A 57,671-nucleotide genomic window follows, 5' to 3' on the forward strand; every position below is an offset into this window, starting at 1 on the left:
GCTGGTCAAACTGCTTAATGAACGGCGCAAAGTACAGCCGGTCAATGCTATTCATGATACGGCAACGGTTTCTGTAATGGCTACTATCGGTCACGGGAATCTGATTGCAGCCCGCGTGGTTATAAATCCATTTGCTGAGGTAGGCCAGCATTGCATACTTCAGTCCGGCGCCGTCATTGAGAGTAAAGCCAAACTAGGCGACTACGTCCAGATCGGGACGGGCACTATAATAAACAGTGGTGTAACGATAGAGGAAGGAGCTTTTATTGGCACAGGAGCCACTGTTGTGGCTGGCGTAACCATAGGTAAAAATGCCCGCGTTGGCGCCGGCTCGGTTGTTGTAGAGGATGTAGTGTCCGGAGCGACCGTATTCGGTAACCCCGCAAAAAAAATGTAAATGCTAAGTCGTAACGGGGCCGCCCGTGCAGTCAGTAGCCGCTAACATGAGTTACTGGCGACTATTGACCGCACGGGCGGCCCCGTTACGACTTAGCATTTACGACTTCTATTCAATATATAGCACCTCATTGGCGAGGAAATCCTGGTACGTGCGCTCGAGGCCATCTTTCAGTTCGGTTGTATGTTTCCACCCCATAGCGTGAAGGCGCGAAACATCCATAAGTTTACGAGGAGTACCATCTGGTTTCTCGGTGTTCCAGCGAAGTTCGCCGGTAAAACCAACCGTTTCCTTAATTAACTCGGCCACTTCACGAATCGTTACGTCCTCACCAGTGCCGATATTGACAAATAGGGCATCGTTATAGTGCTCCATCAGGTAGAAACAAGCATTGGCAAGGTCATCAGCATGAAGAAATTCACGTCGGGGTGAACCTGTGCCCCATACTTCTACCGAAGGCTGATCATTGATTTTGGCTTCGTGGAATTTCCGAATCAGCGCAGGTAGCACGTGTGAACCCTGTAGGTCATAATTATCATTAGGACCGTATAAATTCGTTGGCATGGCTGAAATGAAATTACAGCCGTATTGCGTCCGATAAGCTTCGCAGAGTTTGATACCCGTAATTTTCGCGATAGCATAGGGCTCATTTGTTTCCTCAAGGAAGCCGCTCAATAAATACTCCTCTTTAAGTGGCTGAGGGGCCATTTTGGGGTAAATACATGACGAACCAAGGAACAGTAATTTTTTAACTTCTGTTTGATAAGCACTGTGAATGATATTTGACTCAATCATCAGGTTATCATACAAAAAATCGGCTCGGTAAACATTATTAGCCCAAATACCACCTACTTTGGCCGCAGCCAGGAATACGTACTCAGGCCGTTCCTGCGCAAAAAAATCGACTACAGCAGCTTGATTCCGCAAATCCAGTTCGGAGGATGTACGGGTGATGATATTGGTATAGCCTTCAGTATGAAGTTTACGAACGATAGCCGAACCGACCATACCCCGGTGTCCGGCAACATAAATACGGGAGTGTTTTTCCACAGGAATTGGTTATAAAGAAACCGCCGGACTAGTGGGCGGACGAGTTGATAAAATAATTAGGCTTAATTAAGCGTTGCAAAACTAACAAACTTAAGGCATCAATCGTTTGCCAACGTCATGTTTGCTTCAAAATTGAAACTACTGATTTCGCTACAGTTCCTATTAGTTACGTTTGTGACTACTACGTGGGCACAAGCGCAAATAGAGCCATCTGCCCCGTCTGCATTGACGACGGCATCAAAACCTGTATTGGCTCCGTCGGGAGCACCACCGTCGCCTTTGTCGGCCTTTTCATCGGTCCCCTCCTCACTGACTACGCTTGGTTTGCCCACAATGTCGTCGCTGAAAGAGCAGAAGGACGCCTATGTGGCGGGTATTATGCCTGATCTGGGATTAAAAGTTAAGCAGTTAAAAAAGCTGAAAGCTGATAAGAAAACCAAGCATAAACTGTCTAAGACCGAATATGAAGGTTTATCAATGGTTAAGGCTATCACGAAATTTGGTAGTGGTGACCGGACAATTATAGAAGAGTTTTTTGTACTACGTGACAACGATGCTGCTAAGCCGTTGCCCTATGTTCGGGATGTATTCAAATATTATCAGAAATCCGGACGCGTATCGAGTTCGATTATTAAGGATGAAGGGGGATTACTATTGCATGGCCCTTATCAACGCTATCAGAACGACCTATTGGTAGAAGAAGGTTACTATTATGCCGGTATGAAGGATGGACGCTGGGAGAAGTACGACACGAAATTCATGCTTGTCGATAAAGTCCGATGGCACCGAGGTGTTCCCGCTGACTCCCGGTTAACCTACTTCGATTCAACCCATCGTAAAATAAAAGAGATTATTCCGATCGAGTACGGAAAAGTGAAAGGAACCTATATGGCCTTTCACGAAAACGGCACGCTGGCGGAAGAAGGGAAGTATGATAATGGCGTGAAAGTTGGCCGGTGGACAGAGTTTTACCCTATTAACCCCAATGGCCGCCGGATGCGTCGAAAACTTACACAATACGCCAGTGATCAATGGGACACTGAATTTGAGCCCTATACGATTACTGAATGGGACGAAAAAGGCAAGGTAACCTTCGAGCAAACGAAGAAGAAAGTAATTGAGGACGAAGAAACGGAGAATTAGGAAAAAGCGTCAACAGTTGTAAATCAATAGTCGTCAACTGATATAGGCGACTTGGACCTACTTAAACACACCCTTCGGATCGGGTAGTTTAGCTGATAACTCGTTAAGGTAAGCTAAATCGAGGCCGGAAAGGTCAAGCTTATAGGCCTGATGGAAATAATCCCAGGCTTTTGGATAGTCGGCTTGCAAATAGTAAACTACCGAGAGTTTCTGATAGGCTATTGCGCTGTTTGGACTGAGTGCGATGGACTTCTGCAAATGACCCTCTGCATCGGCCAGAACGTTTATATCTGGCTTTTCCTGGTAATGCTTAATCTCCAGTGTCGCCAGATCGGTCATTAAAGCAATGTTGCTATCTGCCAGCGCCAGCCCTTTTTTTAGCATTCGAATGGCACTGGGCAATTGGTTTTTCTGGTAACACACAACACCCAGTCCCCAATACGAATCGGCGTTTTTGTCGTTAAGTAGCCACGATAAATTGAAGCGGTGAGTTGCCGTATCCAATTGGCCTTTGGTGACATAATCCCAGCCGCGAGCGGCAAAAAACTCACTAGCTTCAGGACGACTGGAAAAATTACGGTCGCAGTCGTTCAAAAAATGAATTTCTTCGCTAATCTGAGCGGCTGTCTTAGGGCGTTCGCCGAAAAGCGGCAACGTATTGATAGACCCTCCTGCCGTATCAGACCCATTGGAAATAGTTGATTCCGCCCGCGGTGTAAGCTCGTCAGTTTTTTGTGCCGTTGTGCTGGAGTGGCCAGCGGTGTCGCCCGAACGTGCCGATGTAATGAACTGTTTAGGCTGAGCTGCCGACAAAAGCGGTAACGCAACTAAAGTCCAGTGGATCAGATTTATTCGAACGTTCATAAAGAGGGGATACAGTACGGGAGTCTGTGTCTCGATAAAACGAAACGCGAATCTAAATTAGTACATAACCTATAAATTACCGCCGTCCTCCGCGTGGTCCAGCCTTTTTTGTTCCCCCTGCTTTACTCGCTGCCGCTACGTTTGCCTTACGGCCTACACCTGCTTTTGGTCGCCCACCTGTCGGTTGTGCCGAAGCTTTCTTCGGACCCGTTAATTTTGATTTGCCTTTCAAACGATCCCTGCCAGCCGGTGGGAGATTTGATGCCTTTTTTTCGTGGAAAGCTCCTCTAAAAGTAGGATCATCCTTTCGGCGTTGCTCGTCAATTTCGCGCAGCATTTCCTGCTGTTCGTCAAAAGGTGTTTCAACGACTTCCACCAAAGGCGGTAAAGGCATCCGGGGAATCGTCATGCGGATAATACGTTCAATCTTCTGCACATGATACTCCTCTGCCATCGTCAGGAACGTAATGGCCTCACCCGTATGGTTCGCCCGGCCCGTCCGCCCGATTCGGTGTACATAATCCTCATAAATCAACGGTAGATCGAAGTTGATAACATGGCTCACCTCGGCCACGTCGATGCCCCGTGCCGCTACGTCTGTCGCCACCAATACCTGGACGTTGCCTTCCTTGAAGGCGTCCATCGCATTCATACGGGTATTCTGGCCTTTGTTGGCGTGAATGACCCGAATCTTCTCGGTTTCAACTACTTTGCGGGCCAGAAACTTATAGATGTTATCCGCAGTGCCCTTCGTTCGGGCAAAAATGATGACTCGTTGAAACGCATCCTTACTGATCAGATAATCCAGCAGGTTAATTTTGGTACGAAAGTTCGGCACTTCGTAAATCACCTGACTAACCATATCCGCCGTTGATGCCTGGGGCGTAACTTCCACTTTAATGGGAGCCTCCAGAAACTCGCCTGACAGGCGTTCAACCCGGCCGCCGAACGTTGCCGAAAACAGCAAATTTTGCCGCTTGGTAGGAATAACCTCCAAAATTGACCGGATTTGAGGCATAAAGCCCATATCCATCATTTTGTCCGCTTCATCCATAACCATCGTACGGATATCTTTCGTCACAATTTCGCCGAGTCGATAAAGATCCATAAACCGACCGGGGGTTGCTACGATAATGTCGACTCCATTTCGCAGTGTTTCAATCTGCGTTTTTGGCCCCAAACCACCATAAAGTGCCAAATGGCGCAGACCCGTGTATTTGCCCAGCTCGCTAACAGCTTCGTTAATCTGCATGGCCAATTCACGCGTTGGCGCCAGAATCAGCGCCCTGGGATTGGTACCCTGAGGATATTTTATTTTCATGAGCAGCGGTAATAGATAAGCCGCTGTTTTGCCCGTGCCCGTTTGAGCAATACCCAGTACATCATGGTTGCCCAAACTCAGCGGAATTGTTTTTTGCTGGATGGGTGTCGGCTCAGTATAGCCAAGGTCGGCCACGGCGTTGAGCAACTGCCGATTTAATTCGAACTGCTCGAAAGAAGTAATTTCCATAAAGTATAGTCAACGGTCGATAGTCAACAGATAGTAGTGTTAGTCTTAGAACAGAGTCTATACTGTCTGCTGACGACTCTTGACTATCGACTTTTAGAACTGTTTCAGTATGCGTTCCACACCGCTAACGTAACCAGAGCCAAACAGATTCACATGAACAAGCAGTGGGTACAGATTATACAAGCCTACACGCTCGTAGAAACCGTCTTCAAGAGGAAACGCTTCATTGTAGGCATCGTAAAAGCGGTCATCAAATCCGCCAAATAATTTAGTGAAAGCAAGTTCGGCTTCGCGAAGACCGTAGTGAACAGCCGGGTCAATCAGGGCGGGTTGTCCATCTTCGTCAACCAATACGTTGCCCGACCACAAATCGCCATGAAGCAGAGCAGGACGTTCGTTCGGAATCAGATCAGGAAGCCGGGCACGGAGTCGTAACAAGGCATCATAAGCCTGCTTGGGTAATAACTCTTTGTATAAAGCTAATCCAGCCTGGGGTAATAATCGATGATCGAAAAAGAAATCAAAGCCATTGGTTGTTAAGGTATTGTCCTGTGGTAACGAGCCAATGTAATTGTCAAAATTCAAGCCAAACTTGGGCTGTGTGTGGGAGTGCAATACGGCCAGCGATTGACCAAGGGTTTCCCAGTAGGTTTCGGTTGGTTTACCAGGATCAATGTAGTCGAGGATCAGATACGCTTTATCCTGATGCTGACCATGACCAATAACCTTGGGAATATGAAGTGCGTCGGTATGTCGGAGTAGGTCAAGGCCACGGGCTTCGGCTTCGAACATAGTCGGCTTTCCCGATACGTTCTGGCTCTGATCCATCTGATTCCACTTGACGAAGAAAACCCCTTCAGACGAAAAGACTTGCGCCGACGTATTGATATCCCCTCCTGACAGAAACTGCATTTCAATTACCTCGACCGTTTGGCCCAGTGCCAGAAACAGGATGCTTTCGAAGAAGGAAAATTGCTCGTCGCCCCAGAAATTCATTCGGTATGAATGTTTATAGTTTTCGGTTTATGGGTAATAAGGTGTAAAGTTGCGCATCGTTGGCGTGATTCACGTACTTTGACCTGTAAATCATATTTCCGTAAGCCGTACATGAACCAGCAAATTCAACATCTGTATACTATCGCCCGAAAGCCCGAACGTCGGATTATTGGTCTCATGTCTGGCACATCGCTCGATGGTCTCGACGTAGCGCTATGCCATATTTCAGGCAGCGGTCCACAAACGCAGGTAGTTATCGAACGCTTCGCGACCGTGCCCTATAAGGAGGATTTAAAGACTGATATACGGACCATATTTGCCAAAGACAAAATCGAATTTGAGCAGCTTTGTTTACTAAATCCCTATATCGGACGGTTGCATGGTCAGATGATTCTCGACTGTTTAAACGAATGGAATATCGAACCTGCTCTAATAGACGTAGTTGCCAGTCATGGCCAAACGGTTTATCACGCTCCTAAAAGTCAGCACCGGCGGGATAAGTTTCCTAATGCTACGTTGCAAATTGGCGATGGTGACCATGTAGCAGCCGTAACGGGCATTATTACGTTTAGTGATTTTCGGCAGAAACACGTAGCACACGGTGGTGAAGGAGCACCACTCGCGGTGTATGGCGATTATTTTATGTTCTCTCAGGCGGGCGAAAATCGTCTGCTGCTCAATATGGGCGGCATTGCAAACTTTACGTACCTACCTGCCGATGAGGATGCCAGCAATGTGTTTACAACTGACACAGGTCCTGGTAATACCCTTTTGGACGCCTATGCCCGGAAGTTTCTGAACAAGGCCTACGACGAAGACGGCAAGCTAGCCGCTCAGGGGCACATTAACGCTGACTTGCTGTTAGCCCTAAAAACGAATCCCTTTTTCGACGCACCCTTTCCAAAAACAACGGGTCCTGAAGTGTTCAATATCAGTTACGTAGAGGCAGCACAAGCTCAAAGTCAGACTATCAACGTAACCCCCGCTGACCTGATGGCTACGCTCGTTCAATTTAGTGCTGATACGATTGCTGACGCCATCAGACGCGTAATACGTCCGGGAGAAAGTTATCGGATCGCCGAACCACGCGTTTACATGAGTGGGGGAGGAGCGCACAATCCTGTACTAACGAGTGCTATCCATCAGCAATTACCGAATTGCACGTTTGGTCACACGGATGATCTGGGCATTAATGGTGATGCAAAAGAAGCAGTACTATTCGCAGTCTTAGCGAATGAAAGTCTGGCTGGGGGCACCACTTCTTTTGGTGATCGGCAGGGCGTTCCGACCGTTTCGATGGGCAAAGTGAGCTTCCCTCGTTAGCTTTTCGGCCGGAAGACCTTCATTAAGGTTTCATTGGTTGTGAGAAACGAACCGCCAATCAGGTCGATGCAATAGGGAATCGCAGGAAACACAACGGATAAGCATTGCCCAATGGCCGTAGGTTTTCCGGGTAGATTTAAGATGAGCGTTTGATTACGGATACCAGCCGTTTGGCGGGATAAAATGGCTGTTGGCACGTAGCGGAGACTTTCCTGGCGCATCAACTCGCCGAAACCGGGTAGCATTTTCTGACAAACGACTTCCGTGGCTTCAGGCGTTACGTCGCGGAGGGCTGGACCGGTGCCACCCGTTGTAACAACTAAACAACAACCTTCGGCGTCGGCCAACTCAATCATTGTCGCTTCAAGCTGATCCTGTTCGTCGGGAATTACCCGATACACGGGTTCCCAGGGAGACGTTAGCCATTCAGTAAGTAAACTGACAACGGCTTTACCCGGAATATCTTCGTAGACACCCGCACTAGCCCGATCCGAAACATTAATAATACCGATTTTAATCATGGGAGGGGAATGAAAAATGAAGCGTGAAAAGTGTAGAATTATTCTGGCTTTGCAGTTCTATTCTACGTTTTTTTACGCTTCATTTTTACTAAGGAAATCAAGGTTTTTTCCGTTTCAGGGCTAAATCATGGGCTGTGTCATAGTACGAACGAAGACTGCTCCAGTCGAATACTTCAGCAATGCTTTCCACGAAATTGCGTTGCTTGATACGATCACGTTGGGCCATTCTGACGAACCGGAACAGAACGTCGGTTAATTGATCGGCGGCCTCGTTGAACGATTGCGTCCGGCGGTTAATCACATAAATGCCCCGGTTCTCGTAGTCACGCATGATTTGCATGATGAAATCGCCAAATCCCGACTGATCGCTGGTTACGGTTGGAATGCCCCGCACAACGCACTCCAGGGGCGTATATCCCCAGGGTTCATAATAGCTCGGGAACACGCCGAGGTGACAACCTCGCACAAACTGGCTGTAATCTAAGCCAAATAAAGGATTGGTCGAGGCAATGAAATCAGGATGATAAACGATCTTGACCCGGTCGTACTCATTATTTACCAGATTGGCTTTCTCAATAAACCGCGTCATATCGTCTTCCTGCACCAGATTGTGGGTGACATAAGGTGGGAGATGCTTGGTTTTCCAGCTTTGCACAGTGCGCCGGAGCCGGAGCCGCCAGTATTCATCCACAAAATTATTCAAATCAGGCAGTGAAGTAGCCTGCGTATTAGATGCGGCTGCGTGAAATAAGCGATCCCCTACCTGTTTTTCGATGCTTTCGCAGGTTTCCTGAATTTCGTCGAGTAAGGCCCGCGAGTGAAGGACATCCGGGTTAATGGATGTATAGGGCTGTTTGGTGACCATGAACATCACAATTGTCATGTCCATATTCGCTTCCCGCATCCGGTAGTTCAGGCGAGCGAGGGCTTCGAGGGTAAGATCATACCCTTTATTTGAAAACTCAAACCGACCCGATGTGAAGAAGTAAAGCGTTTTTTCCAGATCGAAGGAATAGCTCTGAAAAAAGTGCCCCATTACAAATTCATGAATCTTTTGCTTATACTGAACGTGTAGATTCTGAAATTCGTGGACGGCCGCAAATCGCGTAACGTTCAAACCATTCGGTAAGACCAGATCAGGATTTCGGCCTAAAAATACCTCGCATTCACGAGCCGTTACGTCGCTAACCGTTGTGAAGACGTGCGATTGTAGGGCCGCCAGTCGCTCAATGGTCGCCTGCGTTTCAATATTATAGTGTTGCGCTTCACGCTTCCAATCGAAAAAAGGCAATTTACCATAAAATCCTGGTTCATTCTGAGCGAGGTAGCGTCCCAGCATGGTAGCATGGGTTGTAAAAACCGTGGCCACTTTAACATTATCACGACGCAAATCGGGTAGTCCAGTACTGGCCATCCATTCGTGGAAGTGGGCTACAAAATCGACTCGTTTAGCATGGCCGTCGGCTAGGAGTGTTATAAACATACGAACCATCTCACCGAAGGCAATCGTTTGATTGACAAGGTCTTCAACATACAGTGTTGAGAGTTGATGGTTTAGCCAGAGTTGTGTTTTAATGACGTTGAGTTGATCACTGCCGATGCTGGTAATATCGAATAGCACAACGCGGGGGCGACCCGTAACGAGCCAGTAGCCATACTCAACCCGATAGCCTAATTGACGCATCTTACGAACCGTTTGCCCGATTTCGGTTTCATCGGATTCGGTAATTGGTTCGAATTCAGCCGCTGATCGTTGCGGAAAATAAGGACCCAGTGCTACGTAATTATCGTCCCACTTTTCGACCATTGCTGGTACTTTCGACCGGATAACCGTATATATCCCGCCTACTTGATTACACACCTCCCAGGCGATTTCGAGAAGGAGCTTCCGCTTCGATGTTGAAAATACCGATTCCAATGTAGTTGTGGTTTTTTTTGAGTTCTTGTATGCGTAGTGTTTCTAATTATACCGCCTTTGTAGGGCAATTAAACACTATAAACAATAAAAGAAAAACTTGTTTATTTCAAATAAGACTTTGCGTCCGTTACCTGCGTTTTTTTATTTTGTGACAAGGTGTAGCTGAAGCCGGGCTGAATACTAAAGGCACCATGTTCACCCTTTTTGTTTATGGCTACAAAACCAACTTGTATATCCTTGAAGTCCTGCTTTTTAACAATACGCAGGGCTGCTTCCTCACAAGCTTGCTGAGGAGTTCGTCCCTGGCGCATTAGCTCGACCACCAGAAATGAGCCACAGGTACGCATGACCAATTCGCCCAGACCTGTAGCACAAGCCCCACCAATTTCATTGTCGACAAACAAACCCGCACCAATAATCGGCGAATCACCTACCCGGCCACGCATCTTGTAGGCCAGCCCGCTTGTTGTGCAGGCTCCCGAAATATTGCCCACGCTATCAATGGCCAGCATGCCTATGGTATCGTGACGTTCAATATTCACTATGGGCTTATATTGGGCTGTTTTAAGCCATTCGCGCCATTCCTTTTCTGCCTTTTTAGTAAGTAGATTTTCTTTCTTAAACCCCTGAGATAACGCAAAGTTTAGCGCACCTTCGCCACTGAGCATCACATGGGGCGTTTTTTCCATGACGGCCCGTGCCACAGAGATAGGATGCATGATATGTTCCAGAAACGTCACGGAGCCCGCATTTCCTTTGTCATCCATAATACAGGCATCGAGTGTTACGTGTCCATCCCGATCCGGGCGACCACCATAGCCAACGGTCATATCATCAGGATCTGCTTCGGGAATACGAACCCCTGCTTCAACGGCATCTAACGCCCTACCACCGCGTTCCAGCACGACTTGTGCTGCCTCTGTGGCTTTAACCCGATCCCAGGTCGCAATGGCCAAGGGTCTAACTACCAGAGAGCTAGCCTTTGTGTGGCTACCAACTGATTTAAAGGCGCTAAATGATAAGGAAGGTAGTAGCCCTGCCAGTGAGCTAAGGGTTAGAAAACGGCGTCGATTAACCATAGGTAGGTGGGTTGTGGCCCAAAATAAAGGAATAAACAGTTGGCATTTACTACTTTTGGGCGATTTCTTCAAAACCCTATATGCCGGTTCCTGCCAAACATATGCTGCTCATGGATGGTCCTGATGATAGGGCCTGATTTATCTTGCTACGTAGCAGTTGTTCCATTCCATCATGGTTTGAATAGTATCTGTAATGGTGAGTGTGAGTACACCAGTACGATTTCTTATGTGATCGGCAAAGGAGCAGAGAGAAATGACTTACCTAAGCTTTTGGAATTAGTCGTCAGTAACTGCGTGTTTATTTCAGGAAACCGGCTGATCGTGTTGTAGTGGGGGTAGAAATCCGCTAGCTGGATACTAGTTTAAATAACTTAGGCTAGTGGGTTTTCCCCTGCACTACCGAAATAATTGCTCGAATCTTTGCCTCATCAGTCTCAATGTGCTCATATTCGCCGGGTAAACTTGACGCCATGGATACCGACGGTTGACGATATATCATCTGGCTATCTTCTTTTGTACCACCACTCAGATGAAGCGCATCAACGCCCGCGTCAATAAATAAGGGAGCGTTTTGGGCATTTACGCCTGCACCTGCCATAATTTCGATACGTCCGGCTGCGGCTTCTGTCAACTGTTTTAATATAGATATTCCCGCTTCGGCAGTTTGATGCTGGCCGGACGTCAGCATCCTGACAGCTCCTGTACGTATGATTGCTTCCAACGCTTCCAACGGATCACGTGTCATGTCGAAGGCGCGGTGGAACGTAACGGGTAGCGGTCTGGCTACGTCAATAAGATATCGGGTCTGGGCTTCATCGATGGTGCCGTCAGTTTGTAATACGCCCAGCACAATCCCATCGGCGCCCACTGATTTTGCTGTCAAAATATCGGCTTTCATGACAGCTAGTTCGGTTTCGGAATAGATAAAATCCCCCCCACGCGGTCGAATCATAACATAAAACGGAATTGCCAGGTGCTGGCGAGCTAATTGAATCAAACCCGCGCTTGGCGTAGTGCCCCCTTCGGCCAGGCCACCGCACAACTCAATTCGCCCGGCTCCTGCCCGTTGAGCCGTTAGACACGATTCAAGCGAATAGGCACATACTTCAACAATCATGAGCAGATAATAAGGGGGGTGAAAATGGGAAATTAGACGTAGTGCGAAATAAACAGACGCATGGATAAGTTTTGTATCTAAAAATTTATTTAATTGAAACAAACAAACGCCGTTACAGTACGTTAATGGCCTAAATCCCCGGAGAATAAAGGCTGAGAAACATTTTTGCGAAAAATAGCTTGGATATTAACTGTTTTTTTACTTTTGCACCCTCATTGGAAATAGAGTCATTAAAATACGGAACACAACTATGTACTGGACACTCGAACTAGCATCCTATCTGGAAGATGCTCCCTGGCCCGCAACCAAAGACGAACTGATTGACTATTCAATTCGCTCTGGTGCCCCACTTGAAGTTGTAGAGAACCTACAGGAACTCGAAGATGACGGTCAACCTTATGAAAGCATTGAAGAAATCTGGCCGGATTACCCAACCAAAGATGATTTCTTTTTCAACGAAGACGAATATTAAGAACCAGGGAATTCCCCACAAAAAAAGGCGTGATCCAAAACCATCGGATTACGCCTTTTTTGCTTAATACAAGCTTGATTATGTCGTTGCCTTAGACTTGCTTTCAGTCGCTGGGTTCTTCATTGGTTTATCGTATCTCTTAGGCGCGTATAGAAAGCCAAATGCCTGCGCACCTTCTTTAGAATGGACCTTATGGTGGACGTAGTGCGCCCGCATAATACGCTGCATGTACCGGCCAGTCGTGTCAATTTTGACTTTCACACGCCGGTGAACAATAATGTCGTGGAATATAAAGTAGAAGAGGCCGTAGAGCGTTACGCCCGCGCCAATCCAGGTCAGAAAGTCTAATTCAGGATAAGCAACCCCCGTACCAATCAGCCCGATGGCCGTTGCTGCGAACACTACCGCAAATAAATCGTTAAGTTCAAAAAAACCTTTGTGGTGATTATGATGGTCGCGGTGCCAGCTCCACAAAAAACCATGCATGACGTACTTGTGCGTAAACCACGCCACGCCTTCCATAAAGAGGAAAGTCCCTACAACTAAAACAACGTTTACCAGCATTTTTGCGTTTCTAATAGGAGTACAGTAGTAAATAGGCTAGCTAATCTAACCCTATCACCAACTACTCAATACATATCCATTAACGGTTTAGCGAACCGAAAAGTTGAGGTCATTTTACCGACTTTTCACGTTTACGAGAGGAAGCTGACCGAATACTTGCAAGATTGTGGGAAAGCTGTATCTTTATCCCAATTCGGTACTCAACCAGATGACCCCATCGGTTATGGACTATCAAGCACTCAAAAACCTGGTGAAACGGGGAGAGGGTAGCAATTTAGAGTTCAAGCTGAAAACAAATCATCCCGAGAAAATCATTCGGGGCGTGGTTGCCTTCGCTAATACAAACGGCGGCATCATGCTTATCGGCGTCGGCGACGACAAGAAGATTCCGGGATTGAAATACGCCGATGAGGACGAATACCTGCTCGTCCGGGCGATTAATAAATTTTGTTTTCCGCGAATTTCGTACACGATCGATCGTGTGCAACTCTACGACGAGCGCGAAGTGCTTGTTATTCGGGTGCCTCGAAGCCCCACTCGTCCGCACTACATTATTCCCGATCCGGATAATCCCGACGACAAAAAAGCGTACGTACGAGTCGGTGATAAATCGGTGCAGGCCAGCCGTGAAGTTCGGGAGATCCTCAAAGGTGAACAGGCGGATCGCGACATTCGGTTTAACTACGGCGAGAAAGAGCATAAGCTCATGCAGCACCTCGGCGAACACAATAGCATTACGGTCGATCTATTCGCATCCATCGCAGGCGTATCCCGGCGGATTGCCTCCAGAACGCTCGTGCTGCTGGTGCTGGCGAATGTGCTGGAGATTCACCCCAGCGACGTAGTAGACCAATATACACCGCGTGCGGTGCAGTGATTTTTTGAAAAAGTACCGTAAATGTTGGGAAAGTCTTACTTTGGTATGCTTACGAGTAAAGCATACCAAAACAGACGACCATGACCCAGCCCGTACCGACGCATAAACCCTTCGTCCCCGCCACAGAATCGCCCGCTGAGTTTACGCTCAAAGCTATTATTACCGGTGCGGTCTTCGGTGTATTATTTGGGGCGGCAACGGTCTATTTATCCCTCAAGGCCGGGCTGTCGGTATCCGCTTCCATTCCCATCGCGGTCCTGGCCATTTCGCTTGGTCGGCGATTTCTAAACACGACCATTCTCGAAAACAACATTATCCAGACAACTGGCTCGGCGGGGGAGAGCATTGCGTCGGGCGTGGTCTTCACGATGCCGGGTTTTTTATTTCTGACAAATGGTTCTGGCGCTGATTTCTTCAACTACTGGACTATTCTGACGCTGGCAATTCTAGGCGGCCTGATTGGTACGCTGATGATGATTCCACTACGTCGGTCGCTGATTGTGCAGGAACATGGTACGTTGCCGTATCCGGAAGGTACTGCCTGCGCGTCGGTGCTGATTGCGGGCGAAAAAGGTGGTGATTTTGCCAAAACGGCTTATCAGGGTCTGGGTGCGGCTTTGCTGTACGCGGTATTGCAGAAGGTATTACACGTAATTGCTGAAGTGCCGGTTTGGGCGACAAAACAATCGAATCGCTATTTCCCATCGGCACAGGTTGCGGGCGAAATTACTCCGGAGTACCTGGGCGTTGGGTATATCATCGGCTTCCGGATTTCAGCGGTATTGGTCGGTGGCGGGATTCTGGCCTGGTTGGGGCTGATTCCTTTACTGGCATCTGTCGTGCCGGGCGATACCATTGCCTTACAGCTTCAGAAACTTGGTTATCTTGATGATCTACAAAAAGTGGGCGGACCAGGCGGCTGGAACCCCGCTACGCATACGTTTGCTGATACAGCTGCAGCTATCTATCGAGCTTATATCCGGCAAATTGGCGCGGGAGCGGTAACGGCAGGTGGTTTTATGACGCTGATAAAAACCATTCCAACGATAGTTTCATCGTTTAAACAAAGCTTTACCAAATCATCTGTCAGCGCGATGGAAACCGAAGAAGCGTTGAGCGAAAGCAATCGTACACCCCGTACTGAACAGGATCTGAGTGTACGTATCGTTATTATTGGCAGTATTGTCCTAACGGCCCTGATGGTGGTACTTCCGCAAATTCCCGGCGACTCAATTCTAACCAAGTTGCTGATTGCCATACTCGTCATTGTCTTTGGTTTCTTTTTCGTTACCGTCGCCAGTCGTATTGTAGGCCTGATAGGATCGAGTTCGTCGCCGGTGTCGGGCATGACCATTGCTACGATCATGGGAACATCGCTTGTTTTTATTGGCTTCGGCCTGACAGGAAAAGTGTATGAACCAGCGGTTCTGGTAGTGGGCAGCATGATTTGCGTGGCGGCTGCTAATGCGGGCGGTACGTCGCAGGATCTTAAAACGGGTTATCTGGTTGGCGCTACGCCCAAATATCAGCAGATGGCGCTGTTTATTGGTGTTATTGTATCCTCGTTGGTCGTTGGAGCAACCGTGAAAATCCTGGACACACCCACCCCTGATTTACTGGCGCAGGGAATAACCCATGCCATTGGCTCCGATAAATTTCCGGCTCCGCAGGGAACACTCATGGCTACGCTTATTAAAGGTTTATTGTCGTTCAATCTCGATTGGCAATTTGTGTTGGTGGGCGCTTTTATTGCCTTTGTCTTTGAGCTGGTTGGTGTTAGTGCGCTGGCATTTGCCGTAGGACTTTATCTACCTCTTTCCACTACGTTGCCCATTTTCGCGGGCGGCCTTGTCAAGTATATTGTTGACTGGAACGCCAAGCGCAAGGGAACCGTCGAAGAAGATGCGGATTTAGGAAAAGGTAACCTTTTTGCAACGGGGTTGGTAGCGGGTGGTGCGCTAGCGGGCGTCGCCGTGGCCTTGCTTTCCGTAAATGATTCGATTTATAATGGGCTGGCGTCACTGACGCTGGAGCCCGCACTGGCCGGTTCGCTGGGCGAAGGGGGGTATATGCTACTGGGTGCCTTGGCTTTTGCGGGGCTGGCGGGTTTGTTGTGGAGAATAGCGGAGGGAAGACAGAATTCGTAACAGGCTTGCCTACCGCGCTTGCCCTGCTTTCTTCAATAACTCCACAACTTTTTCTACCGGCAGTTGCTCCACGGTGTGGTTCTGATCGCCCATAAGTGTTTGGGCGGCAAAGAGCGAATTGACAATCGCTTCTTCGGTGGCTTCGATGGCGGCCATGAACAGCGGTGATACGTTGTCGTTACGCAATACCTTCATCTCGTCAACCGTATTTTTAGTTGTGTGAGGTATGGTATACGCCGTTGATACCGCAATGACATAATCTCCGCTACCGTTGGACGCGATGCCACCCGTGCGGGCCAGACCCATAAACGCCCGTTTGGCTAAGCGTTTTAAGTTGCGGGCATCCAGCGGAGCATCCGTCAGTACGACCATCATGCAGGAGCCGTCCAGATTTTCTTTGAACTCAAACTTCCCTAAAGCGACCCCAATCGGTACCCCGGCGATTTTTAACTCACCACCAAAGTTCGTTTGCACCAACGCGCCAACCGTGTAGCCACCCAGCGATGCGGGTAATTTCCGGGACGACGTACCAATGCCACCTTTGAAACCAAAGCAAATCGTTCCTGTTCCTGCCCCAACATTTCCTTCCTCGACCGCTCCCGTTTTGGCTTGCCGAATGGCATCCAGTACGTGCTGTCTCGTTATGTGGCGACCGCGGATGTCGTTGAGATAACCATCGTTCGTTTCGCCCACCACCGAATTGACTGAGCGAACATTTTCATTGTCTTTCATGGTCAGGGTGTAGTCGATCAGGGCGTCTGAAGCGGTGGGAACGCTCAACGTATTTGTCAGGATAATGGGGGTTTCGAGCGTGCCGAGTTCTTCCACCTGACTATAGCCCGCCAGTTTGCCAAAGCCATTTCCGATATAAATGGCTGCCGGACTTTTCTGCTGGAACTGGTTTCCATTGTGCGGCAAAATCGCCGTGACACCCGTACGAATGTTCTGGCCTTGTTTCAATGTCACCTGCCCTACCCGAACGCCTGCTACGTCGGTGATGGCATTAAGCGGGCCCGTAGGCAGCACCCCGAACTGAATGCCGTAGTCGCGGGGACGTTTGGGTGTCTGGGCCATCGTGGGCTGGATAAGGAAAAATAAACAGGCGATAAGAAAATGATGGCGGTAAAGAATTGACATACCGTTGGGCGATTAAGGTGGCTAATTTACAGCAGGCCGTATCAATTGTAGAAATAAATACGGCCTGTATGCACATTGTATTGATTGGTAGCCAGACGAAACAACCGATTCTCCTGCTCGTTCTTAACGTATAGGCCCGGTAAACACAATTGTTGGGCCTCAAATTCTGAAATAGATTATGCCCATTTTTTCGGCACAACAAGAATCGCATCGGTTTCGCTCGTTTCCAGGGCTTTGGCTGCTTAGTTTGATGTTATTTTCAATGCAGGTTCAGGCTCAGGACACGCTTGTTCATCTGCATGTAACGTATCCCGTGTCTCGGATGGTCGTTCAGCGGGACAACAATAACCAGGCAATTGTTCAGGTTGCCGGGAGTTATGATCAGCCTATCGACGTAGTTCAGGCACGTGCCGTTCCCCGGGTGGCTGGTCAGGGAACGACAACCGACTGGGCTCCGCTAACCATCAGCAAGGGGCAGTTTTCGGGGACGCTCACCGTAAAAGGCGGCTGGTACCAGCTTGAGGTACGGTCATTAAAAGGTAATCAGCAGATCGGTTCAGATACCCTGGATCGGTTTGGTGTTGGTGAAGTATTCGCGATCGTCGGTCATTCGGATGCGCAGGGATCGGATTGTATTATAAATGGTGTCAATCGGTGTCCAACGCTGGAAGGGGCGACTGATGACCGGGTAACAGTCGTTGGGCTGGATCAATCCAGCCCAGAATTTAAAAAATACCTTGAAACCGCCGATTCCCGTTACTTGCCTGGGTTGGTTTTCAGTCAACTGACAACCTTCGGCGGCATTGCTCCTTTTGCTAAAATAGCCTGGTTCTGGGGTCACATGGGTGACGCACTTGTGCAACGGATCAACGTACCAGTTCTGCTCTACAATGCTGGATTTGGCGGCTCTAATATGGAGCAGACCTATAAGTCAGCGTATGATATTCCCTTTAAACACGACTTTGTGGTCTATAGTCTGCGGATGCCTTACGTCAACATTCGTAACCTGATGAATCTCTACGTACCAGCAACGGGGCTTCGGGCTATCCTGCTCAATCATGGTGCCAATGATCAGGCGAGTGGTACCGACGACATTGTGACGTGGCATTACGGGGTTATCGACAAAGTACGACAGGAATTCAATATGCCTGATTTGGGCTGGATTGTAGCACTGGCGTCATTTTTCAACGCACCGCATGAAAATGTGCGAAAGGCTCAATTTCAGGTTATCAACCGGGCCAATTATCAGACCTATCAGGGTCCGGATCTAGACAACATCAATTCGCGGGAGGATATGCCCGATGGCGGTCATTACTCACCGGCTGGTCAACTAAAGGTTGGCGAAGCCTGGGCCAATGCCATTACGGATACGTATCTGCAAACGATTCAGCCCTATCCGGCGCAAACCCAGCCGTTGAATACGATCACATGCGCGGGGAATCAACAACTCACGTTGACCGCTCCCGCTGGTTACGAGTATGACTGGAGTACGGGTAATAGCGATCGTTCATTGACTGTGGGCGCTGGCGAGTACTCAGCCCGGATACGAGCATCACAGCAGACTGTCTATTTCCCCCCGGCGGTCGTTGTACCAACAAATGCCAATCCGACTGTTTATGCGTGTAAAACAGACAGCACGGGTGTTCGCTAAGTCATCATAGGTAGTAACAGGTCAATTTTATCACATCATTTGTCAGCCACTATTTATAAACTAATTGTATTTTGCGAATCTATAATTAAGTTTATCTAATTATAGGCTCTATAGAAACCAGTTGTTTTAATCACCAGTGGCCAGTCTACCATCTTCCTGGATCAATTCCAACGATCAGCAACTTTGGCGCGGCCTGCGCGAAGGGAATGAACTGGCATTTACGGCTATTTTTGACCGATACCATCGGACACTCTACAATTATGGGAGCAAACTTGCTGCCGATTCGGCACTTATCGAAGATGCTGTTCAGGAGGTATTTATCGATGTCTGGCGCATGCGGGCTTCCTTATCCGAAGACATTCTATCCATAAAATTTTATTTATACCGTTCACTACGTCGCCGGATTCAACGGATTCAGGGAAAATACCAATCCAGCGAAAATATAGACGAGATTGCCGACGAAGAGGCTACGCCGATGTCAATCACCGAAGAAACGGTGCAGATTGAACAGGAGTCCAAAGCGATGCTCACCCGACGTATTCAGGAACTATTAGCCCATTTGCCCAAACGGCAGGCAGAAGCGCTCACGCTTTATTACTACGACGACTTTAGCATTAGCCAAATCGCCCAGATTATGGACGTCAACGAGAAGTCGGTTCGCAATTTCATTCACCGGGCACTCACGTCATTACGTCAAAGCCGCAACTGGCTTATCGGCTCACTACTGATTTCCTGGCTATTGTTGAGCATGTGATATTTTTTAGAAATATTTCTCTCTAAAAAAGAGGTCAACCGATCATTTTCTGCTTCTTTCTTAATGAAGGGGGAATAGTTCTATAACTTCTTGTGTAGATACCCTTTACTCAAGCTATGAAACAAGCCTCCTTTTCACTGGTAGATTTTCTGGAAGACCCGGATTTTGTCGCCTGGGTAAAACATCCGGACGAAAATCAGAACGCCTATTGGCAGCAATTCCTGGTGGCTTATCCGGATAAAAAAGCAGTCGTTGAGACAGCTCGTCATTACGTGCTGGTATTGGTGGAGCAAACGGGCCAAAATCTGCCATCGGCGGCTCAAAGTCAATCGATGCGCGAGACGATTCAGAAACAGGTACGAGAAGAAAAACGTAGCACACCTTTCATTCGGGCGACCAGAACCAGCTGGAACTGGATGCAGATGGCCGCTACGGTTGCACTTGTGCTGGGTTTGGCCGTAACGGCCTATTGGTATAGCCAGAGAAACGCGAATCAATCCGAAAGTTATCAGCAATTTGTGCAGGCTACTCCGAAGGGTAGTTCCCTACACGAAACACGTAACGATACCGACAAGCCAATGACGATCTTGCTGAGCGATGGCAGCTCGGTCGTGCTTCAGGCGGGCAGTCGTCTGAGTTATCCCGATACATTCCAGCGACGTGAGGTATATCTTGTCGGGAAAGCTTTTTTTGAAGTCGTTAAAGATCCGACCCGCCCGTTTTTGGTATACACACGCGGTGTTGCTACTAAAGTGCTGGGAACCAGCTTTATGGTTGATGCGCCAGAATCAGATCAACCCATAAAAGTGGCCGTAAAAACGGGTAAAGTTGCTGTTTATGCCTTGGAAGAGTCGCCGACTGTTCGTGAAAAAGCCATCGATCCCGCGCTGGATGGTATGGTGCTAACGCCCAATCAGAGTGCTGAATACATGGCCGAAAGCCATCGTTTGGTCCGCACGCCCGATACAGTTTCAGCGTTTACGCAACCCGATATACAAGTTGTTGCTAAACAGTCTTTTGACTTTGATGAAACTCCCATATCAGACGTATTTAAAACGCTTGAGCTTGCCTACGGGGTTCACATCAGCTATGATGAGTCATTGCTGGGAGAATGCCCACTATCGGCGTCGCTCGTAGGGCAACCACTCGATGAAAAACTATCGGTGATCTGTAAAGCGCTGGAAGCCCAATACACGGTTCAGGGCAATCAGGTGGTTATTACGGGTGGCCAACGTTGCCAATAATTCGTATAGTATTCCTAAATCCTAACTCTTTTTACACGTACATGAACATCTCTCCCAATTAAAAAAGGTCAGCCATGTTCCCGCATAGCTGACCCCAATAACTCCCCCTTACTTACTGACCTGACAAGCCGAAGTCATTCACTGACAATGAATGGATTAGGGGGGATTTTGTCGAATTTTTCGTTCACCCAACAAATCCGTACAAATGTATGAAAAAACTGCAACTGGCAGATGACCGTCTCCTAGCACTCATGCGTATCACTTTTATCCAATGGTTTCTGGTCTGTGCGTTAGCCGGAATTTCGTGGGCACGTGATGGGAAGGCCCAGCAACTCCTCGATCAGAAGATTACGATTCTGGTTGAGGGGCAGAATGTTAAAAAAGTGCTGCATCAGATTGAAAAACAGGCTGATGTGCGATTTGTATTCAGTTCTCAACTTATTCAATCGGATCGTAAAATATCGGTACGTAGCCAGGCCGAACCGCTTGTTGATCTCTTGAATCGTGTCCTGAAACCGCTTCAGCTAACGTATGAAGTAAGTGGAAATAACATCGTTATCCGCCCCGATCGCCCAGCTAAACCCATTCCGGCCGATATTGACCAAACTGCGATGCCCGCAACAACAGAATCCGTTCTTAGGTCAGTTGCCGGAACCGTAACCGACCCGAAAGGCGAAACGCTGCCGGGCGTTAACGTACTGGTGAAGGGCACACAGCGAGGCACGACAACCGATGCACAGGGGCAGTTTAAAATAGACATGGCCGATACTGAAGCGACCCTGGTTTTCAGCTTTGTCGGTTATCTGAAGCAGGAAGTCCTCGTTGGCAATCAAACGACTCTTGCGGTCGTGTTGGCTACTGATGACAAATCGTTGGCAGAAGTCGTTGTCGTGGGGTATGGAACGCAGAAACGGTCGGATGTTACGTCGGCCATTGCGTCGGTGCCGATGGGCGAAATTCGGGATATGCCCGTTTCGAACGTAGCAAACGCCTTGCAGGGGAAAATTCCGGGGGTTATCATTCAGCAAAGCAGCGGTGCACCGGGTAGTACACCCGCTATTAAAGTCAGGGGATTTGGCTCCATCAGCGCCGGTACGTCGCCATTGATTGTGGTTGATGGGAATATTGTAGGGTCCGGTGTATTTGGTCTGCTGAACAGCATTGATATTGAAAGCATCGACGTATTGAAAGATGCGTCGTCTACCGCAATTTATGGGTCGAAAGGATCGAATGGCGTGTTGCTGGTGACCACTAAACGCGGTAAACCCGGACGTACCAATGTTAATTTCGATGTGTATACGGGTTTTCAGGAAGTCAGCAAGAAAATTGATTTGCTGAATTCACAGCAATACGCGGATTTTGCCAAAGAGGGTTCTAATAATGCGTATCTGGACAACGTACCGGGTGCAAAAATAACCGATCCAAACAACGTTCGACCAGCGAGTTATCTGCGCTACCGGTATCCCCGGGGTGATCTGTTTGAGTGGTTTAACTACGACGACCCCGCTAAAGTAGCGGCCTTGCCGTATACCGACTTTCAGGATCAGATTTTCCGAAAAGCCAAGATGAGCAGCTATCAACTGTCGATTTCTGGCGGTACTGAAAAGGTACGGTACCTGGTGAGTGGGAGTTACCTGAAACAGGATGGAATTATCCTGAAATCATCGCTGGACCGCTATATTTTTCGGGCCAATGTCGAAGTAAACCTGCTACCAAAACTCAAGATTGGCCTGAATCTGAACCCATCATTCAAGACAACCCAGGAAGTAACGGCCGAAAATCAGTGGTTCAATCAGGGCATCATTACGGCCGCTCTGGCCGCTATTCCGATGGCCCCGACCTATGCCGCCGATGGATCGTATTCGTCGCAGCTGGCGCTGGCGGCACCCTACAACCTGCCGGGCGTGACCAATCCGTTGGCAAATATCATGGAGTACAACAGCCCCTACACATCGGCTAATTTGCTGGGAAACATGTATGCTGATTATGGTTTCTTGACCAATTTCAATTACCGGGCATCGGCCAATATCAATTTTGGCGACAACCGGCGTAATACGTATCGTAGCTCCAGAATGCCGTTGAGTAACCTGTTGCCGCCAACTACGGCGATGGGAACGACCTATTCTGATCAGAGTATAAACTTGCTGTTCAACCAGGTACTCAGTTACACCAAGAGCATTAATTCTGTACACAACTTCGAAGCGCTGGTCGGGATGGAAGCGACGTCGACTAAGTTTCAGTCGAGCAGTTCCTCGGCGAGTTCGTACGCTAATGATGTCGTCGAAACGCTGAATGCCAGCGCTTCGGGCTCGACAACAACGGCATGGTCATTCAAAGCGGCCAATGCCTCGGTTTCCTATTTTGCCCGCGCCAACTACAATTACAAGGGCAAGTATTTGGCTAACATTTCGGTTCGTCGGGATGGCTCGTCCATCTTCGGACCGGAGAATCGCTGGGGTACGTTTCCAGCGGGTTCGCTGGGCTGGCGAATTAGTGAAGAGCCGTTTATGAAAAATATACGCGCTATTTCAGAAACTAAACTACGAGCTAGTTACGGCCTTTCAGGGAATAATGCCTTCGCCGATAATTACCCCTACGTAGCGCTGTTACGGCCTGATAATTACAGTTTTAACAATAATCTGGTCAACGGTCTAGCCCCGTCTACGTTAGGAAACGCTAAACTGGGCTGGGAAAAAAACCAGCAATTTGATGCTGGTATCGATGTAGGTCTTTTTAATAACCGCATTTACCTGATCGTCGATTACTATCATCGCATCACGAAAGACCTGTTGTTATCGGTGAATGTGCCGTCGCTCACGGGTTTCACGACGGCCTACAAAAATATCGGTAAGATGGAGAATCAGGGGTGGGAGTTCGCCATCAATACCCGCAATTTCACCAAGGGATTTATCTGGAACACGACGGTCAATTTGTCCTTCAACCGAAACAAGGTGCTGGCGCTTGGCCCCAACGGTGACCCAATCCGAACGGCAAGTGGTAGCATCAGCGACCTGAATATTACGCAGATCGGCTCACCCATTGGCAGTTTTTACGGCTACAAGCAACTCGGAATTTTCCAGAACCAGGCTGATCTGGACGCAAATCCGCATGATGCTACGTCCCGGCCCGGCGATGTGAAATATGCCGATATCGACGGTGATGGCAAAATCACCGCAAATGACCGGACGATTCTAGGCAACAACCAGCCCGATTTTATTTACGGCTTAACGAATTCGTTCAGCTACAAAGGCTTTGATCTGAACATCACGATTCAGGGGACGCAGGGTGGTAAAATCCTCAATCTGGGACGCCGGTATTATGACAATATGGAAGGCAACCAGAACCAAATGACGACGGCCTTGCGTCGCTGGCGTTCGGAAAGCGAGCCGGGCGATGGGATAACACCCCGCGCCAACGAACGTAGCACGGGCAACAACAACGCCATCTCGTCGCGCTGGGTTGAAGATGCCAGCTATTTGCGGATTCAGAACGTCAGCTTAGGCTATCGGCTACCAACCGCCCTGATCAATAAAGCCAAACTTCAGCAGGTACGGATCTATGTGTCGGCACAAAATCTGCACACGTTCACAAAATACCTTAATTACAGTCCCGAAGTAAGCAACTACGAAAGTCCGCTATCGGCCGGAATTGACTACGGGGCGTATCCGTTGGCCCGAACCGTAACCTTTGGCATTAGTGCAGGATTTTAAACTCGTAACGACCTTTCAATCATGAAGTTATATAAAATTCTTACTTTCCTTCTGACTGGTCTGTTCATCAGTTCATGTAGTCAGCAATACCTGGATTTAAATCCCATATCGAACGCTACGACGGACAATTTTTACAAAACGGGCGACGATATTCGAAACGCCGTAAGTGGTAGTTATGCCGCGCTACAAGCCGATGGTATTATTGGGAACAGCTACGTTTTTGGCGAAATAGCGTCAGATAATACGTTGCCCGTTGCGTCTGGCTCTATCACCGATCAGGATGAATTTGATCGCTTTTATATCAAAACCACGAATCCGTACATCAACGGTCGGTGGAATGATTCGTATTCAGCCATTGCTCGATTCAATACGATTCTGGATAAAGTTGGCGGCATCACGATGGACGAAAGCCTCAAGAGCCGCTACGTTGGGGAAGTGAAATTTCTGCGCGGGCTGGTTTATTTCTACCTGGTTCAAACGTTCGGGGATGTGCCGCTGGTCACCAAAGCCATCAACGATCCCGACGAAGGATATGCCTACACACGCAATCCGAAAGCAGAGGTATACGCGCAAATTGAGAAAGATCTTTCAGAAGCCGATGGCGTGTTGCCCACTACGTATACGGGAGCCGATATTGGCCGGGCAACGAAAGGTGCTGCTAAAGCACTGTTAGGCAAAGTGTTGCTTACGGAAAAGAAGTATCCGCAGGCGGTTGCCAAACTTAAGGAGGTCATTGACCTGAACGTTTACACGATTCTGCCCAGCTATGTCGACGTGTTTAGAGTGGCGAATAAAAACCACAAAGAGTCGGTGTTTGATGTGCAGTACAAATCGGGTGGAGCGGGCGAGGGCAACCCCTGGCCTAACCTGTTTGCCCCGCAGAATTCGGGAAACGCGGTCATTAACTTCAGTGGAAACGGCAACAACCAACCCACCGACGATCTGGTGAAATCGTTCGAAGCGGGCGACGTTCGTAAAGATTTATCGCTCGCTACGTCCTATGTCAATGCCAGTGGGCAAACGGTACAGGCCAGCTACGTGAAGAAGTATTTCGACACGCCAGTCGTCAATAACGACAATGGCAACAACATCCCGGTTATTCGGTACGCCGACGTTTTGCTGATGTATGCCGAAAGCTTAAACGAAGTAGGTTATCAGGCAACGGGTCCGGCACTTACGTACCTGAATCAGATTCGGACTCGGGCCGGTTTGAAAGCTAAAACCACGGCCGATATTCCAGATCAGCAATCATTCCGGTTAGCGATGGAACAGGAACGGCGGGTTGAGTTTGCCTTCGAAGGACAACGCTGGTTCGATTTAGTACGTACCGGTCGGGCGATTGCTGTCATGAACAGTAAGAAAGATCAGATTCGCCTGGTCAATCTTCTGACCGACAATAATTTAGTATTTCCCATTCCACAAAGCCAGATTGACATAAATAAAGATAAAATCAAGCAGAATCCGGGGTATTAAATGGACGTAGTAGGCTTTTGTTAGAACTACCCCCAACCCCCTGAAGGGGGCTTCCCTCATACTCGGCTAAAGTCCCCTTCAGGGGGTTGGGGGTAGTTCTAGACTAGTAGTAAGTTTTTTTGCAGACAGGTTCTAATCAAAACACGAATGAACAGACGGGAAGCAGTAACGCGGGTTGCCTGGATGCTGGGCGGAGTTTTTTCAGCCCCAACGCTACAGGCCATGAACAGATGGGAGCAAATCGCTATGTCTGGAACGCCACGCAGTCAGATAGGGGCGTTTTTGAACGAGACGCAGCACGCGATTATGGCCCGAGTTGCCGACTTAATCATACCTCATACCGATACCGTTGGAGCGCTCGATGTCGGCGTGCCCGACTTTATTGAGATCATGCTTCGAGACTGCTACAAAAAGCCCGCGCAGGATTTATTCCTGGCCGGTCTTGGTGATCTTGACCAGAAAGGTTTCCTGACATTGTCGCCTGATCAACAGATTGCTACGTTAACGAAGATTGAGGCCGAAGCGCAGAAAAGTACGAATCCATCGTTCTGGCAATTGATTAAAGAGCAGACGTTGCTGGGCTATTTTACGTCGGAAGGGGGCATTAAAGCATCGTTTGATTATCAGCCCATTCCCGGAAAATTTGAGGCTATCAAGATCAAGCCTGGCCAAAAAGATTTCATGTACGGCAATCAGGCCTAAGCCAGTCATCAACCGTACCAAAAGCCAAGACTATGAATCTGAACATACAAGCAGAAAAAGACCAGACATACGACGCCATTGTCGTTGGATCAGGCATGACCGGTGGCTGGGCCGCGAAGGAACTAGCCGAAAAAGGGTTGAAGGTGCTGGTGCTCGAACGGGGCTACGAACTCAAGCACGTCGAAGATTATAAAACAGCCTTCAAAGATCCCTGGGAGTTCGAACACCGGGGCAAAATCTCCAACGTAGCGGCTGAGGAACATTACGCTACGATGTATTTCTCGGCCAAAGAAGGCTCGCAATACCTGTACACGAACGACAAAGAAAACCCGTACATCCAGAAACGTCCCTTCAACTGGATTCGGGCGTATCATACCGGCGGTAAGTCGCTGTTGTGGGGCAAGCATACGTATCGCTGGAACCAGGAGGATTTTCTGGCGAATGCCAAGCAGGGGCTTGGGGTCGAGTGGCCGATTGGATACAATGAGTTGGTGCCCTGGTATAACTACGTCGAAAAATTCGTCGGTATCAGCGGTCAGGCCGAGGGTTTGGCCGTGCTGCCGGACAGTAACTTTCTGCCGCCAATGGCCATGACCGCTCCCGAAATTCATTTGAAAAAATCGGTGGCGCAAAAACTGAATCGTCCCATCACCATTGGCCGGGTAGCACACCTGACCAAGCCGGGTCCACAACATACGGCGGTGGGTCGGGCAACCTGCCAGTTCCGAAACCGTTGTTCGCGGGGTTGCCCGTTTGGTGCGTATTTCAGTTCACTGGCCGCTACGTTGCCAGCCGCTCGCCAAACCAACCGGGTGACGATGGTACACAATGCCATTGTGAAGGAAATCATCCTGGATGATAAAGCACAGAAAGCCAAAGGCGTACGGGTGATCGATCAGAATACCATGGAAGTGCGGGAATTCTACGCCAAAGTGATCTTCCTCAATGCAGGCACCATTGGCTCTACGTCCATCCTGATGAACTCGAAATCGGCACGTTTCCCAAATGGACTGGGCAACGACAGCGATCAACTAGGGCGCAACCTGATGGATCACCACTTGGCGATTGGGGCAAGGGCCGACATCGAAGGGTTTGAAAACGACTATTTTTTCGGAGCGCGTCCGGGTAGCTTGTACATCCCCCGCTTCCGTAACTGGGGCAACGACAAACGCAGCTACCTCCGGGGATTTGGTTATCAGGGTGGTGCCAGCCGCGCTGATTATTCGCGAGGGGCTACCGAACCGGGTTTCGGCGCTGATTTTAAGAAAAAAATGACGCAGCCGGGACCGTGGAAAATCAATCTCAGCGGTTTTGGTGAAGTCCTGCCGAATCCAAACAACCGCTTCACGCTCAGCGAAGATCAGAAAGATAAGTGGGGCTTGCCGCAGATCGTTTTCGATGCTGACTTTGGTGAAAATGAACTAGCCATGCGAAAAGACATTATGAACGATGGCGCCGAAATGCTGGAAGCCGCCGGTTTCAAGAACGTAGTGGCCTACGATAATCCCGTCGCGCACATGGGTTTGGGCATCCACGAAATGGGCACGGCACGTATGGGAAAAGACCCCAAAACGTCAATTCTGAACAAGTTCAATCAGGTGCATACCTGCAAAAACGTGTTCGTAACGGATGGATCAGCGATGGCTTCGTCCTCGAACGTAAACCCGTCGCTCACGTATATGGCACTAACCGCCCGTGCCGCTAACCACGCTGTCGAGCAATTAAAAGCGCGAAATCTGTGAGTTAGCTGCTGAGTGCAGTAAGAGACTACGCCGAACTGCCGAATTAATTATGAGAATGCATTACGTTGTTTTCTGGCTGTGTATACTGATTTCGTTTCCTCAATATGTGTCCGCACAAACCAGGGAAACGAAATCAGCCATTGGCATTGCCTTCGATACGACGAGTAAGCCAATACGTTTTGGAATAACCCATTTGGAAAAAGCACTCCAAAAAGCTGGTCAGTCAGTCAAGGTAATTCCGCTTTCGGTGAACGCGGCAACCGCCAATATTTCGATTCGTGTGCTAGCCGATGGAACGGGATCAACACCAGGTAAAGAAGGTTATCAGCTACGTTACCAGAACAATACTCTTCTGATAACGGCGGTCGATGCGACGGGGGCAATGTACGGCGCGATGGATGTGGCCGAGCAAATTCGGATGGGGAAAAGCTGGAAAACGCTTACGTCTAAAAAAGTAAATCCGCATTTTACCGTTCGGGCGTTGAAGGTCAATCTGCCCTGGTCGTCTTACCGGTCTGGCCCGGCCATGGAAGTTCATAAGGACGTATGCCGTGATTTGTCGTACTGGCAGCGGATGCTGGATCAGATGGCCGAGAATCGGTTTAATGTTCTGTCGCTCTGGAACATTCATCCATTCTCATTTATGGTGAAACCCACCAATTTCCCGGAAGCAAACAGCTTTTCGACGAAGGAGATGGCTGACTGGAAGCAGTTCTGGACGAGTCTGTTTCGGATGGCGAAAGAGCGGGGCATCGAGCCGTACATTGTCAACTGGAACATTGCGGTATCACCCGAATTTGCCAAGCACTACGGGGTTAAGGAACGTAACGATACCTCGGCCGTTGTGAAGCGATACACGCGTGAAGTTGTGACGCAGGTTATCAACGAATATCCTGATCTGGCGGGCATTGGCATTACACTAGCCGACTGGATGAGCAACTTCAAAGCCGAAGGCGCTACGTTGCCCGACATGACGCCCAAAGATCGCGAAGACTGGCTTGAGGAAACGATCATAGCCGGTATTAAAGCTGCCAATCGGCCAGTCAAGCTACTGCATCGCTCGGTTCTCTCGGCCGATCCGGGTGAGATGCGACGCGTCATTAACAACGCCCATCTGCCGGATACGACGCTGGTTGAGATCAAGTTTAACTGGTCGCATGGACACTCTACGCCTGTGCTCGCCCTCACGCATGATTCGCATTCGGGTAAGCGGGACGATGGCTACTGGAATCCACTTCCGGCTAATTACCGGGTTCAATGGATGATTCGGAATGAGGATTTTTTCATTCTCCGCTGGGGGCAACCTGATTTTATTCGGCGGCATATTGCGCAAAATACGGCTTCATACGTCAACGGTTATTTCGTTGGTTCTGAGGGATATATTCCGGCAAAAGATTATTCTCATGTCGATAATGCGCACCGGACCTGGACATACGCTTTCGAAAAGCAGTGGCTGTTTTATGAGCTATGGGGGCGTCTGCTCTATGATCCTACTACACCCGATGCCGTATTTGAAGCCAGTTTCGCCCATCGTTATGGATTGAAATCCGGGAAGTTGATGCTGGAAGCGACTGCGGCTGCCAGTCAAATGCCGCTTCGGCTAGCTTCTTTTTACGGGTCTACCTGGGATTATACGTTGTACTCGGAAGGCTTTCTGGCTCCCTTTTCGGCCAGTAAAGGATTTCAGGATGACGTTTCTTCCTTCATTTCGGTCAACGAATTAATCGCTCATTCACCCCTGGACCCGACTTATGTTTCTATCAAAGACTACGTCGATTTGATTCAGGCTAAGAAGACCTTGTCTGCCGGGAAAGTTAGCCCGGTAACCCTCGCCGATTGGCTGGATGCTGATAGTAAAACCATTCTTACGCACGTGCAGCAACTGCGTTCTACGACGAATGCTACGTTAATCTGCGAGCTGGCGGATCTGGAAACATGGGCTTATCTAAGCCGCTACTTTGCCGATAAACTCAGAGCTGGCGTATCCTTACAAACGTATCGACTGTCCCAAGATAGATCTCAGCAACAACAAGCGATTGCGCTGCTGAATAACTGCCTGAATCACTGGCGAAAAGTAAGTGAATTAACCGCCAGTCATTATCACGAAGTGCCTTACGTTGACGGATACGTATCGAAAGAAAATGCCTATAAAGATGCCCAATACTTCTCCTGGACGAAGTTTTTGCCACAGGTGGAGCGGGATATCAAGCTAGCGGAACAAAGTAATGTAATTGGGGAAAAATAGACAAATAAACTGTAAGGAAAAGTGAAATTGTAGAACAAAACCAAGTTGTCTGTTTAACTTGCTAACTGATTCAACGAAATGGTATCTGCTAATCGTGTAATGAATTCCTCTGTTCAACAGGAAGGTGAAACGGACTGGTGGTTGCGGCTTCTTGGCGGTGAACAGGACGCGTTGGCCTTTTTCTACGAGAAATATTCTGACTGGTTATTAAAATATGGTCTGTCTGTTTCCTATAACCGGGAGTTAGTGCAGGATTCTGTTCAGGAGCTTTTTATTCAAATCTGGAACCGACGTGAGAACCTGACCGTACCACAATCTGTCAAGTACTATCTCATGGCTTCGTTACGTCGAATCATTCTCAAAGACGTTCTGAAGGAAAGACTAACGACCGATATATTCCCTGATGATACGTTATCGCTGGAGCATCATCATCTACTTGATTTTGAGGAAATTGAAGAATCGAACGCTCATAAATTGCAAGCCGCCATTCGCGCCTTACCTCCCCGCCAGCAAGAGATAGTTTTCCTCCGCTTTTTCGAAAAGTTGAGTTACGAGGAGATAACGAACCTGACTGGACTCGACTATCAGGTGCTACGAAATACGATTCACCGCGCTATTAAAACACTCAGACAGACATTCATCAACAACATTGATTTGTTATTGCCTTTCTTTTTGCTTCTATATATATAATTGATTATCAGTAGTTTAAATTTTTTGTGATTTTTTTATAAAAATTTCCCTTTTTCAAAGGTTACAAAAATCACTTTCGCCTTTCTCTAAAAGTGTAATCCCACATTCAACCTCATTACTCATTTTTTGTGATGAACTACCTTCACTTCAACGAGGAAGATTTTGCCACCGATTATTTCTTTCAGCGATGGGTGCTTGAACACGACCTCGAAAGCGAATCATTCTGGCAAAACTGGCTTGCTGAAAATCCGGAGAAACGGCCAGTCGTTAAAAAAGCGCAGTGGCTGGTTCAGACAATTTCATTCGGCGAAACCTGGAGTCCGACCGAACGGGCAGCGATGTGGCAGACTATTCAGGCAAATATGAACCCAGCCGAAATGAATGAAACGCCTGTCGTTCCATTAGGGCGTGAGTCAGCATTGTCAAGACCTATGTGGCAACGATTTGGCTGGATGGCGGCTGCCAGTATTGCCGTATTGCTGGTGAGTTTTGGGCTGTTCTATTCCAACTGGCAAACCAAAGAAATTGAGACGGCTTTTGGGGAAATGCGGCAGGTGAAACTAGCCGACGGCTCGACTGTAACCCTAAATGCCAACTCAAAACTGAAGTTGTCGAACGACTTTTTAGAACAATCGACCCGCGAAGTCTGGATTGAAGGCGAAGCTTTTTTTGACGTAGCGAAGCGAACGGTAAATGGTAGCAAAGTTCCCTTTATCGTTCACGCTAACAAGTTGACAATTCAGGTGCTGGGGACTGCATTTAACGTAATTAACCGTCGGGAAAAAGTTGATGTTGCGCTGGAACACGGTTCTGTGAAAGTTATTGATGAGCAAAACGAGACGAATACTGTATTGCTCAAACCCAGCGAAAAAGTGAGTCAGGCCGCTGAAAAAGCGCCGTTGGTGAAACAGCCTGTGCAAATTGATGACTACACATCCTGGAAGGAAAAAGTTATTCTGTTTAAACAGAAGTCGTTGGTCGAGATTGCTGACATGATGAAAGACTTGTATAACATCGACGTAGTGATCGACAATCCGGCGCTGAAACAGGAAACTTTCACCAGTTCATTTCCCGCTGATTCGGCTGAGATTTTCTTCGACAAACTGGCCAAAATGTATCCCATTGACATTCATAAGGATGGAAAAGTCTTTCACCTGAAGTGATAAAAAAATCCCGCCCTTGCTGCGTGAGGTCTTGCCGGACGAGTTGCAGAAGGACGGGCGGAATCAATTGTAAACCCTAAACCTAGAAAAAGAATGTCTCAATCACTACGAGCAGTTCTGTTTTTTTTGCTGCTTCCGTGCCTCTTTTTGCTGTCAGACGCAGCCAGGGCCCAAACATTTGCGGCCAATTATCCGCAACCACCGTTTCAGGGCGAAGTAACATCTACCCGACTTTCGTTGAACGAAGCGCTGGCCGTACTGAGCAAGCATCACAAGGTCATTTTTGAGTTCAACGACAATCTACTGAAGAACAAAACAGTAGAGCGGAGCCTGTTGGAAAACAAGCAAAGTCTGGAAGGAAAATTAGAACGTATATTGATACCGTTCGGATTGAACTATGAGCGTTACGGCAAGAAATCCTATCTGATTTTTTCGCCAGGCAACGATAACCGGCCTGCGTCTGATGCAAAAACAACAGAGAAAGGGGTACTGAAAGCATCGGCTGACCAGGGGTTTTTGTATAATTCGCTGGAACTTAAGTCCGGACAGGATAACTATTTGAAATTGAGTGACATTCCGGTAAATCCAATCCAGATCGCCGATATTACCATTCAAGGGGCCGTTACCGATGATAAGGGAGAAGTCCTTCCGGGTGTGAGTATTCTATTAAAGGGGTCACAAAAAGGAACGACCACCGACGCGCAGGGACGTTACAAAATCGACGTACCCAATACGACTGCTACGTTGATTTTCAGCTTTGTCGGCTATTTATCGCAGGAAGTGAGCGTTGGCAACAAAAGCACGGTAGACGTGGTGCTTAAAGCCGACAACAAAACCCTCGACGAAATTGTGGTGGTTGGCTATGGTACGGTAAAGCGAAAAGATTTAACGGGTTCCGTTGGGTCAGTGAGTACGCAGGAAATCAAAGAATTAGCCGTAGCCCGTATTGATCAGGCACTGTTGGGGAAAGTGGCGGGTGTACAGGTAAAAACCGTTTCCGGCGATCCTGGCGCAGCGCCCCAGATCAAGATTCGGGGCATTGGTAGTATCTCGGCGGGTTCCAACCCCTTATACGTTGTCGATGGATTCCCGATTGATAATATTCAGACGCTGAACCCGAATGACGTGGAGAGCATGGATATTTTGAAAGATGCATCGGCAACTGCAATTTACGGCTCACGGGGTGCCAATGGCGTTATTATCATCAATACAAAGCGTGGGAAAACGGGGAAGGCAACCATCAGTTTCGATACGTATCACGGGTTTCAAAACGTATTGAAACGGCCTGAATTCCTGAATGCCAATCAACAAGCGCAGTATTACTTCGACGGCATTCGCAACCGGAATATTGATAACGGCAATAACGTATCGGGTCCGTTCACGGGCTGGGCGATTCCCGTGCCGCAGACAATTCAGGATGTGCTGTCCGGGAAAAATACGTACAACACGGATGCACTGGATGGCGTGTTACGTACCGCGCCACAAAGTCAGTATCAGCTATCGGCGTCGGGTGGTAGCGAAAACGTGAAATATGCGATCAGTGGCGAATACTTCAATCAGGAGGGTATTATCCTGAATAGCAACTTCAATCGGTATTCGTTGCGGGCCAATATTGATGCCAAACTCACGAACAAATTATCGGTTCGCATGAACTTCAATACGGCTTACACAGACGCTAAAGTCGTGACGGCCAGCGGCCCCGGTGGGGGCGATAATGACGGGATCATCGCGCAGGCAACTTCTGCCCAACCCTATTATCCGTTGTATAATTCCGATGGAAGCTACTTCGTTTACTCCAACCTCGATGCCTCGACGATTCTGTTAAATCCAGCCGCGCTGGCGCTGGAAATTCAGGGAAAACGAAAAGGTATGCGGGTATTGGGCAACGTGAACCTGGAGTACAAATTCACAGATGCCCTAAGCCTGAATGTGATGCTGGGCGCTACGTCCTATAACACCCGAGGGTCGCGTTTTAGACCGCAGATTCCGGCTTTCTACAATAATGCCGCCGTGGGTACCGACAGTTCCTCGAACACGCTAAACTGGCTTACAGAGTACACCGTGAATTACCGGAAAAGTTTTGGAAAACATAACGTAACGGGACTGGGGGGCTTCACGGTTCAGAAAGAAACGAATGAGTCAAGCTTCTTAGCCAGCAATCGGTATCCGAACAACTTAGTCCCTACGTTGAGCGCCGTTAGCGGTATTCTTACCGATGGGTCGTCGAATCTATATCAGTGGTCGTTGATTTCGTACCTGGCGAGGGTCAATTATAACTATAGCGATAAATACTACCTGACGGCGTCGATACGTACTGATGGATCGTCCCGTTTTGGGGGAAATAATAAATACGGCATATTCCCTTCTTTGGCACTGGCCTGGCGTATTTCGGATGAAAACTTCCTGAAAAGTGTCCAGAGTCTGAGCGAATTGAAGCTGCGGGTGAGCTACGGCGAAACGGGAAATAATAACATTGGTAATTACGAACACTACCCGACGATCAATTACGAAAAATATGACCTGGGCGGTGTCGCTATTGGCGGTTATGCGCCTGCTCGCCCGGCCAATCCGAACCTGACCTGGGAAAAACAGAAATCCTTCAACATCGGTCTTGACGCCAGCTTTTTCAACCGCCGGTTGAGTATGAACCTTGACCATTTTCAGGCCCGAAATACTGATTTGCTGCTGAATGTAAACGTGCCTGACATTACCGGATTCAGTACGGCTTTGCAGAATATTGGCGAAGTGAAAAATACGGGTTGGGAGTTTGTCCTCAGTACGTTGAACCTCCAGAATAAACTAGTCTGGTCGACGGATTTCAACATTTCGACCTACAAAAACAAGGTCGTTCGATTGGGTGTTCAGGGAGATCCTATTATTTCTGGCCGCAATATCACCATGATTGGACAGCCGATCGGGATGTTCTACGGTTTTTTGACCGATGGTATTTTTAAAACACAGGCCGATGTAGACAGAGGCCCGGTTTATAACCCCGGTGCTGCCGATCGTTCTCGGCCGGGCGACATTCGGTTTGTCGATGTGAGTGGTCCAAATGGCACACCCGATGGCATTATCAACAACTATGACAACACGATTATCGGTACGCCATACCCGGATTTCTACTACGGCATGACCAACCGGTTTTCCTACAAAAACATAAGCCTGAGCATCAACCTGCAGGGTAGTAGTGGGAGTGAAGTCATCAGCACCGCCCGGAACATTACGCTACTCACCCGGTCGCGCAGCCGGACATTGTCTTCACAGGCAAATTACTGGAAATCAGAACAGGACCCCGGCGATGGTGTGACCCCCCGGCCGAACGATGCCCCAACAGGCGGCATTCGTCTGGCCAACCAACGCTACGTTGATACCGGTACGTACCTACGCATCAACAACATCACGCTTAGCTATCAATTACCCAGTGAACTGGTCAAGAAACTGTCCCTGAGTTCGATCCGGGTTTATACCAGTGCGAATAACCCGTTTCTGTTCACGAAAAATACGTCCTTCAATCCTGATGTCAGCAATACCGATAACGCGCTCACACCGGGTATCGATTTGAATAACTACCCACTGGCTAAAAGCTTCCTGTTTGGGTTAAATGTCACTTTTTGATGTCAATTAGCCTGCAAAAAACTACGACGATGAAAAAGATAGTTAGCCTTTTCGCATTGACATCGCTCCTGATGGTGTCGTGCAGTAAAGATTTTATTGAAATACCGCCCGTGTCGACCGTAAGCGTTGATGCGTTGTACAAAACAGACAAAGATTTTCAGGATGCAGTGGTGGCTACGTATAATACGTTACAGACGCAGTATCAGGATTTCTGGATATTTGGTGATGCCCGTGGCGATGACTCCCGGCAGGAAGTCGTTAAAACAGACCCCTGGTATTTCTCGGATGCCTTCATCCTGAGCAGCGATAACGATTTGCTGAGAACGACCTGGCGTAACTACTACAACATCATCAACCGAACGAACACGATTCTGACCAAAATCGGAAGTGCCGATGCGGCTGTTGTCCCCAACAAAGCACGGCATATTGCTGAAGCTAAGTTTTTGCGGGCGTTTGCGTATTTCGATCTGGTCAGAATATTCGGAGATGTCCCGCTGTTGACCAAGCCCGTGGCGACGGCTGAGGCTTATACGCAGGCTCGCGAAAAGGCCGACAAAATTTACGATGAGTTGATTATTAAGGACTTACTGGATGCCGAAAATGGCCTACCGGTAAAATATACCGGTGCCGATGTTGGGCGGGCCACGAAAGGAGCGGCCAAAGCGATCTTAGGGCGCGTTTATATGACCCGCAAAGATTTCGTGAAGGCTGAAGCTAAATTACAGGAAGTCACTACGTTAGGCTACTCGCTTTTAGCCAGCTATACTGACCTGTTTGTCTATACAAAAGACGAACATCACAGCGAGTACATCTTTGATATTGAATATGAAGAAGGTATCGGCGAAGGCAGCGTTTTTACGAACCGGTTTTTCCCGAACTCAGCCGCAATGGCCGATGTCTTTGGCGTGAAAGGTGGCCTGACGGAGACAAACTCGCCTTCGCCCGCTTTGTTCGCCCTGTTTACGGTTGACGATAAGCGCAAAGACATTACGGTACAAAAGGATTTCTTTCTCGATAGAAACGGCAATCCGGTCAAACTCCCGTCTGCTACGTCGCAGGCTTACACCAAAAAATACATTACTCCGGTGGGAACGGCCAACGATAGCCGGGCGAACTGGAAAGTGATACGTTACGCCGACGTGCTGCTGATGTATGCCGAAGCCCTGAATGAAAACGGTAAAACCGCTCAGGCTCTTCCTTTTATCAATCAGGTTCGTACAAGGGCTGGACTGGCTGCCCTGAGCAATCTCACAAAAGATGAGTTACGGGAGAAAATTTATGTGGAGCGTCGGCTGGAACTATCCTTTGAAGGGGTTCGCTGGTTCGATCTGGTCAGAACAGGACGGGCGTTCGATACCCTGAAATCGCTTGGCATGAAAGACTACATGACGGTTTTCGCCATTCCACTGGGCCAGGTTCAACTGATTAATAACCGAACCTTATTTCCGCAAAATCCGGGATATGAGTAAGTAATAGACCTGTTGATTCTGGCAAACAATAGATTTCAGAAGCCTCATTCCCAATGACCTAACGTGGGCTTTTATGCTCACACATACTTATGGAAAGAAGAAATTTCATTAAAACCACGGGCCTCATCGGAGGTGCTTACGCGCTGTCGGTTCCTGCTGCGCTGGCAACTACATCGTCCCTAACCAATAGCGTAGCGCCGGAAGCCACATTCTGGCTCGACGGGCCAATGCGCTGGGCACAACTTGCCTTTGTGGAACGCGATCCCGGCCACTACGATCCTGATTTCTGGCTCAACTACTTCAAAAAAATTCATGCCGATGGGGCGCTGTTAAGTGCCGGTGGTATTGTAGCCTTTTACCCGACAAAAATTCCGCTCCATCATCGCAGTGATTTTATGGGCAATTCCGATACGTTGGGCTACCTGGTGGAGGGCTGCAAAAAACAGGGCATGAAGATCATGCTACGTACCGACCCCCATGCTGCCCGGCAGGATGTATACGACGCTCACCCCGACTGGATTGCTGTAACCGTAGATGGAAAGCCTCGTCGTCACTGGGCGAATCCGGATTTGTGGGTCACCTGCGCGCTAGGGCCTTATAATTTTGATTTTATGACGCAGGTGAATCAGGAAATCATGGAGAAATTCCAGCCCGAAGGCATTTTCTCGAATCGCTGGCATGGGCATGACATCTGCTACTGCGAACACTGCAAAACCAATTTCAAAGCGGCTTCGGGCCTGGAATTGCCCAAGGCCGCCGACAAACTCGATCCAACGTACCGGAAATGGGCCGACTGGAAAATGAAACGCCTGCGGGAAGTTTGGTCGGTATGGGATGCGGGTATTCGCAAACAAAAACCGTCGGCCCGCTTCATTCCCAACGGTTTCCCGGATAAAGTCATGACGGGTAAAGAAGCCGATCTGTTCTTCGCTGATCAGCAGGCGCGAAAGGGATTGACGGCACCATGGGCGAATGGGAAAGGGGCCAAAGAACTCCGTTCGACGCTGGGCCTGAAACCGCTGATTGGCATTTTTAGCGTGGGTATCGAAGAGGAATACCGCTGGAAGGATTCGGTACAGAGTGACGCCGAAATCCGGATTTGGGTGGCCGAAGGAACCGCCAACGGTATGCGTCCCTGCTTTGTAAAATTCGGTGGTGACATCTACGACAAACGGTGGATGGAGTCTGTTGCCAAACTTTACGAAGGCTACTACAAAAATGAGAAATACCTGCGTAACACGGCACCCATGGCGCGTGTTGGCGTCATGTATTCGGAGCAAACCGACCGCAATTACGGCGGAAAACCCTGGCAGCAAAAAAGCAGTGACCACTTAGACGGCGTTTACCATAACCTTGTCGAGAGTCGGATTCCGTTCGACATGGTAAACGATCGGTTGCTGACGCCCGAAGATCTGAAGCGATTTAAGTTGCTGATTCTGCCCAACATTGCCGCTCTTTCTGACGCCCAATGCAAACAAATACAGGCGTTTGTGGCCAATGGCGGCAGCATTGTTTCGACTTTCGAAACATCGCTTTACGATGAAGAAGGCAAACAACGGGCTGATTTTGGGCTGGCCAGTTTATTTGGCGTTTCGTATGATCAGAAAGTAGAAGGACCGCTACGTAACAGCTATCTTCAGCTACGTAACGATGCCAAAAACAGCCAGACGCAACTGATCCTGAAAGGACTGGATGATACGCCCCGTATCATCAACACGATTTATAAAGTCAATGTAAAACCAACGGCTAACGCTACGTTCCCCAGCCCAATTACGCTCATTCCTACGTACCCTGATTTGCCAATGGAGGATGTCTATCCACGGGTAGCGGAAACCGATACACGCGAACTGTATCTACGGCAGGTTGGCAAAGGCAGGGTGGCCTATATTCCCGGCGATCTGGACCGTTCGTTCTGGCAGATGCTAGGCGTTGATCATGGGCAACTGCTGAGCAATGTGATCAACTGGGCACTTGATGAGGAACCCATTGCTGCGGTAACTGGACCGGGCGTGATTGATGTCAATGTATGGCGTCAGGATAAGTCGATGACCGTCCACTTGGTAAACCTGACCAACCCCATGATGATGAAAGGGCCTTTCCGGGAGTTGATTCCCGTTGAAGCCCAGGTTTCGGTACAGGTTCCGGTGGGGGCAAAAGTTACCGGGGTGAAGCTACTTATGAGTGGGCAAAGCCCTAAATTTGAGCTTAAAGGCGGAAAAGTGACTGTAAACGTGCCCAAAATTCTCGATCACGAGATTGTCGCACTGGATTTGGCGTAACGTAATGGTTTATGGTGTGGTATCGGGCTCTTAAATCTGATATCACACCATCCTCATAGAACCGTAATTTTTCATTAACTGAATACACCTCATGGTCTGGAAACAAGTTATTGATCCATTTAACAGTATCGCTTTATCCGTACTAGTGGCGGCCGTGCCTATCCTGTTCATTTTCTGGGCGCTGATCATCAAAAAAATGAAGGGGTATCAGGCCAGTTTGATCGCTACCGGCCTGGCCATGATCATTGCCATTGTGGTCTATGGAATGCCCGTAAAACTGGCCCTATTATCGGCGACGCATGGCGCGGTATACGGCTTGTTTCCTATTTGCTGGCTGGTGCTGATGGCCGTTTTTCTCTTCAATGTTACCGTGAAGAGCGGCCAGTTCGAGATCATTAAATTTTTTATGGCCTCCATTACGTCCGACCGGCGGTTGCAGGCGTTGTTGATTGCCTTTTCGTTCGGGTCGTTTCTGGAGGGTACCGCTGGATTTGGGGCGCCCGTTGCCATCACAGCGGCCATGCTTGTTGGACTGGGATTCAATCCGCTCTATGCGTCTGGTATTTGTCTGATTGCTAATACGGCACCGGTTGCGTTTGGATCTATTGGTATTCCCATTACAGTGGCTTCGCAGGTATCAGGTATTCCAGAATTGCCGATTTCGCAGATGGTAGGACGGACGTTACCGATTTTGTCGATTATGTTGCCTTTCTATCTGGTTACCATCATTGCCGGATTCAAAAAAGCCCAGGAAATATGGCCTGCCGTACTGGTGTCGGGTATCTCATTCGCTTTCCTGCAGTATTTCTCCTCGAACTTTCTGGGACCAGCGTTACCCGACGTTATTGCCGGTCTTGGTTCGATTGTGTGCCTGATGGCCTTCCTAAGGGTCTGGAAACCTAAAACGGTCTGGCGTTTTGCCAATGAACCCGCTGCTACGTTCAATCCTGATATCAGCTACACAAATGGGCAGTTTATCCGGGCTTGGTCGCCCTTTATTGTCCTGACGATCATGGTCATAGCCTGGGGTGTACAACCGATTAAGGACGTACTGAATGCGTCCGGGATGGCTCAGTTTGAATTCCCGGGACTACACAACGCCATTCAGGGCGAAGACGGGAATCTGTTGCCCAAGCTCTTTAAGTTCAATTACTTATCGGCGGCTGGAACGGCCATTATGATTGCGGGTCTGATCGCCATTCCGCTGGTGGGACTAACATATCGGGAAGGCTTAAACGTGTTTGGGGCTACGTTAAATCAGCTCAAGTTCCCGATCCTTACGATTGCTGCGGTATTAGCGTTCGCTTATATTCTGAATGATTCCGGCATTACGCTTACACTGGCCGAAGTACTTGCCAATACGGGCTTCCTGTTCCCATTTTTTGCGCCTGTCCTAGGTTGGTTGGGCGTGTTCATTACCGGCTCCGATACATCGGCCAATGCGTTGTTTAGCAAACTTCAATACGCGACGGCCCAATCCATTGGCGTTGATCCGGTCGTGACCGTGGCTGCCAATATATCAGGCGGGGTTGTAGGTAAAATGATTTCGCCACAATCCATCGCCGTAGCCGCAGCCGCAGGTAATCTGGTGGGTAAAGAATCGGAGCTGTTCCGGTTCACAGTGAAGCACAGTTTCTACATGCTGATTTTTATCTGTTTCATTGTACTGGCGCAGGCCTACGTAGTGAAATGGATAATTCCCGTCTACGAAATGCTCGGTAGTAAGAAAGCAACCGCTTTGCCTGATCTCACGAAAGGCTACACCTATCTGTTGATTTTGGGCGTATTGTTAGCCGTTATCGCCACGACGATTATGGCCACCGCTAAAAAGAAAGAACCAACTCCTGATTTAGTCAATTAACGTTTGCCCCCTCAATAAGCATGAACGCTCCGCTTTGCAATTACATGAAAGTTGGTCTGGTTCATTTCATGGCGTTTCCTGAAACCATGAAAGGCGAAGGCCCAGTGCTGGAAACCATTAAAAAAGTTGTGCTGGATACGTATTTCGATGCTATAGAAATTACTACAGTTAAAGATTCCGACGTTCGGAAGAAAGTAAAAAACCTGCTGGAATCGTCGCATATGACGGTTGCGTATGCCGCACAACCCCGCTTGTTGACCACGGGCCTCAATCTGAACGACACCAACGAAGAAGGCCGCCAACGGGCGCTCGCGAATGTAAAAGAAGGCATCGACGAAGCCTATGAAATTGGTGCTACAGGCTATTCATTTCTGAGCGGCAAATACGACGAAGCCCGCAGAGAGGAAGCTTTCGACCTGCTCGTAAAATCGACGAATGAAATCTGCGCGTACACCAAAAGCAAAGGTGACATGAAGGTTTCGCTGGAAGTGTTTGATTACGATGTCGATAAACGATCGCTGATTGGTCCGGCTGATTTGGCGTTACGTTATGTTCAGGAAGTTCGGAAAGAGCACGATCATTTCGGGCTGATGGTCGATTTGAGCCATATTCCGCTGATTCACGAAACAATTGAAGAGTCGCTGTTGCCCGTGAAAGAGTATATCACCCACGCCCACATTGGCAACTGTGTCGTCAAAAGCCCGGACATGCCCGCTTATGGCGACGTTCATCCGCGCTTTGGTTTCCCGAACGGCGAAAACGACGTAGCGGAAGTGACGCATTACCTGAAAGTGCTGCTGGACATCGGCTATTTGAATACCGAAAACCCGCCGATCGTCAGCTTTGAAGTGAAGCCGTTTGGCGATGAAGACCCGGATGTCGTTATTGCCAACGCAAAACGCACCCTGAATGCCGCCTGGGCGAAAGTGTAAGAGTGACCTCACCCCCAACCCCTCTTCTGTTTTAGGAGAGGGGTTGGGGGTGAGGTGAACTACTGAAATTTATAAAACAAGAAAAATTCAACGATGAAGATTGTCGTATTAGATGGTTATACGCTGAATCCCGGCGACTTATCCTGGGACGGTTTGGAGAAGCTGGGTGACGTAACGGTGTACGACCGGACCCCCGCCGATAACGTGGTGGAGCGGGCGCAGGATGCCGAAATCGTTTTCACCAACAAAACGCCACTGGGAGAGGATATTTTAGCCCAGTTGCCCAAACTAAAATTCATTGGCGTTCTGGCTACCGGCTATAACATTATCAATACGGACGTAGCGAAAAAGAACGGTGTCATTGTCAGCAACGTGCCGGGCTATGGTACCGCGTCGGTGGTTCAGTTGACGTTTGCGCTGCTGCTCGAACTGACCCAACACGTTAAGCATCACAGTGATGCAGTTCGAGAAGGGAAATGGGCGAAGTCGATCGACTGGTGTTTTTGGGACTATCCGCTGGTTGAGCTGGAAGGTAAAACAATGGGAATTATTGGTTTTGGCAGCATTGGGGAGAAAGTTGCCGACATTGCTACTGCCTTTGGTATGAACGTTATCGGTTCCAAACGAAATCGTACCGATCAGTCGCACCGGAAGAATTTCAAGTGGGCCAAGATCCCCGAACTACTGGCCGAATCGGACGTCGTGAGCATTCATACGCCGTTAGTGCCTGAAACACAGGGGCTCATAAACAAGGAAAATTTGGCCCTGATGAAACCCTCGGCGTTTCTGCTAAATACGTCCAGAGGTCCCATTATCGTGGATCAGGATCTGGCCGATGCGCTGAACAACGGCGTTATTGCCGGCGCGGGCATTGATGTCTTATCCAAAGAACCACCCAACGCCGATAATCCGCTGTTTACCGCAAAAAACTGCTTGATCACCCCGCACATTGCCTGGGCAACGTTGGAAGCCAGAACCCGGTTAATGGCCATTACGGTCGATAACCTGGCTGCATTTATGGATGGGAAACCCGTTAACGTAGTCAATAAGTAAGTACAACTGCTTATAGAAATTACCCTAATCGGACGTTTGTTCGCTTCCCGGCGAGCGAATGCCCTGGTCCTCGTATTGTGCCTTTTTTTGCCTAAAACCAGTTGCCTAAACCATGAAATCTAGCTACTATTTCGTTCTCCTTACTACGTTGTTTCTGGCTTCAGGAACGGTATTCGGGCAAACGCCATCGCCCAAAGTGGCAACCGTTAATCTGTCGAAAATCGATCCGGGTAGTTATGATGGGAGCTGGTGGAATCGGACGCCGGTTCGGTTAATTCAGACCAACCTGCGCGAAACAGACGCACTGATGAATACCGATGCGTATGTACAATCGATGGTGGATGCGTCCGCGAACGTAGTGATGCTGAACGTGGGCGGCATTGTGGCGAACTATCCCACCAAACTTGATTACCATTTCAGGAATCAATTCATGAAAGATGGTGATCTGGTGGGCGATCTGGTGAAAAAACTTCATGCAAAAGGCATCAAAGTGATTGGCCGTTTTGATTTCAGCAAAATCAATGAAATATACGCCGAAAAGAAACCCGAATGGCTGTATGTAGGCACCAACGGAAAGCATGTCCATTTCAACGGGCAGGTGCACACATGCCCCAACGGCGGTTATCAGCAGGAATACGGCTTCGAGATATTGAAAGAGGCCATTACGAAGTATCCGCTCGATGGGATTTTCTTCAATATGATCGGCTACACGACGTCGGATTATAGCGGAACGTATCATGGAATCTGTCAGTGCGATAACTGTAAAAAACGCTTTCAGACCGAAACGGGAATGACGCTGCCCGTGAAAGCCGACATGAACGATCCGGTCTTCCGACGCTACAATACGTTCAAAAAGACCACCGCCGATGAGCTTTTCTACAAAATTGGTGACTACGTTAAAAAGCTGAATCCGAATCTGATTGTCAATACGTATGCCGATGCGGGCGTCGATATGATTCGCGATGAATCAAGTTCCTGGCTAACGGATGATTACGAATGGAATTACTCCGGCACCGACCACGTAAAACGCGTTTTAGGCTCCTACAAAGACAAGACACCGAGCAACGTTTTCATTTACTTTATCGCCATTCCCTTTAGGCACACCGCTACGTCGCCCAACATTGGCCGGGTGTGGTTGCTGGGCAACATGCTCAATGGTGCACCACTCGATTTTAACGTCATTGGTACGTTGGTTAATCAGGACGACCGCGTATTTATTCCTATTCTGAACGACCTCTACGGCTTTCATAAAAAGAACGAGAAACTGTTCACGAATCTTAAACCGGTTAGCCACGTTGGACTCATTAAAGGCGCCGAAAAAGAGTATCGGGGGATGATCAAGCTACTTTCCGAGGAGCACATTATGTACGATATCATCGAGCCATTGACGATTGGCAGCAAATCGGCACCGCGATCCTTGCAGGAATACGATGCCCTGATTCTGGGCGATCTTCCCAATATGTCAGATCTGTTGATCGCTCAACTTGATGAGTATGTACAAAAAGGTGGGAAATTGCTGGCAACGGGTTTCAGCTCAACGAACGACGAAACGGGTAAGCCGATGCAAAAAATCCGGCTTAAATCGCTGGGTGTTGCACCCGAATACGAATTGTTTCCCAGAGCGAATTCGACCTATCTGCAGGTATCAGCCAGTGATAAAAAAACCTTGGGGACAGATACGTTCAAAGACCTCGATCTGGTCATGATGTATTCCGATTTTATGAAATGTAAAATCAGCGGTCAGGCTCAACATTACATGAAACTCGTGCCTACCGTTCGGTTTGGCCCACCTGAGAAATCATATTTTACCGACGCCGAGATTACCGATGCGCCCGGTCTAATCAGCAATACGTACGGGAAAGGCCAAACTGTTTTCATTCCGTGGCGGCTGGGTTCGCAGTACGAGTTCAAAGGCAATCATGCGCATCGGGCACTTTTTGTATCAGCCTTGCAAAACGTGCTTCAAACGCCCGGTTCGATTAAGACCAATGCGTCGCCCCTCATCGAAATGACGCACATGACCAATCGGAACGGCGCGTTTGAATGGATCGGGATGATCAACCATTCGGGGCAGGTTGGCGCATCGTTACGGGAGCCAATTCCCATTCAAAACACAACTGTTCGGTTCAAGCCCGCCAAACCCGTTAAGCAGCTCAAACTGATGCGGTCGGGTAGTGAATTGAAATTCACGCAAAGCAACGGCTGGGTAGAGTGCGTCGTGCCGAACGTAGCGGATTTTGAAATGCTGGTTTGTCTCTATCAGTAGTACGTCTAACTAATCGCTCAAAAAAGTATTTTTGCCCACTCCTTTCGCTATTATGAAAACAATCCGTGTCCTCATTGCCCCCAATGCGTTTAAACACAGTCTTAATGCCACAGACGTAGCCCTTGCCATTCAGGAGGGATTACAGAAAAGTAACCTTGACTGCGTTTGCGAATGCTTTCCGGTCGGCGATGGGGGGGATGGCACGGGTGAGTTAATGATCAAAAAACACAACGGCTTGCTCATTTCGGCCGAAGTAAACGACCCGTTTGACCGAAAAATTACCTCATCGTTTGGGTTGGTCAATGAGGGCGAAACGGCGGTTATCGAAATGGCGAATGCGTCGGGGCTTCATCTGGTAAAACACGAAGACTTAAATCCACTACGGGCTACGTCGTTCGGTACCGGCGAATTGATGAAGCTGGCGCTGGATAAAGGCGTCACCCAGTTCGTGCTGGCCATTGGTGGGTCGGCTACAGTCGATGGGGGCACGGGCATTTTGCGGGCGCTGGGCATCCGGTTTTTAGACGCGGCTGGTCGCGAACTGACGGCCCCCGAAACACTGACAGAACTCGCTAAAATTGATGTTTCCGGACTTGATCAGCGGATTTTGGGTTGTGATATAAACATCCTCTGCGATGTCGACAATACGTTGATCGGTGAACACGGGTCGGCGGCTGTTTTTGGGCCTCAAAAAGGAGCAACGCCCGAAGGCGTCAAAATACTGGATGCCAGTTTGAGCAAGTTCGCCGACGTCGCGTTGTCCCAGACAGGCATTGACATGACGACCGTTATTCACGGCGGAGCTGCAGGCGGTGTCGCTGCGGGACTTTACACATTCCTGAATGCGAAACTTGTCAATGGCATTGATTTCTTTCTGGCGTTCACGGGTTTCGATGACGCCGTCGCTAAGGCAGATATTGTCATTACCGGCGAAGGTAGCATCGATGAACAAACGCTGCACGGAAAAGGCCCATATGGCGTAGCGTATCAGGCAAAACAAAAAAATCTACCCGTAATCGGCATTGCAGGCAAAATTCCGCTGGAACAAAACGATAAATTAAATCAATATTTCGACGTATTATTGGCTATTGGCAATGGGCCTGCGGACATAACGACGGCCCTGAAATACGCCAGGGAAAACTTGGTACGTACCGCCTGGCAAGTCGGTAATCTGTTGGCCGTTAAGCCATAGTTCGTTGGCAAACCTGTTAACGGGAACCTATTTCAGGCGCTAAACTCCTCAAACCATGTCTACGCTGTCTAAACGACAATTTTTGAAAAGTATCGTTGGCGCGACGACCCTGTCGGTGGGGGACTGGCCCGATTTGAACGAAGCCCTGGCGCAGGTCAGGCACGTATCATCTGCAGAATTGGCGACGAAAGAGGATTTTTGGGCTACTATTCGGACGGCTTACCCCGTCACCAACGATTTTATTCAACTCGAAAATGGCTACTATTCCTTGGCGGCACAGCCCGTGATGGATAGCTATCTGCAACACATTCGAGACATAAACAGCGTGTCGTCCTATTACATGCGGACGCGGCAGTTCAGCGACAAACGGGAATCCCAAACGAAACTGGCGGCCTTGTTAGGCTGCTCGCCCGACGAGCTGATTATTACCCGAAACACCACCGAATCGCTGGACACGGTCATTGGTGGACTACCCTGGAAAGCGGGCGACGAAGCCGTCATGGCCGAGCAGGATTACGGCGCCATGCTTGATATGTTCCGGCTTCAGGCCCGTCGGCACGGAATTGTAAACCGGGTTATTTCGCTGCCCAACCACCCAAAATCTGACGCGGAAATAGTCAATTTATACGAGAAAGCCATTACATCCAAAACGCGGTTGCTGATGGTTTGCCACATGGTGAACATCACAGGGCAGATTTTGCCGGTTCGTCAGATCGTCGAAATGGCGCACAAACACAACGTTGAGGTGTTGGTCGATGGTGCCCACGCGTTTGGGCAGTTGGCATTTACGCTCCCCGACCTCGGCGGCTGCGATTACTATGCCAGCAGTCTGCATAAATGGCTCGGTACGCCCCTTGGCGCAGGCCTGCTGTATGTGCGTAAGGACAAAATTGAACCTCTGTGGCCCCTGTTTGCCGACAGCAGCGTTCCCGATGACGATATTCGGAAGCTGAATCATACGGGTACACATCCGGTGGCTACGGATCTGGCCATTCAGGATGCGATCAAATTTCACGAAGGCATTGGCATTGAGCGCAAAGAAGCCCGACTGCGGTACCTGCAACGCTACTGGACCGATCGGGTACGTAACAATCCCAATATACTACTCAATACGTCCGAAACGCCTACGCGTTCCTGCGCCATCGCCAACGTGGGCGTAAAGGGAAAAGCGCCCGCTGAACTGGCTAAGCTCCTGTTTGACAGGTATAAAATTTTTACTGTAGCCATTGATGGGGCCAATGTACATGGCGTACGCGTGACACCGCATTTATACACAACCACCGCCGAATTAGACCAATTCGTAAAGGCGCTAAAGGAACTGGCGGGCTAAAAAATAGCCTGGATTTTTCCGGCGATGCATCAATAAGTCAGATTTCAGCGTACTGAACGTAGTGGTCTATTCGTTTTTTGTGTAGTTTACCAACACTTATCCTGTTTTTTACTTTGACTCATTAAAATTCAACTGATTATGAAGCGTTACGTATATGTACTTTGCTTGGCTATTGCATTTGCTGGACTATCATCCTGTAGTAAAAATAATGACCCTGAACCTGTTTCACCCGTAGTAGGACGATGGGAGTTAAACAGAGGGTTGTTAAGTGGTTTCTTGGCCCCAAATACAAACATTAATGGTGCAGGGATAGATCTTTACAATTACGATTTTGGCTCTTATTCATCAAGAATTGATATTCGTACAGATAAATCATTTCTTGATAATATTAAATCAGACGGTGGTGTTGGTGATGCTACGGGCACTTGGGATTATACAAACACCTCGTTAACATTAAATTATGACAATGGTGATAAAGAAACTTACACCTATAGCTCTAATAAAGGCATAGAAGAACTTACTTCTACAACTTCGGATATTACTTTACCTATTAGTAGTACGTCAACAGCAGCAGGTAAGCTTCAATATGTTTATAGAAAATAAATTGATTTATATGCCTGTTATTGCGAACTCCGCAGCGTAATTAGTATGATTTTATGAAAAGACCGATGAACCCCATCGGTCTTTTTTTATGCCTGCTTCGTATTAAAAAGTCTATTTGTTCTTGCTTACTGGAAACAATCGCCTTACCTCCACGCGCTACGTATCTACTGTTTTCAACTCGTTAACTTTCTCGCATAACAATGTAGTAATGGCTCGTTTGACCAGGCCTCATTTACCGTTCACTAAATTGCCAATAGGGATGTATTGGAACCCAAGTGAAATTTTTTCTATTGATAATGATCTTGAAAAAGCTATATAAATTTGTGAATACGAAAAATATCAAAATAAATTAAAAGGTGTTTTTCTTAAGGAATGCATCTCTTTGTTGCCATTAATTCGTACTTTCACAAAACCCTATCTACTAGGGAGTTATATTGTACTTTACTTTTATTTTATCTCAGATAAATACAAAAATACATCCATGTCATCACAACTAACTCGCCGAGACTGGCTTCGTGCCAGCGGCCTCCTGACAGCTGGTCTCGGTCTGAGCCGGTTTACCACTGCCGCGGCCGCACACCCTACTGCTCCACTTGTGTCAGGCTTCACGAATGAATTCGCCTTCGCGGCAGATCCGTTCGACAAGATGCCTAAACTGAGGGCACGTCTGTTAGCAAATGAGAATCCACTGGGTATTGCGCCTAGCGCCAAGGAAGCGCTCATTAAGGCGGCCGATCTTGGCAACCGCTACGCCTGGATGGAGTTTGGGGAACTGAAAACCCTCCTGGCAAATGACAATTCGGTGAAACCCACGAACATCATGATGTCGCCTGGTTCGTCGGATATTCTGATGGCCGCAGCCGATCATTTTGCTAAAGGTGGCGGGACGATTCTGACCAGCGCCATGACGTATGATGATCTTTTGCAACGAGCACAGAAGTTCGGTGCCAAGATCGTAGCGTTGCCGATGACGAAAGACTATAAATTTGACCTCAAAGCCATCAAAGCGGCTATTACGCCCGAGGTGAAGATGGTCTATATTGTTAACCCGAACAACCCAACCGGCACGATTATTCCGACGGCTGAACTGGAAGCCTTCATTCGGGAAGTGGCGCCTAAAGTGCCCGTCTTCATTGACGAAGCCTATATTGATTTCTACGAACCCGCCGAGCGCCCACAACTGGGTAAACTCGTAGGCGAAGGGTTGAACGTAATTCTGGCCCGTACATTCTCGAAAATCCACGGCTTTGCCGGTCTTCGCCTGGGCTATGCTATCGCTCAACCCGATATGTTGAAGATCCTGCATGCCTACACTAACGGCGATTTCGCTGTCAGCATTACAACACTTATGGCGGGTATTGCCAGTTATAAAGACATCGACTGGCAGAATCATTGCCGCGCCGAAAACGCCAAAGCCCGTACGTATACGACGAAAGCCCTGACCGATATGGGCTACGAAGTCATTCCATCAGCTACGAATTTTATTCTGTTTCCGATACGTATGAAAACCAAAACGTTCGAGACGCAAATGTTCGGACAGGGCATTGGTATCCAAACCCGCGACTTCAACGGACAGCCGTATTGCCGGGTGAGCGTGGGGACGATGGACGAAATGGCTATGTTCATGGATAGCTTCAAAAAAGTAGTTGGGTAAAAACAGTCAACAGTCGATAGTCAATAGTCGTTAGTAGCCATCACTATTTCGCTCCTGCCACTATTGACTGACGAATGTTGACTTATAACTGTTTCTATGACTCGAAGAGACTTCATCAATTCAACAAGTGCCAGTTATGCCAGTCTGTTGGCGTGGGGAATGTTACAACCCGCACCCGCAACGACGCTTAATTTACCTGCTAACGGTCGGCGGGAGGATGGTAAAGGTCGTAAAGTATTGGTGTTGGGAGCGGGGCTTGCGGGCATGGCGACAGCCTATGAACTCGGCAAACTCGGCTACGATTGCACCGTTCTGGAAGCTCGTTCGCGGTCGGGTGGCCGTGTCTGGACAATCCGGGGCGGTACTAAAGAAACTGAAATAGGGGAGAGCAACGGGCAAACCTCCTCCTTTGAAGAAGGTCTGTATTTCAATGGTGGAGCCGCCCGAATTCCGCATCACCATCAGCTGACACTCCACTATTGCCGCGAGCTGGGTGTACCATTACAAATGTTCAACGGCAATAACGAAGCGGGTTATCTGTACAACGACGGTGGGACGGGTGATCTGGCCAACCGGCGGTTGCGTATCAAGGAGTACCACAACGACATGCGTGGCTACACCGCCGAACTGCTTGCCAAAGCGTTGGATCAGCCCGGTTTGGATCAGCAGTTGACCAAGGAAGATATTGAGAAACTGGTCGATTTTCTGAAAAACGAGGGCGATCTGAACACGGCGCATCTCTACAAAGGCACGAACCGACGCGGTTATAAAACGAAAGATCATCCCGGCGCAGGTCATAAGCCCGGAAATATGACCGATCCCTTCGGTCTGACCGATTTGCTACGTTCGGGATTTATGCAGCCCGTGTTTTACAATGTCGGCGACTACATCTACGAACAGCAAACGACGCTTTTACAGCCCGTTGGCGGTATGGATGCCATTCCGAAGGCATTGGAGAAAAAACTGACCGGCAAAATTATTTTCAATGCGACGGTGTCAGAATTGCGAAAGACCGAAAATGGCGTTCGGGTTGTCTACCAGAAAGATGGCAAACCCGTAGAAGTTACGGGCGAATTCTGCGTCTGTACGCTGCCGTTGCCGATGCTGAAGAACCTTGAGTCTGATTTATCGGGTACGGTGAAGCGGGCGGCTGACTTTGTGCCATATATCAAAACGGGTAAAATTGGTCTGCAATTCAAACGTCGTTTCTGGGAGGAAGACGACTGGATTTACGGCGGAATTTCACGTACTAATATGGATATCAATCAGATATGGTATCCTTCCTATGGTTTTCAGGGTAAAAAGGGCGTCCTGATCGGCTATTATAATTTCTACAGTCGGGCCGAAGCTGTGGGCGCCATGTCCATTGCTGAACGTGAAAAAATGGCTTTGGCGCAGGGAGTTAAAATCCATCCACAATACCCGACAGAGTTCGAGAATTCGTTTTCGTTGGCCTGGCATCGGGTGCCTTACAGCGGAGGAGGCTGGGCCACGTACGACGATGCAACGCGAAAGAAATACTATCCTTCCCTGATTGAAGCCGATGGGAATATTTATTTTGCCGGGGAACACACTACGTATCTGACTGCCTGGATGGCTGGCGCGTTCACATCCGCCCACCGAACCGTCGAAGCCATTCACGCTCGGGTGGGAGAGTACACGAAAAAGTAACTAAATCAAACCAATAAGCTGAGACCCTGAAGCGGAGCGGTCTCTAAAACATTATGGGTTTAACCATAAAAACCATGAAACACAACCTATTTTCCGTTCTAGTTTTCTTGTGCTGTGCCATCACGACGCAGTTGCTTAGTCAGCGCGTTTGGGGGCAAGCGGCTGCGCCTGTCGCGGCTGGTATGACCGCCGATCAGTGGAAAGCTGTTAAGGCGATCAAAATCGCGAACCTGGATAAAGATACTTACTTCAAATCGGGCGGCTATATTCTGGACCGCTACGAAGAACGGCCAGCCTATGTGTTCAATTATACGGATGGCATTACGCGCAAGATTTACCTGTACAAAGTATTTGCCGCTGCCGACACCAAAGAACTTGGCTTGCTGGCGATTTATAAAAACGAGAAATCGGGCGAGATTAAGCCATTTGTAATTCCTGGTGCCTCGGCTGAGCGCGGGGCGTGGGATGCTTACATCGACGAACTTAAGTACGTGGGTGAGAAAGAACCCGGCCTGATGTCTACGCTGACGTTTGTTTTGTCTCGCGAAATGGCAGGCTTGCTGTCGGGCGGTGGTGCGAAAACGGACGAAGGTGGCGCCAAGAAAAAAGAAGAGTATAACTTCTGCTTTGCTCCCGATGCTCCTGTGACGATGGCAGATGGATCATCGAAACCCATCAGCAACGTAGTGGCGGGTGATGTTGTCCTGGGCTATGACGCCAAAACAAAAACACTCACGCCAACGGCTGTTACTAAGCTTGACACACACAGTGGCGACTTCGCTCTAGCTGGCGTTTGGCTGGCTCCAGTGAATGAACTCACGGCCGATAATCGTAACGTATTAACTGCGCCAACGTTACTGGAGGCCACGGCTAATCACCCTGTTTTAACAGCCGCCGGGCGGAAGCCGTTGGGTGACGTGAAAGCGGGCGACGTATTGTACCGCTACGATGCTACGACCAATGGCGTTGCTGCTTTTAAAGTTGTACAAGCCGAAAAAACAGTTCGATCGGTGAAGAGTGTTTATAATCTGGTGACTGAGTCCGGTGCCTATCTGGTTGGGGAAACTGTTGTGCTGGATAAGTAAAATCGACGTATCAATTGTAGGAAAGTGGAGAAGACAATGACGTCTTCTCCGCTTTTTTTTTCGCTGAATAGTTTAGCAATTAACATCAAAACCATTGCCCGCTTCGACTTTTGCCTGTACTTTTGTTTGCCTTTAATTGTATGCTTGCATACTAATTTTGTGACAAAATTATGGCTGAAGCTTTCATTTATGATGCCGTACGAACACCTCGGGGACGTGGAAAAAGCGACGGCTCGCTGCATGATGTGCAGCCTATTCAACTCCTGACGAGCGTATTACGTGAACTTCGCGACCGTAACCACCTTGATACGTCGCTAGTCGATGATGTGATCATGGGGTGCGTGACACCCATTGGGGAGCAAGGTGCCGACATTGCCCGCACGGCCGCCCTCGAAGCAGGCTACGACGAGTCGGTGGCGGGTGTACAACTCAACCGGTTTTGCTCATCTGGCCTGGAGGCCATCAATATGGCGGCTGCTTACGTCATGTCGGGGCAAGTCGATGCGATTGTGGCGGGTGGCGTAGAGTCCATGTCGCGGGTGCCGATGGGTTCCGATGGTGGTGCCATTTTCATGAATCCGCAGATCATCGCTCGGCATAATATTGTGCCACAGGGCATTTCCGCCGATTTGATTGCGACAAAATACGGGTATTCACGTACTGACGTCGATGCTTTTGCGGCTGAATCTTATCGCCGGGCAGAGGAAGCGCAGGCCGATAATCGCTTCCATAAAACGCTTGTTCCGCTCAAAGATGAAATTGGGCTGACCGTTCTTGATCGCGACGAAGGCGTCCGACCGGGTACAACTACCGAGAGTCTGAGTAAACTCAAACCCGCTTTTGAGGCTATGGGACAAATGGGTTTAGATGCGCTGGCCCTGCTCAAATACGCTCAATTTGACAAGGTAAATCACGTGCACCATGCCGGGAATTCCTCACAAATCGTGGATGGTGCAGCTGGCGTTCTGGTTGGCAGCGCATCCTTTGGCGAGCAATCCGGTTTAAAACCCCGGGCACGCATAAAAGCCTTTGCTATCGTCGGTTCTGAACCAACGATCATGCTTACGGGCCCGATTCCGGCCACCCGGAAAGTACTCAAACGGGCAGGTATGAGCATCGGTAATATTGATTTATTTGAAGTCAACGAAGCATTCGCGGCTGTTCCACTACTGTTCATGGATGAATTCGGCATAGATCACAGTAAGCTGAACGTCAACGGTGGAGCCATTGCGTTAGGCCATCCGCTAGGCGCAACGGGTGCTATCATTTCCGCTACGTTGCTAGACGAACTGGAACGTAGCGGCAAGCAGTTTGGCCTCTCGACGCTCTGCATTGGTGGCGGCATGGGTATCGCAACGATTTTCGAACGGGTAAACTAAAAAATGTATGATGTATGATACAGGATGTATGAATCTTTAGCCAATCCAATACACCTCATATCATACACCATATCTCCTATATCATACATCAAGTAATGGTAAACTACACGGTTGACCAAAACGTAGCGATCATTTCCTGGGAAATGACCTCGTCGCCGATGAACGTCCTCAACGACGAATCGATACCACAGTTTGAAGCCGCTTTGCAACGGGCCTTTGCCGATGAGTCAGTGAAGGGAATTATCGTTACGTCGGCCAAGCCCGAGTTTGTAGCGGGCGCCGATCTGAAAATGATATTGCGGAGCAATGACAAAGACCCCGCCGAGATGCTGAAAGTCTCGTCGGAGTTGAACCGGATTTTCCGCAGTATTGAAACGTCGGGCAAACCGACGGTAGCGGCTATGAACGGCACGGCCCTTGGTGGGGGGTATGAGATCTGTTTGGCCTGCCATCATCGTGTCGCACTGAACAATCCAAAGACGCTCATTGGCCTGGTCGAGGTAACGATTGGCCTGTTGCCGGGTGCGGGCGGAACGCAACGGCTTCCGCGTATGATTGGCATTCAGGCCGCGTTGCAGCTCCTGGTCGAAGGTAAAAAAGTGGGCGTTAAGGAAGCCAAAACCCTGGGTATGATTGACGACATCGCCGAGAGTCCGGCCGAGATGATCCAGAAAGCACGTGCCTGGATCGAAGCGAATCCAAAACCCATTAAACCCTGGGATGAAATCGATCGGAAATCGGGGAAAATTGTCGGGAAAGATAATTTCAACGTACCGGGCGGCAATATCCAGAGTCCGGTGGGAGCGCAGACATTTGCGGCTGGGACGGCCATGTTGATGGATAAAACTAAAGGCAACTACCCGGCTCCGCTCGCAATCATGTCCTGTGTGTATGAAGGATTGCAGGTAAATATTGATCGCGCCTTGGCGATCGAAGGGCACTATTTTGTGAAAGTTGCTACGTCGAAAGTGGCCAGGAATCTTATTCAAACGATGTTCCTGGGCATGAATGAAGCCAACAAGGGAGCGAGCCGTCCGAAAAACATACCGAAAACCGATGTTAAAAAGCTGGGTGTTCTGGGCGCAGGCATGATGGGTGCGGGGATTGCCTATGTATCAGCGCAGGCCGGTATCGAGGTTATTCTGAAAGACGTATCCAGTGAAGCCGCCGAAAAAGGGAAAGCCTACTCGCGGGGATTACTTGAAAAAGGCGTTGAGCGGGGCAAAGTTGATCCATCCAAGGTAGACGGAATTCTTAGCTTAATCAAACCCACGGCCGATGTAGCGGACCTGAACGGCTGTGATCTCATTATCGAAGCCGTATTCGAGAATCGTGAGTTGAAAGCCCAAGTGACCAAAGAAGCCGAACCAATGCTGGCGCAGAACGGCCTTGCTGTTTTCGGCTCCAATACGTCTACCTTACCGATCAGCGGACTGGCGGAAGCTTCGACCAAACCCGAAAACTTCATCGGTATTCACTTCTTTTCGCCGGTGGACAAGATGATGCTCGTGGAAATCATTGTGGGTAAACAAACATCCGATTATGCGCTGGCGGTAGCCATGGACTACACGCGAAAAATTCGCAAGACGCCGATCGTCGTCAACGATTCCCGTGGGTTCTACACATCACGTTGCTTTGGTACGTATTCGGGTGAGGGCATGGAATTATTGAAAGATGGCGTTAACCCGATATTGATCGAAAATGGCGGTAAAGATGCCGGTATGCCGGTTGGACCACTAGCTGTTACAGACGAAGTTGCCCTTGATCTGGTTTATAAGATTGCGAGTCAAGGCATCAAAGACGGCGTGCTACGTGACGATGACACGAGCTACCAGGTGGCGAAACAATTTGTCGAGCTAGGTCGATTCGGGAAGAAAAGCAAAGCAGGTTTTTATGATTACGCCGATGATCGAAGTAAGAAACTGTGGGCTGGTTTACGGGACTTATTTCCCCAGGCCGACCGGCAACCCACCCTCGATGAAGTGAAGACGCGACTGCTGTATCGGCAGGCAATTGAAGCCGTACGTTGCTTTGAGGAGAACGTAGTGCGCACTAAACTAGATGCCAACTTGGGCTCAATTCTGGGCTGGGGTTTTCCGGCTTACACCGGTGGCGCCTTATCCTTTGTCGATTTCGTTGGTGTCGATACGTTCGTGAAAACCCTCGACCGGCTGGCCGATACGTACGGCGAACGCTTCCGCCCGACGGAACGGTTGCGGGAGCAGGTAAAAGAATTGATTGAAGCGTAATGTTTGTTAGGCGTAGTCTGGAGACTATGCCTAACAAACCCTATTGAAATTTCGCCAGATTCTCTTTCGTAACAAGCTGAAAGGGAATAAGTGTGGCCTTATCATAGGGTTGGCCTTTGGCTAGTTTGACTGCCGTTTCGATGGCTTTTGCGCCTTGCTGCTGAGCATTCTGAAAAACCGTAGCGTCCAATTCTCCTTTTTTTACCGCTTGCAGCGCGTCGGGAATGGCGTCGATACTCACGACGATCACTTTATTTTTCAGGCCGGCAGCCGTCAGGGCTTTTACCGCCCCCAGTCCCATTTCGTCATTTTGCGCAAAAACGGCGTTGACTTGTGAGCCGTAAGACTGAATCCAGTTTTCCATCAGCGACATCGCTTTGGCGCGATCCCACTCGGCGGTTTGCTGGGCAATGATTTTCAAACCCGGATAGTCTTTCAGGATTTCCTTCGCCCCCTGCTCTCGTTTTATCTGGGCTGCCTGACCCATGTAGCCCTGCATCATCAGGATATTGCCTTTTCCGTTTAGCTTTTCGGCAATGAATTT

General features: G+C 48.8%; 42 protein-coding genes (2 of these 42 running past the window's edge). 31 read left to right on the plus strand and 11 right to left on the minus strand.

The genetic code is table 11. From position 1 onward, the window contains the following. Positions 1-397, plus strand: the 3' portion of a protein-coding gene (locus BM202_RS10505) for an acetyltransferase (protein ID WP_093825706.1). The gene continues 236 nt to the left of window position 1, outside the view; 397 of the gene's 633 nt are visible here — the last part of the coding sequence; its start codon lies beyond the left edge, outside the window; it ends in the stop codon at positions 395-397. A 108-nt stretch (positions 398-505) separates the two neighbouring features. On the opposite strand, the gene fcl is transcribed toward BM202_RS10505, so the two are convergent. Then, positions 506-1,447 carry a GDP-L-fucose synthase gene (gene fcl, locus BM202_RS10510; RefSeq protein ID WP_093825707.1) on the minus strand — a complete coding sequence of 314 codons (942 nt, stop codon included), beginning with the start codon at positions 1,445-1,447 and terminating at the stop codon, positions 506-508. A 117-nt stretch (positions 1,448-1,564) separates the two neighbouring features. On the opposite strand from fcl, the gene BM202_RS10520 reads away from it, so the two are divergent. Further along, a complete protein-coding gene (locus BM202_RS10520) occupies positions 1,565-2,590 on the plus strand; it encodes a toxin-antitoxin system YwqK family antitoxin (RefSeq protein WP_245776611.1) in 1,026 nt (341 codons plus the stop codon). Between the two features lie 57 nt (positions 2,591-2,647). Here the strand turns inward: BM202_RS10520 and BM202_RS10525 are convergent, their stop codons facing one another. The 3 genes from BM202_RS10525 to BM202_RS10535 all read right to left on the minus strand — a co-directional run bounded on the left by BM202_RS10525 (position 2,648) and on the right by BM202_RS10535 (position 5,960). Next, positions 2,648-3,454 carry a tetratricopeptide repeat protein gene (locus tag BM202_RS10525; RefSeq protein ID WP_093825711.1) on the minus strand — a complete coding sequence of 269 codons (807 nt, stop codon included), beginning with the start codon at positions 3,452-3,454 and terminating at the stop codon, positions 2,648-2,650. A gap of 76 nt (positions 3,455-3,530) precedes the next feature. Continuing rightward, positions 3,531-4,964: a DEAD/DEAH box helicase gene (locus BM202_RS10530; protein WP_093825713.1), complete on the minus strand. Its 1,434-nt coding sequence runs from the start codon at positions 4,962-4,964 to the stop codon at positions 3,531-3,533. A gap of 93 nt (positions 4,965-5,057) precedes the next feature. Further along, positions 5,058-5,960 (minus strand): fructosamine kinase family protein, encoded by a 903-nt coding sequence (locus BM202_RS10535; RefSeq protein ID WP_093825715.1) that lies wholly within the window; start codon positions 5,958-5,960, stop codon positions 5,058-5,060. Positions 5,961-6,071: 111 nt separating this feature from the next. Here BM202_RS10535 and BM202_RS10540 point away from each other — a divergent pair, with 111 nt between their 5' ends. Continuing rightward, a complete protein-coding gene (locus tag BM202_RS10540) occupies positions 6,072-7,283 on the plus strand; it encodes an anhydro-N-acetylmuramic acid kinase (protein ID WP_093825717.1) in 1,212 nt (403 codons plus the stop codon). Here the strand turns inward: BM202_RS10540 and mog are convergent. From mog to BM202_RS10560, 4 genes are all read right to left on the minus strand, one after another. Then, the gene (gene mog / locus BM202_RS10545) at positions 7,280-7,804 is read right to left on the minus strand and encodes a molybdopterin adenylyltransferase (protein ID WP_093825719.1); all 525 of its coding nucleotides are present in this window, start codon (positions 7,802-7,804) and stop codon (positions 7,280-7,282) included. The genes BM202_RS10540 and mog overlap by 4 nt on opposite strands. 97 nt (positions 7,805-7,901) lie before the next feature. After that, positions 7,902-9,722: a glycosyltransferase gene (locus tag BM202_RS10550; RefSeq protein WP_093825721.1), complete on the minus strand. Its 1,821-nt coding sequence runs from the start codon at positions 9,720-9,722 to the stop codon at positions 7,902-7,904. Positions 9,723-9,823: 101 nt separating this feature from the next. Continuing rightward, positions 9,824-10,801, minus strand: a complete 978-nt coding sequence (locus tag BM202_RS10555) for a glycosylasparaginase (RefSeq protein WP_093825723.1) — start codon at positions 10,799-10,801, stop codon at positions 9,824-9,826. A 376-nt stretch (positions 10,802-11,177) separates the two neighbouring features. After that, positions 11,178-11,918, minus strand: a complete 741-nt coding sequence (locus BM202_RS10560) for a copper homeostasis protein CutC (RefSeq protein ID WP_093825725.1) — start codon at positions 11,916-11,918, stop codon at positions 11,178-11,180. Between the two features lie 250 nt (positions 11,919-12,168). On the opposite strand from BM202_RS10560, the gene BM202_RS10565 reads away from it, so the two are divergent. Further along, a complete protein-coding gene (locus BM202_RS10565; protein WP_009284883.1) occupies positions 12,169-12,390 on the plus strand; it encodes a DUF2795 domain-containing protein in 222 nt (73 codons plus the stop codon). 78 nt (positions 12,391-12,468) lie between these two features. Here the strand turns inward: BM202_RS10565 and BM202_RS10570 are convergent, their stop codons facing one another. Next, positions 12,469-12,954 carry a sterol desaturase family protein gene (locus BM202_RS10570; RefSeq protein ID WP_093825726.1) on the minus strand — a complete coding sequence of 162 codons (486 nt, stop codon included), beginning with the start codon at positions 12,952-12,954 and terminating at the stop codon, positions 12,469-12,471. Between the two features lie 208 nt (positions 12,955-13,162). On the opposite strand from BM202_RS10570, the gene BM202_RS10575 reads away from it, so the two are divergent. Further along, a complete protein-coding gene (locus BM202_RS10575; RefSeq protein ID WP_093825728.1) occupies positions 13,163-13,831 on the plus strand; it encodes an AlbA family DNA-binding domain-containing protein in 669 nt (222 codons plus the stop codon). An 80-nt stretch (positions 13,832-13,911) separates the two neighbouring features. Beyond that, positions 13,912-15,978, plus strand: a complete 2,067-nt coding sequence (locus tag BM202_RS10580; protein WP_093825730.1) for an OPT family oligopeptide transporter — start codon at positions 13,912-13,914, stop codon at positions 15,976-15,978. Positions 15,979-15,987: 9 nt separating this feature from the next. On the opposite strand, the gene BM202_RS10585 is transcribed toward BM202_RS10580, so the two are convergent. After that, a complete protein-coding gene (locus BM202_RS10585) occupies positions 15,988-17,115 on the minus strand; it encodes a DmpA family aminopeptidase (RefSeq protein ID WP_177236555.1) in 1,128 nt (375 codons plus the stop codon). Between the two features lie 178 nt (positions 17,116-17,293). Here BM202_RS10585 and BM202_RS10590 point away from each other — a divergent pair, with 178 nt between their 5' ends. The 25 genes from BM202_RS10590 (at position 17,294) to BM202_RS10710 (ending at position 57,127) form a co-directional block, all read left to right on the plus strand. Further along, the gene (locus BM202_RS10590; protein ID WP_093825731.1) at positions 17,294-18,766 is read left to right on the plus strand and encodes a hypothetical protein; all 1,473 of its coding nucleotides are present in this window, start codon (positions 17,294-17,296) and stop codon (positions 18,764-18,766) included. A gap of 136 nt (positions 18,767-18,902) precedes the next feature. Next, positions 18,903-19,520 carry an RNA polymerase sigma factor gene (locus BM202_RS10595; protein ID WP_245776612.1) on the plus strand — a complete coding sequence of 206 codons (618 nt, stop codon included), beginning with the start codon at positions 18,903-18,905 and terminating at the stop codon, positions 19,518-19,520. Positions 19,521-19,636: 116 nt separating this feature from the next. Further along, on the plus strand, positions 19,637-20,764 hold the full coding sequence (locus tag BM202_RS10600; RefSeq protein ID WP_093825734.1) for a FecR family protein: 1,128 nt from the start codon (positions 19,637-19,639) through the stop codon (positions 20,762-20,764). 209 nt (positions 20,765-20,973) lie between these two features. Beyond that, positions 20,974-24,474: a TonB-dependent receptor gene (locus BM202_RS10605; protein ID WP_245776613.1), complete on the plus strand. Its 3,501-nt coding sequence runs from the start codon at positions 20,974-20,976 to the stop codon at positions 24,472-24,474. Between the two features lie 21 nt (positions 24,475-24,495). Beyond that, a complete protein-coding gene (locus BM202_RS10610; protein ID WP_093825736.1) occupies positions 24,496-25,947 on the plus strand; it encodes a RagB/SusD family nutrient uptake outer membrane protein in 1,452 nt (483 codons plus the stop codon). Positions 25,948-26,094: 147 nt separating this feature from the next. Then, on the plus strand, positions 26,095-26,649 hold the full coding sequence (locus BM202_RS10615) for a gluconate 2-dehydrogenase subunit 3 family protein (protein ID WP_093825738.1): 555 nt from the start codon (positions 26,095-26,097) through the stop codon (positions 26,647-26,649). 32 nt (positions 26,650-26,681) lie between these two features. Then, the gene (locus tag BM202_RS10620; RefSeq protein ID WP_093825740.1) at positions 26,682-28,391 is read left to right on the plus strand and encodes a GMC oxidoreductase; all 1,710 of its coding nucleotides are present in this window, start codon (positions 26,682-26,684) and stop codon (positions 28,389-28,391) included. Between the two features lie 55 nt (positions 28,392-28,446). Further along, positions 28,447-30,636 carry a beta-N-acetylhexosaminidase family protein gene (locus BM202_RS10625; RefSeq protein WP_093825742.1) on the plus strand — a complete coding sequence of 730 codons (2,190 nt, stop codon included), beginning with the start codon at positions 28,447-28,449 and terminating at the stop codon, positions 30,634-30,636. Positions 30,637-30,735: 99 nt separating this feature from the next. Continuing rightward, entirely contained in the window at positions 30,736-31,326 is a 591-nt protein-coding gene (locus tag BM202_RS10630; RefSeq protein ID WP_177236556.1) for an RNA polymerase sigma factor, read from the plus strand. 131 nt (positions 31,327-31,457) lie between these two features. Further along, a complete protein-coding gene (locus BM202_RS10635) occupies positions 31,458-32,489 on the plus strand; it encodes a FecR domain-containing protein (RefSeq protein ID WP_093825746.1) in 1,032 nt (343 codons plus the stop codon). A gap of 93 nt (positions 32,490-32,582) precedes the next feature. Next, positions 32,583-36,104: a SusC/RagA family TonB-linked outer membrane protein gene (locus BM202_RS10640; RefSeq protein WP_093825748.1), complete on the plus strand. Its 3,522-nt coding sequence runs from the start codon at positions 32,583-32,585 to the stop codon at positions 36,102-36,104. 29 nt (positions 36,105-36,133) lie between these two features. After that, a complete protein-coding gene (locus BM202_RS10645; protein ID WP_093826277.1) occupies positions 36,134-37,573 on the plus strand; it encodes a RagB/SusD family nutrient uptake outer membrane protein in 1,440 nt (479 codons plus the stop codon). An 89-nt stretch (positions 37,574-37,662) separates the two neighbouring features. After that, positions 37,663-39,852, plus strand: a complete 2,190-nt coding sequence (locus tag BM202_RS10650; RefSeq protein WP_093825750.1) for an alpha-amylase family protein — start codon at positions 37,663-37,665, stop codon at positions 39,850-39,852. A 91-nt stretch (positions 39,853-39,943) separates the two neighbouring features. Next, positions 39,944-41,713, plus strand: a complete 1,770-nt coding sequence (locus BM202_RS10655; RefSeq protein ID WP_093825752.1) for an L-lactate permease — start codon at positions 39,944-39,946, stop codon at positions 41,711-41,713. 20 nt (positions 41,714-41,733) lie between these two features. Then, positions 41,734-42,645: a sugar phosphate isomerase/epimerase family protein gene (locus tag BM202_RS10660; RefSeq protein ID WP_093825754.1), complete on the plus strand. Its 912-nt coding sequence runs from the start codon at positions 41,734-41,736 to the stop codon at positions 42,643-42,645. A 93-nt stretch (positions 42,646-42,738) separates the two neighbouring features. Further along, positions 42,739-43,698, plus strand: a complete 960-nt coding sequence (locus tag BM202_RS10665; protein ID WP_093825756.1) for a D-2-hydroxyacid dehydrogenase — start codon at positions 42,739-42,741, stop codon at positions 43,696-43,698. 112 nt (positions 43,699-43,810) lie between these two features. After that, positions 43,811-45,964: a hypothetical protein gene (locus tag BM202_RS10670; protein WP_093825758.1), complete on the plus strand. Its 2,154-nt coding sequence runs from the start codon at positions 43,811-43,813 to the stop codon at positions 45,962-45,964. 52 nt (positions 45,965-46,016) lie between these two features. Beyond that, positions 46,017-47,156, plus strand: a complete 1,140-nt coding sequence (locus BM202_RS10675) for a glycerate kinase (RefSeq protein WP_093825760.1) — start codon at positions 46,017-46,019, stop codon at positions 47,154-47,156. A 55-nt stretch (positions 47,157-47,211) separates the two neighbouring features. Continuing rightward, complete coding sequence (locus tag BM202_RS10680) at positions 47,212-48,486, plus strand: aminotransferase class V-fold PLP-dependent enzyme (protein ID WP_093825762.1); 1,275 nt, start codon at positions 47,212-47,214, stop codon at positions 48,484-48,486. A gap of 138 nt (positions 48,487-48,624) precedes the next feature. Beyond that, a complete protein-coding gene (locus BM202_RS10685; RefSeq protein ID WP_093825764.1) occupies positions 48,625-49,089 on the plus strand; it encodes a hypothetical protein in 465 nt (154 codons plus the stop codon). Between the two features lie 481 nt (positions 49,090-49,570). Next, positions 49,571-50,743, plus strand: a complete 1,173-nt coding sequence (locus BM202_RS10690) for a pyridoxal phosphate-dependent aminotransferase (protein WP_093825766.1) — start codon at positions 49,571-49,573, stop codon at positions 50,741-50,743. A 96-nt stretch (positions 50,744-50,839) separates the two neighbouring features. Then, positions 50,840-52,414, plus strand: a complete 1,575-nt coding sequence (locus tag BM202_RS10695) for a flavin monoamine oxidase family protein (RefSeq protein ID WP_093825767.1) — start codon at positions 50,840-50,842, stop codon at positions 52,412-52,414. A 74-nt stretch (positions 52,415-52,488) separates the two neighbouring features. Beyond that, a complete protein-coding gene (locus tag BM202_RS10700; protein ID WP_093826279.1) occupies positions 52,489-53,499 on the plus strand; it encodes a Hint domain-containing protein in 1,011 nt (336 codons plus the stop codon). 170 nt (positions 53,500-53,669) lie between these two features. Continuing rightward, entirely contained in the window at positions 53,670-54,878 is a 1,209-nt protein-coding gene (locus BM202_RS10705; RefSeq protein WP_093825769.1) for an acetyl-CoA C-acetyltransferase, read from the plus strand. A gap of 95 nt (positions 54,879-54,973) precedes the next feature. Continuing rightward, positions 54,974-57,127: a 3-hydroxyacyl-CoA dehydrogenase NAD-binding domain-containing protein gene (locus BM202_RS10710; protein ID WP_093825770.1), complete on the plus strand. Its 2,154-nt coding sequence runs from the start codon at positions 54,974-54,976 to the stop codon at positions 57,125-57,127. A 40-nt stretch (positions 57,128-57,167) separates the two neighbouring features. Here the strand turns inward: BM202_RS10710 and BM202_RS10715 are convergent, their stop codons facing one another. Then, on the minus strand, positions 57,168-57,671 hold the 3' portion of the coding sequence (locus BM202_RS10715) for a sugar ABC transporter substrate-binding protein (RefSeq protein WP_093825772.1). The gene runs 435 nt beyond the window's last position; 504 of the gene's 939 nt are visible here — the last part of the coding sequence; its start codon lies beyond the right edge, outside the window — the gene reads right to left on this strand; the stop codon is at positions 57,168-57,170.

The organism is Spirosoma endophyticum (assembly GCF_900112365.1).
Classification (GTDB): Bacteria; Bacteroidota; Bacteroidia; order Cytophagales; family Spirosomataceae; genus Spirosoma; species Spirosoma endophyticum.

What these genes read in the sequence shown, in the direction of transcription:
- BM202_RS10520 (WP_245776611.1), top strand. Translation starts at nt 1,565, where the DNA reads ATGTTTGCTTCAAAATTGAAACTACTGATTTCGCTACAGTTCCTATTA.
- BM202_RS10525 (WP_093825711.1), bottom strand. Translation starts at nt 3,454, where the DNA reads ATGAACGTTCGAATAAATCTGATCCACTGGACTTTAGTTGCGTTACCG.
- BM202_RS10530 (WP_093825713.1), bottom strand. Translation starts at nt 4,964, where the DNA reads ATGGAAATTACTTCTTTCGAGCAGTTCGAATTAAATCGGCAGTTGCTC.
- BM202_RS10535 (WP_093825715.1), bottom strand. Translation starts at nt 5,960, where the DNA reads ATGAATTTCTGGGGCGACGAGCAATTTTCCTTCTTCGAAAGCATCCTG.
- BM202_RS10540 (WP_093825717.1), top strand. Translation starts at nt 6,072, where the DNA reads ATGAACCAGCAAATTCAACATCTGTATACTATCGCCCGAAAGCCCGAA.
- mog (WP_093825719.1), bottom strand. Translation starts at nt 7,804, where the DNA reads ATGATTAAAATCGGTATTATTAATGTTTCGGATCGGGCTAGTGCGGGT.
- BM202_RS10555 (WP_093825723.1), bottom strand. Translation starts at nt 10,801, where the DNA reads ATGGTTAATCGACGCCGTTTTCTAACCCTTAGCTCACTGGCAGGGCTA.
- BM202_RS10560 (WP_093825725.1), bottom strand. Translation starts at nt 11,918, where the DNA reads ATGATTGTTGAAGTATGTGCCTATTCGCTTGAATCGTGTCTAACGGCT.
- BM202_RS10565 (WP_009284883.1), top strand. Translation starts at nt 12,169, where the DNA reads ATGTACTGGACACTCGAACTAGCATCCTATCTGGAAGATGCTCCCTGG.
- BM202_RS10570 (WP_093825726.1), bottom strand. Translation starts at nt 12,954, where the DNA reads ATGCTGGTAAACGTTGTTTTAGTTGTAGGGACTTTCCTCTTTATGGAA.
- BM202_RS10575 (WP_093825728.1), top strand. Translation starts at nt 13,163, where the DNA reads ATGACCCCATCGGTTATGGACTATCAAGCACTCAAAAACCTGGTGAAA.
- BM202_RS10580 (WP_093825730.1), top strand. Translation starts at nt 13,912, where the DNA reads ATGACCCAGCCCGTACCGACGCATAAACCCTTCGTCCCCGCCACAGAA.
- BM202_RS10585 (WP_177236555.1), bottom strand. Translation starts at nt 17,115, where the DNA reads ATGTCAATTCTTTACCGCCATCATTTTCTTATCGCCTGTTTATTTTTC.
- BM202_RS10590 (WP_093825731.1), top strand. Translation starts at nt 17,294, where the DNA reads ATGCCCATTTTTTCGGCACAACAAGAATCGCATCGGTTTCGCTCGTTT.
- BM202_RS10600 (WP_093825734.1), top strand. Translation starts at nt 19,637, where the DNA reads ATGAAACAAGCCTCCTTTTCACTGGTAGATTTTCTGGAAGACCCGGAT.
- BM202_RS10605 (WP_245776613.1), top strand. Translation starts at nt 20,974, where the DNA reads ATGAAAAAACTGCAACTGGCAGATGACCGTCTCCTAGCACTCATGCGT.
- BM202_RS10610 (WP_093825736.1), top strand. Translation starts at nt 24,496, where the DNA reads ATGAAGTTATATAAAATTCTTACTTTCCTTCTGACTGGTCTGTTCATC.
- BM202_RS10615 (WP_093825738.1), top strand. Translation starts at nt 26,095, where the DNA reads ATGAACAGACGGGAAGCAGTAACGCGGGTTGCCTGGATGCTGGGCGGA.
- BM202_RS10620 (WP_093825740.1), top strand. Translation starts at nt 26,682, where the DNA reads ATGAATCTGAACATACAAGCAGAAAAAGACCAGACATACGACGCCATT.
- BM202_RS10625 (WP_093825742.1), top strand. Translation starts at nt 28,447, where the DNA reads ATGCATTACGTTGTTTTCTGGCTGTGTATACTGATTTCGTTTCCTCAA.
- BM202_RS10630 (WP_177236556.1), top strand. Translation starts at nt 30,736, where the DNA reads ATGAATTCCTCTGTTCAACAGGAAGGTGAAACGGACTGGTGGTTGCGG.
- BM202_RS10635 (WP_093825746.1), top strand. Translation starts at nt 31,458, where the DNA reads ATGAACTACCTTCACTTCAACGAGGAAGATTTTGCCACCGATTATTTC.
- BM202_RS10640 (WP_093825748.1), top strand. Translation starts at nt 32,583, where the DNA reads ATGTCTCAATCACTACGAGCAGTTCTGTTTTTTTTGCTGCTTCCGTGC.
- BM202_RS10645 (WP_093826277.1), top strand. Translation starts at nt 36,134, where the DNA reads ATGAAAAAGATAGTTAGCCTTTTCGCATTGACATCGCTCCTGATGGTG.
- BM202_RS10650 (WP_093825750.1), top strand. Translation starts at nt 37,663, where the DNA reads ATGGAAAGAAGAAATTTCATTAAAACCACGGGCCTCATCGGAGGTGCT.
- BM202_RS10655 (WP_093825752.1), top strand. Translation starts at nt 39,944, where the DNA reads ATGGTCTGGAAACAAGTTATTGATCCATTTAACAGTATCGCTTTATCC.
- BM202_RS10660 (WP_093825754.1), top strand. Translation starts at nt 41,734, where the DNA reads ATGAACGCTCCGCTTTGCAATTACATGAAAGTTGGTCTGGTTCATTTC.
- BM202_RS10665 (WP_093825756.1), top strand. Translation starts at nt 42,739, where the DNA reads ATGAAGATTGTCGTATTAGATGGTTATACGCTGAATCCCGGCGACTTA.
- BM202_RS10670 (WP_093825758.1), top strand. Translation starts at nt 43,811, where the DNA reads ATGAAATCTAGCTACTATTTCGTTCTCCTTACTACGTTGTTTCTGGCT.
- BM202_RS10675 (WP_093825760.1), top strand. Translation starts at nt 46,017, where the DNA reads ATGAAAACAATCCGTGTCCTCATTGCCCCCAATGCGTTTAAACACAGT.
- BM202_RS10680 (WP_093825762.1), top strand. Translation starts at nt 47,212, where the DNA reads ATGTCTACGCTGTCTAAACGACAATTTTTGAAAAGTATCGTTGGCGCG.
- BM202_RS10685 (WP_093825764.1), top strand. Translation starts at nt 48,625, where the DNA reads ATGAAGCGTTACGTATATGTACTTTGCTTGGCTATTGCATTTGCTGGA.
- BM202_RS10690 (WP_093825766.1), top strand. Translation starts at nt 49,571, where the DNA reads ATGTCATCACAACTAACTCGCCGAGACTGGCTTCGTGCCAGCGGCCTC.
- BM202_RS10695 (WP_093825767.1), top strand. Translation starts at nt 50,840, where the DNA reads ATGACTCGAAGAGACTTCATCAATTCAACAAGTGCCAGTTATGCCAGT.
- BM202_RS10700 (WP_093826279.1), top strand. Translation starts at nt 52,489, where the DNA reads ATGAAACACAACCTATTTTCCGTTCTAGTTTTCTTGTGCTGTGCCATC.
- BM202_RS10705 (WP_093825769.1), top strand. Translation starts at nt 53,670, where the DNA reads ATGGCTGAAGCTTTCATTTATGATGCCGTACGAACACCTCGGGGACGT.
- BM202_RS10710 (WP_093825770.1), top strand. Translation starts at nt 54,974, where the DNA reads ATGGTAAACTACACGGTTGACCAAAACGTAGCGATCATTTCCTGGGAA.